General features: G+C 62.7%; 40 protein-coding genes and 1 pseudogene. 13 read left to right on the top strand and 28 right to left on the bottom strand.

The annotated features are described in order from the left end of the window. The coding region (locus BT116_RS31235; RefSeq protein ID WP_218190415.1) for a hypothetical protein at nucleotides 1–288 on the top strand (288 nt) is incomplete at its 5' end. A gap of 132 nt (nucleotides 289–420) precedes the next feature. Here BT116_RS31235 and BT116_RS14345 read toward each other — a convergent pair. The 6 genes from BT116_RS14345 to BT116_RS14320 form a co-directional block, all read right to left on the bottom strand. Continuing rightward, the gene (locus BT116_RS14345; protein WP_072344823.1) at nucleotides 421–2,841 is read right to left on the bottom strand and encodes an efflux RND transporter permease subunit; all 2,421 of its coding nucleotides are present in this window, start codon (nucleotides 2,839–2,841) and stop codon (nucleotides 421–423) included. A 52-nt stretch (nucleotides 2,842–2,893) separates the two neighbouring features. Next, nucleotides 2,894–3,997, bottom strand: coding sequence for a WD40/YVTN/BNR-like repeat-containing protein (locus BT116_RS14340; RefSeq protein WP_072344902.1), 1,104 nt, complete (start codon nucleotides 3,995–3,997; stop codon nucleotides 2,894–2,896). A gap of 68 nt (nucleotides 3,998–4,065) precedes the next feature. Beyond that, nucleotides 4,066–5,427, bottom strand: coding sequence for a DUF1329 domain-containing protein (locus BT116_RS14335; RefSeq protein WP_072344820.1), 1,362 nt, complete (start codon nucleotides 5,425–5,427; stop codon nucleotides 4,066–4,068). Between the two features lie 15 nt (nucleotides 5,428–5,442). Then, nucleotides 5,443–7,092: a DUF1302 domain-containing protein gene (locus BT116_RS14330; protein ID WP_072344817.1), complete on the bottom strand. Its 1,650-nt coding sequence runs from the start codon at nucleotides 7,090–7,092 to the stop codon at nucleotides 5,443–5,445. Nucleotides 7,093–7,179: 87 nt separating this feature from the next. Next, the gene (locus BT116_RS14325; RefSeq protein ID WP_072344814.1) at nucleotides 7,180–7,947 is read right to left on the bottom strand and encodes a coniferyl-alcohol dehydrogenase; all 768 of its coding nucleotides are present in this window, start codon (nucleotides 7,945–7,947) and stop codon (nucleotides 7,180–7,182) included. 69 nt (nucleotides 7,948–8,016) lie between these two features. Beyond that, nucleotides 8,017–9,489, bottom strand: coding sequence for a benzaldehyde dehydrogenase (locus BT116_RS14320; RefSeq protein WP_072344810.1), 1,473 nt, complete (start codon nucleotides 9,487–9,489; stop codon nucleotides 8,017–8,019). 284 nt (nucleotides 9,490–9,773) lie between these two features. Here BT116_RS14320 and BT116_RS14315 point away from each other — a divergent pair, with 284 nt between their 5' ends. Continuing rightward, nucleotides 9,774–11,549: a sigma-54-dependent Fis family transcriptional regulator gene (locus tag BT116_RS14315; protein WP_072344807.1), complete on the top strand. Its 1,776-nt coding sequence runs from the start codon at nucleotides 9,774–9,776 to the stop codon at nucleotides 11,547–11,549. A gap of 174 nt (nucleotides 11,550–11,723) precedes the next feature. On the opposite strand, the gene BT116_RS14310 is transcribed toward BT116_RS14315, so the two are convergent. Next, a complete protein-coding gene (locus tag BT116_RS14310; RefSeq protein ID WP_072344804.1) occupies nucleotides 11,724–12,626 on the bottom strand; it encodes a helix-turn-helix domain-containing protein in 903 nt (300 codons plus the stop codon). A gap of 199 nt (nucleotides 12,627–12,825) precedes the next feature. Between BT116_RS14310 and BT116_RS14305 the strand changes: the two are divergent. The 3 genes and pseudogenes from BT116_RS14305 to BT116_RS14295 all read left to right on the top strand — a co-directional run. After that, nucleotides 12,826–13,008: pseudogene (locus BT116_RS14305) on the top strand (sugar ABC transporter substrate-binding protein); the annotation flags it as partial. A gap of 157 nt (nucleotides 13,009–13,165) precedes the next feature. Continuing rightward, nucleotides 13,166–13,939 carry an L-iditol 2-dehydrogenase gene (locus BT116_RS14300; RefSeq protein ID WP_072344801.1) on the top strand — a complete coding sequence of 258 codons (774 nt, stop codon included), beginning with the start codon at nucleotides 13,166–13,168 and terminating at the stop codon, nucleotides 13,937–13,939. 194 nt (nucleotides 13,940–14,133) lie between these two features. Further along, on the top strand, nucleotides 14,134–14,985 hold the full coding sequence (locus BT116_RS14295) for a CAP domain-containing protein (RefSeq protein WP_063321438.1): 852 nt from the start codon (nucleotides 14,134–14,136) through the stop codon (nucleotides 14,983–14,985). Nucleotides 14,986–15,100: 115 nt separating this feature from the next. Here the strand turns inward: BT116_RS14295 and mqo are convergent, their stop codons facing one another. From mqo to pedF, 11 genes are all read right to left on the bottom strand, one after another. Next, nucleotides 15,101–16,744, bottom strand: coding sequence for a malate dehydrogenase (quinone) (mqo, locus tag BT116_RS14290; RefSeq protein ID WP_072344797.1), 1,644 nt, complete (start codon nucleotides 16,742–16,744; stop codon nucleotides 15,101–15,103). Between the two features lie 384 nt (nucleotides 16,745–17,128). Beyond that, a complete protein-coding gene (locus BT116_RS14285) occupies nucleotides 17,129–18,334 on the bottom strand; it encodes an acetyltransferase domain-containing protein (protein WP_072344794.1) in 1,206 nt (401 codons plus the stop codon). 285 nt (nucleotides 18,335–18,619) lie between these two features. Beyond that, nucleotides 18,620–19,990, bottom strand: coding sequence for an ATP-binding response regulator (locus BT116_RS14280; protein ID WP_072344791.1), 1,371 nt, complete (start codon nucleotides 19,988–19,990; stop codon nucleotides 18,620–18,622). Continuing rightward, a complete protein-coding gene (gene ercA, locus BT116_RS14275; protein WP_092156418.1) occupies nucleotides 19,974–21,131 on the bottom strand; it encodes an alcohol dehydrogenase-like regulatory protein ErcA in 1,158 nt (385 codons plus the stop codon). The genes BT116_RS14280 and ercA overlap by 17 nt, the downstream gene beginning before the upstream one ends. A 132-nt stretch (nucleotides 21,132–21,263) precedes the next feature. Then, nucleotides 21,264–21,335, bottom strand: coding sequence for a pyrroloquinoline quinone precursor peptide PqqA (gene pqqA / locus BT116_RS14270; RefSeq protein WP_003243383.1), 72 nt, complete (start codon nucleotides 21,333–21,335; stop codon nucleotides 21,264–21,266). Nucleotides 21,336–21,631: 296 nt separating this feature from the next. After that, nucleotides 21,632–23,152, bottom strand: a complete 1,521-nt coding sequence (locus tag BT116_RS14265) for an acetaldehyde dehydrogenase ExaC (protein WP_072344785.1) — start codon at nucleotides 23,150–23,152, stop codon at nucleotides 21,632–21,634. A gap of 283 nt (nucleotides 23,153–23,435) precedes the next feature. After that, nucleotides 23,436–25,211: a PQQ-dependent methanol/ethanol family dehydrogenase gene (locus BT116_RS14260; RefSeq protein WP_072344782.1), complete on the bottom strand. Its 1,776-nt coding sequence runs from the start codon at nucleotides 25,209–25,211 to the stop codon at nucleotides 23,436–23,438. Nucleotides 25,212–25,525: 314 nt separating this feature from the next. Continuing rightward, nucleotides 25,526–26,455: a quinoprotein relay system zinc metallohydrolase 1 gene (locus tag BT116_RS14255; RefSeq protein WP_072344777.1), complete on the bottom strand. Its 930-nt coding sequence runs from the start codon at nucleotides 26,453–26,455 to the stop codon at nucleotides 25,526–25,528. Nucleotides 26,456–26,471: 16 nt separating this feature from the next. Further along, nucleotides 26,472–27,230 (bottom strand): quinoprotein dehydrogenase-associated SoxYZ-like carrier, encoded by a 759-nt coding sequence (locus BT116_RS14250; RefSeq protein ID WP_072344774.1) that lies wholly within the window; start codon nucleotides 27,228–27,230, stop codon nucleotides 26,472–26,474. Between the two features lie 10 nt (nucleotides 27,231–27,240). Further along, a complete protein-coding gene (locus BT116_RS14245; RefSeq protein ID WP_072344771.1) occupies nucleotides 27,241–28,116 on the bottom strand; it encodes a substrate-binding periplasmic protein in 876 nt (291 codons plus the stop codon). A 5-nt stretch (nucleotides 28,117–28,121) separates the two neighbouring features. After that, nucleotides 28,122–28,583: a cytochrome c-550 PedF gene (gene pedF, locus BT116_RS14240; protein WP_072344768.1), complete on the bottom strand. Its 462-nt coding sequence runs from the start codon at nucleotides 28,581–28,583 to the stop codon at nucleotides 28,122–28,124. A 254-nt stretch (nucleotides 28,584–28,837) separates the two neighbouring features. Here pedF and exaA point away from each other — a divergent pair, with 254 nt between their 5' ends. Both exaA and BT116_RS14230 read left to right on the top strand, forming a co-directional pair. Then, on the top strand, nucleotides 28,838–30,694 hold the full coding sequence (gene exaA / locus BT116_RS14235; protein ID WP_072344765.1) for a quinoprotein ethanol dehydrogenase: 1,857 nt from the start codon (nucleotides 28,838–28,840) through the stop codon (nucleotides 30,692–30,694). Nucleotides 30,695–30,841: 147 nt separating this feature from the next. Continuing rightward, nucleotides 30,842–31,486: a pentapeptide repeat-containing protein gene (locus BT116_RS14230; RefSeq protein WP_072344762.1), complete on the top strand. Its 645-nt coding sequence runs from the start codon at nucleotides 30,842–30,844 to the stop codon at nucleotides 31,484–31,486. Between the two features lie 181 nt (nucleotides 31,487–31,667). Here BT116_RS14230 and BT116_RS14225 read toward each other — a convergent pair whose 3' ends face one another. Together BT116_RS14225 and BT116_RS14220 are read right to left on the bottom strand one after the other, a co-directional pair. After that, a complete protein-coding gene (locus BT116_RS14225; RefSeq protein ID WP_063321452.1) occupies nucleotides 31,668–32,306 on the bottom strand; it encodes a response regulator in 639 nt (212 codons plus the stop codon). Continuing rightward, nucleotides 32,306–33,559, bottom strand: coding sequence for a HAMP domain-containing sensor histidine kinase (locus BT116_RS14220; RefSeq protein WP_072344759.1), 1,254 nt, complete (start codon nucleotides 33,557–33,559; stop codon nucleotides 32,306–32,308). Before BT116_RS14220 ends, BT116_RS14225 begins: the two co-directional genes overlap by 1 nt. A 285-nt stretch (nucleotides 33,560–33,844) precedes the next feature. Here BT116_RS14220 and BT116_RS14215 point away from each other — a divergent pair, with 285 nt between their 5' ends. The 6 genes from BT116_RS14215 to BT116_RS14190 all read left to right on the top strand — a co-directional run bounded on the left by BT116_RS14215 (nucleotide 33,845) and on the right by BT116_RS14190 (nucleotide 38,950). Then, complete coding sequence (locus BT116_RS14215; RefSeq protein ID WP_072344756.1) at nucleotides 33,845–35,011, top strand: ABC transporter substrate-binding protein; 1,167 nt, start codon at nucleotides 33,845–33,847, stop codon at nucleotides 35,009–35,011. Nucleotides 35,012–35,038: 27 nt separating this feature from the next. Next, a complete protein-coding gene (locus BT116_RS14210; RefSeq protein WP_063321454.1) occupies nucleotides 35,039–36,028 on the top strand; it encodes a YVTN family beta-propeller repeat protein in 990 nt (329 codons plus the stop codon). Then, entirely contained in the window at nucleotides 36,025–36,756 is a 732-nt protein-coding gene (locus BT116_RS14205; protein WP_072344753.1) for an ABC transporter ATP-binding protein, read from the top strand. Before BT116_RS14210 ends, BT116_RS14205 begins: the two co-directional genes overlap by 4 nt. Continuing rightward, nucleotides 36,753–37,544 carry an ABC transporter permease gene (locus tag BT116_RS14200; protein WP_063321456.1) on the top strand — a complete coding sequence of 264 codons (792 nt, stop codon included), beginning with the start codon at nucleotides 36,753–36,755 and terminating at the stop codon, nucleotides 37,542–37,544. Before BT116_RS14205 ends, BT116_RS14200 begins: the two co-directional genes overlap by 4 nt. Nucleotides 37,545–37,691: 147 nt before the next feature. Beyond that, nucleotides 37,692–38,225 carry a PQQ-dependent catabolism-associated CXXCW motif protein gene (locus tag BT116_RS14195; protein ID WP_072344750.1) on the top strand — a complete coding sequence of 178 codons (534 nt, stop codon included), beginning with the start codon at nucleotides 37,692–37,694 and terminating at the stop codon, nucleotides 38,223–38,225. 59 nt (nucleotides 38,226–38,284) lie between these two features. Then, nucleotides 38,285–38,950 (top strand): response regulator transcription factor, encoded by a 666-nt coding sequence (locus tag BT116_RS14190; RefSeq protein WP_053122521.1) that lies wholly within the window; start codon nucleotides 38,285–38,287, stop codon nucleotides 38,948–38,950. Between the two features lie 177 nt (nucleotides 38,951–39,127). Here the strand turns inward: BT116_RS14190 and nahK are convergent, their stop codons facing one another. From nahK to nosR, 8 genes are all read right to left on the bottom strand, one after another. Further along, nucleotides 39,128–41,770, bottom strand: coding sequence for a hybrid sensor histidine kinase/response regulator NahK/ErcS' (gene nahK, locus BT116_RS14185; RefSeq protein WP_083569145.1), 2,643 nt, complete (start codon nucleotides 41,768–41,770; stop codon nucleotides 39,128–39,130). Beyond that, a complete protein-coding gene (gene nosP, locus BT116_RS14180; protein ID WP_063321459.1) occupies nucleotides 41,700–42,863 on the bottom strand; it encodes a nitric oxide-sensing protein NosP in 1,164 nt (387 codons plus the stop codon). Before nosP ends, nahK begins: the two co-directional genes overlap by 71 nt. A 332-nt stretch (nucleotides 42,864–43,195) precedes the next feature. Next, nucleotides 43,196–43,723: a nitrous oxide reductase accessory protein NosL gene (locus BT116_RS14175; RefSeq protein WP_072344745.1), complete on the bottom strand. Its 528-nt coding sequence runs from the start codon at nucleotides 43,721–43,723 to the stop codon at nucleotides 43,196–43,198. A gap of 30 nt (nucleotides 43,724–43,753) precedes the next feature. Beyond that, nucleotides 43,754–44,584, bottom strand: coding sequence for an ABC transporter permease (locus tag BT116_RS14170; RefSeq protein WP_072344742.1), 831 nt, complete (start codon nucleotides 44,582–44,584; stop codon nucleotides 43,754–43,756). After that, nucleotides 44,581–45,498, bottom strand: a complete 918-nt coding sequence (locus BT116_RS14165) for an ABC transporter ATP-binding protein (protein ID WP_072344740.1) — start codon at nucleotides 45,496–45,498, stop codon at nucleotides 44,581–44,583. The genes BT116_RS14170 and BT116_RS14165 overlap by 4 nt, the downstream gene beginning before the upstream one ends. After that, the gene (locus BT116_RS14160; protein WP_072344737.1) at nucleotides 45,495–46,808 is read right to left on the bottom strand and encodes a nitrous oxide reductase family maturation protein NosD; all 1,314 of its coding nucleotides are present in this window, start codon (nucleotides 46,806–46,808) and stop codon (nucleotides 45,495–45,497) included. The genes BT116_RS14165 and BT116_RS14160 overlap by 4 nt, the downstream gene beginning before the upstream one ends. A 25-nt stretch (nucleotides 46,809–46,833) precedes the next feature. Then, nucleotides 46,834–48,753: a TAT-dependent nitrous-oxide reductase gene (gene nosZ / locus BT116_RS14155; protein WP_072344735.1), complete on the bottom strand. Its 1,920-nt coding sequence runs from the start codon at nucleotides 48,751–48,753 to the stop codon at nucleotides 46,834–46,836. 53 nt (nucleotides 48,754–48,806) lie between these two features. Next, nucleotides 48,807–50,975, bottom strand: coding sequence for a transcriptional regulator NosR (nosR, locus tag BT116_RS14150; protein WP_256572570.1), 2,169 nt, complete (start codon nucleotides 50,973–50,975; stop codon nucleotides 48,807–48,809). Nucleotides 50,976–51,181 lie beyond the last annotated feature (206 nt).

Below are 51,181 nucleotides of genomic sequence, written 5' to 3'. Positions count from 1 at the left end.
GAATGCCGCCAGGGACGCTCCGCGTTCCGCTTCTGGAAGGTGACGCAGAGCATCACGGGATGCACACCAGAGCGTGGGGACGATCAGCTTCAAGCCAATCCATGGATTGTCTGGGCTGACGCCTTCGCGAGCAAGCCCGCTCCCACAGGGGATTGGCGGTTCGATCGTTCCCACGCTCCTGCGTGGGAATGCCGCCAGGGACGCTCCGCGTTCCGCTTCTGGAAGGTGACGCAGAGCGTGGGGACGATCAGCTTCAAGCCAACCCACGCCACGGGGTCTCTGGGCTGACGCCTTCGCGAGCAAGCTCGCTTGCAGAGGAAACGCGACCACCAAAGAACCAGGACGGCGATCAGGCCGCCTCGTTGATCTCGGCGGCCCATTAACCACGCTGGCTTAACGCAGATATTGCGCAGTGCCATATCACCCTCTAACCCACCGCCCCTGCCGACTCAACTCAGGCTTTTTTAAAAACACCCTCTGCGGCAACAGCAACCAAGCCAACGCCGGCAGCAAGATCAAGGCCCCGAGCATGTTCACCAAGAACATGAAGGCCAGCAAAATCCCCATATCAGCCTGAAACTTGATCGGCGAGAACGCCCAGGTCGACACCGCCACAGCCAAAGTCATGCCCGTCAACAACACCACTTTGCCGGTGAACAGAAGCGCCTGGTAATACGCCTGGGCCAAGGTGTCACCGGCCCGCATTCGCGCCAGGATAACGCTCAACACATAGAGCGCATAATCGACCCCGATGCCCACGCCCAGTGCAATGACCGGCAGTGTCGCGACTTTCACCCCCATGCCCAGCCCCACCATCAGCGCCTCGCACAGGATCGAGGTGAGCATCAGCGGCAGCATCGCGCACAGGGTTGCGCGCCAGCTGCGGAAGGTCACCAGACATAGCAGGCTGACCGCGCCATAGACCCAGAACAGCATCTCGCGCATGGACTTCTTCACCACGATATTGGTCGCCGCTTCGATACCCGCACTGCCGGCCGCGAGCATGAACTTGACCTCGGGCATCTGGTGCCCGGCGATAAACTGCTCGCTGGCCTCCACCACCCGGTTCAAGGTATCAGCCTTGTGATCGGCCAGGTAAACGTACAGCGACAGCATCGAGCAGCCCTGATTGAACAGTTCTCGTGGGGCACGGGTTTGCACGGCACCCAGTGCGCCGTCATTGGGGATCAGCTCATACCATTTGAAGTTGCCTTCGTTATAACCGACCGTGGCGATCTTGCTTAGCGCGGCCATCGAGGTGGTCGATTCCACGCCGGGCAATTGCTCCAGTTGCCAGGCCAGCGCATCTACCGCGGACAGGCTGGCGTAACGGGTGCATTGATCCTCGGGAGTCTTGATCATGACCACGAAAATATCCGAGCTGGCCGCATAGTTCTGGGTCATGAACAACGCATCGCGGTTGTAACGCGAGTCGGCACGCAACTCTGGAGCGCCGGGGTCCAGGTCGCCGATTTTCAGGTGCAGGCTCACGGCAAAACCAAACGCGGCCAACAGCAAGCCAGTCAACATGGCGCCCGTGGCCCAGCGCCGCTGGGTGAACAAATCGAGCACACGCCACAGGGGATGCTTGATCTGCGCCTGTTGCTCGGTGGTTTCCGCACTCAGGCTGCGTTGCGCTGCCGCCGGGCTGACGCCGATGTAGCTGAGCAGGATCGGCAGCAGGATCAGGTTGGTGAAAATCAGCACCGCCACCCCGAGACTGGCGGTGATTGCCAGGTCCTGGATCACCCGAATGTTGATCAGCAGCAACACCGCGAAGCCCACCGCATCGCAGAGCAAAGCGGTGATGCCGGCGGCGAACAGTCGGCGGAAGGTATAGCGCGCGGCGACCACCCGGTGGGTGCCACGGCCGATGTCCTGCATGATGCCGTTCATCTTCTGCGCGCCATGGCTCATGCCAATGGCGAACACCAGGAACGGCACCAAGGCCGAGTAAGGGTCCAGTTCATAACCGAGCAGCGCTAGCAGCCCCAGTTGCCAAAGCACCGCCGCCAGTGAACAGATCACCACCACCAAGGTGCTTCGCGCGCAGCGGGTGTAGCCAAACAGCACCAAGACCGTCACCAGCACCGCCACCACGAAAAACAGCAGTACCTGGGTCATGCCCTCGATCAGGTCGCCGACGATCTTGGTAAAGCCAGTGACATGAATCCGCAGGTCATCGGTCTGGTACTTGTCTCGCAGCGCCTCCAGTTGCCGGGAAAACTCGCCATAGTCCAGCGCCTTGCCCGTCTGCGGATTGATTTCCAGCAACGGCACGAAAATCACGCTGGACTTGAAGTTGCCGGCGACCAATTGACCGACTTCCCCGGAGCGGGCCACGTTGGTCCGCACCTGCTCGAGGCTGGTGGCCGAGCCATCGTAGTCGTCAGGGATCACCGTGCCGCCGTCGAGCCCGTCTTCGGTCACGGCGGTCCAGCGCGTGGTCGGGGTCCATAACGATTTCATGTAAGGGCGGTCGACGCCCGGCAGCAGATAGAGCTCGTCGTTGAGCCTGGCCAGGGTGTCGAGGTAGTCCTTGGTGAAAATGCTCCCCTGCCTGACCTCCACGGCGATGCGCAGCGAGTTGCCCAAGCCGCTCAGTTCCTTGCGATTCTCCAGGAAATTGGCGACATAGGGATGCCCCGTGGGAATGGTCTTCTCGTAGCTGGCATTGATGCCGATGCGCGTGGCTTGCCAACCGAGCACCAGCGTCACCAGCAGGCACAGCAGGATCACCAGCGGTCGATGGTTGAAGATCGCTCGCTCAGCGAAGTTGCCAGACGCCCGGTCAAAGTCTTCCTGGCGGCCGATCACGGTTTGAGTTTTATCGTCTTTCAAGTTTGACTCCTGTTGCACGAGCCGTGGCCCGATAGCGCTACACCGTGAAGTTTCAAGGTTGACCTGCGGCCCGCGGATCCTGGTCAGCGGCCACGCCGGTCAAGCCGACACTGGTCAGGCTGCCGTCGACCGCCTGCTGCACGGCAGCGAGGGTCCCGCCGCTGCGGCTCTGCCGCTTGTCAAAGCTTCGCCCCTGGTCATGGCTGAATAAAAGCTCACCACTCTGGCTGGCCAACAACAGGCCGCCGTCGCGCAGTTGGAGGGCACTCGCCAGTGTCGATTCGATACCGGTATCAAGGCGGCGCCAACTGTTGCCACGATCCCCGGACCACCAGGCGTTGCCGCGCAGGCCATAGACCACCAAGGCCCCGTCGCGGGTGCCGAGCAGACCGAAGAAGCTGCCCTCATACGGCGACTTCAAGGCCTGGAATGACTGCCCGGCGTCGGTCGAACGCAACAGCAAACCGCGCTCACCCACCAACCACAGATCGTTGCCCACGGCGCGGATGCCATACAGGTTCAAGCCCTGGGGATTGTCCACATGCCGCATCCACGGCTGCCAGCTTCGCCCGCCGTCGTCGGTACGGAAGATCTGGTTGTAGGCACCCACGACGTAGCCGTGCAGGCGGTCACTGAAGTACAGGTCGAGAAACGGTTTATCCGGTCCGTCATCGAGCATGCGCCGTGCCTGCGCCAAGTGGCTGGTACCGTCGGGTTGATTGACATCGCGCTCAGCGAACTGCACCGCCAAGGCGATGGCACGCTGACCGTCTAGTTGCTTTTGCCAGGTTTCCCCGCCGTCCTGGGTGTGCAACACCACGCCCAGATGACCGACCGCCCAACCCTGCTCGGCATCGACGAATTGCACCGCCGTCAGGCTGACACTGACCGGCACGCGGGCCTGGCGCCAGGTCGTCCCGGAATCGTCCGAGAGCAACACAATGCCGCGCTCACCGACCGCCACCAGACGCTCCCCGGCCCGGGTCAAGCCAAGCAACACCGCACGCGGTGCCTTGGTCGTCGGTAAGGCCGATTGCTGGAGCGCGGCGAACGTCGTGGCCGGTGCCGCGATGGCACTATTGGCCAACAGGCACGACGCCAGGACACAGGCTCCCCAGCGCCGGGCAAAACTCGCAAAGCATTGTTCAACGTTCATGTCTTTTCCCACTTCGAAAATCGCCAGCATCCGCGACGAGCCTCTCACCCGCCGCGGTGCTCCAGGGTTCAACGCATGTTTTCGTTCGCCATGGCATCCGGGGTGTAGAAGGACGCCGAAGGCGTGGCGATCTTCTGGTACTGGACCGCCAGGTCGTTGCTCGACGAATTGAGGAAATAGGCGCCGGTATCGAGGTTGTAGCTGCCCCACATGACCTGTGAAGTGAGCACCGGCATGTCCGGGGCCAACAGCGTCAGCGAATACATCTGCCGTCCCAACTTGCCTTGGGCGTCATAGCCGTCGACCAACAGGATCTGCCACGAATCCTCATCGATGTAATAGGTCCGACGCGGCACCACATGGCGCTTGCCGGATTTGAGCGTGGCCTCGACCACCCAGACCCGATGCTTCTCCCAACGCACCAGGTCAGGGTTGAGGAAGTTCGGCTTGACCAGCTCGTCGCTCTTGACCAGGCCGGCGCGATTATTGTTGTAGGGAACGATCAGTTCTTTCTTGCCCGCCAGCTTCAGGTCGTAGCGGTCGGTGGGGCCGAACAGCATGAACGCTTCGTCGAACAGACCAACGCCAGAGGTGACGAAGTCCGGCGTGTCATAGGCGATGTTCGGCGCCCGCCGCACTCGGCGCTGGCCGACCAGGTATTGCCAGGCCGCACGGTTGCCCGGGTCCAGGTCCCAATGAGTCATCAGGCCTTCTCCGGCCTTGGAGGACGGCAGCTCAGTCAATAACTTGCCGACCTGGTACTTGCCAGCGAATTGTTCCGGGCTACCGTTCTCGGAATAGTAGGGAAACTGGTAGCTGAACAGGGCACGGGTGGCCTGGACTTTCTTGCCGCCAGCGGTCATCAGCCACGTATCGAACGGCGCACTGATGGTCTCGGCCCCCTGCCAGGACAAGCGGTAATTCCACAACACCTGCGTGCCGTTGTCCGGGATCGGGAACGGAATGCCGCCGAAGGCACCGCTGACTTTCTCGGTCTCGACATCCAACGTGGCGCGGCCGGCATTCTTGGCGGTGTTGTCATACACCCATTGTGGTGCCGCCGCCGAGCGATGAGTGGGGTACACGTCCAGTCGGTAGTCCGGGTATTTCTTCAGCAGAAGCTTGGTACCTTCCGCCAGTTGGCCGGCGTACTGCTCCATGTTCGACGCCTTGATCGAGTACAGCGGCTTGTCGCTGGCAAACGGATCGGGCCGCTTATCGCCCGGTTTGTAGCCGGCCACGACCTTGGTGTAGCCACCGTCCCAGGCCGGAATACTGCCATCGGCGTTACCGGCGCGCTCGGCGCCGAGGGGCGTGAGTTCAGACTTCAAGCGTGCCACCTGTTCAGGCGACACCGCCGCCTGGGCCAGGCTCACGCCGGCCAGGGCCAGCGTCAGGAGGCAGGTGTTGAGCAATGTGTTGTTCTGCATGGCGAATCCACCTTATTAGAATGAGGTTTTCACGTAGAGCGAGACGAAATCGCGGTCGGCCAGCGACTGTCCGTAACTGAAATTGCCGTCCTCGCGCAGCCCGGCTTTCGGTGCGCCGAAGAAGTTCACGTAGTTCAGGCCGACGTCCCAACGCTGCAAGTAAGTCGCCTTGACCCCGACGCTCCAGTCACCGGAGTGGGTGTTGCCGAAGCCTGCCTTGCTGACGGCCGATGAACGCCCATCGAGTACCACGCCCATGCCAATCGGCACGGTCAGGTCGATGCCGTCGATCACCTGGAAGTACGCCGGTTCCAGCAGTACCCGCAACGCCGTGGCATCGCGGGTGGTATTGGAGTCCAGGGCCGCCGCGTTCTTGGTCACGCTCAAGGTACGGTTCCAGGCCAGTTCGGCCAGCGCGGAACCGCCGTCCCAGAACGAGGTGGGCGACAACAGGTAAATCGCCGACAGGTTGGCGTGGGCGGTCTTGCCTCGGGCAAACAGCTCATCGTTACCGCCATCGACGTCCAGGCCTGGCGCGACCACTTGCAGATTGCTGACCAGCGGCGCGTTCCAGCGCACGGAGGTTTCACCGGCGAAGTTGAACGGCCCGTGGGCGGTGGAGAAACTGACGCCGGCGGTTTTGATGTCTTCGGCGTAGACCTGGCGATAGGAACCCAGGATTGGCAAGCCAGTGGCCGCCGAGGCGGCGCCGTCGAGGTAGGCGTACAGGCCACTCGGGGCTTTGTCGTGGTACTGCGCGGCGTAGAAACCCAGCTCCAGTTCGGTCCCATCAGGCTTGTAGCGGATCTGCATACCGCCCTGCCCCGAATTGCGCGGTTTCAAGTCACCGGCATTGACGGTGTCGTTGCCAAACACTTCGCGCAACGGACCACTACCGTAGCCAATGGCATCGACATCGCTCAGGTAGCTGCCGGCACCGGGAACGTTGGAGCGCTCCCACTCGAACTGATAGTAAGCCCCCACCGACAACTGCGGATTGATCTGCAACTGCCCGGAAATCTGATTGACCGGCCGCAGGATCTCCTTGAACTGGGTCCCCGGCACGCTGAGCAACTTGACCACATCGCTCGGTCCCTGGGCATTGGCGATGCCGTTGCCGCCGTAGAACAGGCTTTCACCGTAGATGAGACTGTGCCGGCCCACGCGCACCACGCCTTGGGAATCTTCGCCAAGGTCACCGCGCAGGAACACGAAGGCGTCGAGAATTTCCGCATCACGGCCGTGGAGCTTGCGGGTTTCGCTGAGGAAGTGGGGCTGCTCGCTGCTGTCGGTGTCCTTGTTGTAGATATCGTCGTACCAGGCTGCGCCGCTCACGCGCAGACCATAGTTTTGCCGGCTCAGGTCCATTTCGGAAAACAGGTCCAGGCGATTGGAGACCAGGCCGCGACTGAAATTCTTGTCGCCCTGGCTCTGGATCGAAGGGTACAGACCGTTGGCGGTCGAGGCGTTGGTCAGGCGGCTGTCCTGCCCCTGCAGGCGCCAGGCCTGGCTGTACTTGATGGTGTTGTCCCAGCGCAGTTTCCAGTCGGAGTCACCCAGGTCCATTTGCATGGCCTGGACCCTTTCGACCATCACACCGGTGCTGCATAACGCCAGGAACAGGGCGCAATGCTTGAAACCAAAGCAATCTTTGAGGTTATCCATGGACGCTTCTCATTATTGTTATTTTTGGGCATGGCTTTGCAGCCAACACGCTCGGGTAGCGGCTTGCACCGTTCTACGGATGCGCATTCAGATGTAGGTGGAGGCCAATCCACCATCGACCGGCAGGTTGACGCCGTTGATCCAGCGCGACTCGTCGGCACACAGGAAAGCGATCACCGCCGCCACCTCATCGGCGTAAGCAGGACGTTTCATGCGATGGGAATCGGCCTGGGTCCGGGCCTCGCCAAGCATGCTCACGAAGTCGTCGAGGATCGGCGTGAACACCGGGCCTGGCGCAACACTGTTCATGCGCACCGAATGCTCAAGAAACCAGGGTTGGGCCTGCAGGTAGGTCCAGACGATCAAGGCTTCCTTGAAGTACTGGTAGCAGGTCTGGTCCGGCACCCGGTGGTCGGCCAGCCAGGCTTGCGCGGCAGTAAAATCCTCGATGCGCGCCAGCGCCTTGTGCTGTTCCAGGCGCAACGGCCATTCGGCGCCGAGGATCGAGGCGATATTGACGATGCTGCCGCCCGCGTTGATGCGCGGCAGCAGCGCACGGCTCAAGTGGCGCAACCCAAGGTAGTTGACCCGCGCCAGCAGTTGCGGGTTTGCGGTGCCCGGCACCCCGGCGATGTTGCACAGGCCGTCGAGCCGTGCGGGTAGCTGCGGCAGCAACCGTTCGATGTTTTCGGCGCTACTCAAATCGCCTTGCACAAAACCGTCCAGGGTCAGGTGCGGCGCCTTGAGGTCGACGCCAATCACGTGGGCGCCATGAGTGCGCAGCAGGCTCGCCGTGGCAGCACCAATGCCTGACGAGACACCGGTGACCAGCACAATCTTGTTGTCGAGTTTCATGTTGAGTCCTCTTATTATTTTTGTGTACTCGCAGAGCCCTCAGCTCATCGGGCCCTGTAAACCTGTCTGTCAGAAGGGGTAGACCGGTGCCTTGTCCTTGACCGTCACCCACTGCCATTGGGTGTATTCGTCCCAGTCCGCCGGGCCGCCGACGCTGCCGCCATTGCCCGAGGCGCCGCGTCCGCCGAACGGGTTGATGCACTCGTCGGCGACGGTCTGGTCATTGATATGCAACATGCCGCACTGCAACCGCTCACCGATGGCCATGGCCCGGCCCACCGACGACGAAATGATCGCCGCCGCCAAACCGTACTCGGTGCGATTGGCCAACTCGACGGCTTCATCATCGGTGGCGAAGCTGACCACCGTTGCCACGGGGCCGAAGATCTCCTCGTCGAAGGCACGCATGCCCGGTTTCACGCCGCTGAGCACGGTGGCCTGGTAGAACAGTCGATCGTGCTCGCCGCCTGCCTCCAGCCGGGCGCCAGCGCGCACGGAGTCGCTGACAATGTCGTGCACCCGTTTCAGTTGCCGCTGATTGATCAGCGGCCCCAACGCGGCTTCGCCCTGGGCGGCGTTGCCTACCGTCAAGGCCCGGGCCTTTTCCACCAGTTTGCGGGTCAGTTCTTCGGCGATGGATTCATGGGCAAGGATCAACCCGGTGGCCATGCAAATCTGCCCTTGATGCAGCCAGGCGCCCCAGGCCGCATTGCGGGCGGCGAGGTCGAGGTCGGCGTCTTCAAGAATGATCAGCGGGTTCTTGCCACCCAACTCCAGCGCGACCTTCTTCAGGTTGCGCCCGGCGACTTCAGCGACCTTGCGACCGGCACCCGTGGAACCGGTAAAGGCGATCATGCGCACGTTAGGGTCACGGCACAGTGCCTCACCGGCATCCGCCGCGCCGGGCAACACTTGCAACAAGCCCTTGGGCAGCCCTGCCACTTCGAACAACCGAGCGATGAGGAAACCGCCGCTCACCGGGGTCTGCGGATCCGGCTTGAGCACCACCGCGTTGCCCGCCGCCAAGGCTGGCGCAACGGAGCGCATGGACAGCACCAGGGGAAAGTTGAAGGGCGAAATCACGCCGACCACGCCATGGGGCTGGCGCCGCGCATAAGACAGGCGCCCCGCCTCGCTGGGCAGAACCACCCCATGGGCCTGGGATAGCAGGCCGGCGGCCTGATGCAACAGCACGATGGCTTCGCGCACTTCGTGTTGACCCTTGAACAGCGCGGCGCCGGTCTCCCGAGCCACGTACAGTGCCAGTTCTTCGAAGGAATGCTCGGCCACCTCGGCCGCCTTGCGGAAGATCGCCGCGCGTTGTCGCGGGCCCAGCGCCGCCCACCCCGGCTGCGCCAGGGCTGCGTCGCGGCTGGCCTTGGCAATGTCGGCGGAGTCAGCCGTGGCACAGCGCATCAGCCGCTCACCGGTGGCCGGTTCAATGATCGATTGCAATAGCCCCGACGCAGGTACCCAGTCACCGTTGAAGACACATTCCGACTCGATCACCTGGGACAACAGGTGGCTTTTGGATGCAGACATTTAACACTCCCGGCTCTTTGTTGTTGTCATCGTTTGCCGCACCTGGAAGGTATCGACGCAAACGCCGTGCAAGTGCTTGAGCAAGCGCTGTGCCGGTTTCGCCTGCGGACATTGATAAACCTGGCGCAGGGCTCTGGATCAATGCTCTGCGTCGAGTGCAAGACCGACGACGCATCTGCCGACGTGGCCGTTGGCCAGCTACCACTTGTTCATTTGATAAAGTTATGCTTAATAACTATCTCGCCAGATGATCATTTCGATCACCCGCCATCAGGGGCATAACAATGAATAATCCCCACTGCCAATTGCCGGATCACCGGATCGCCACCGAGCACTTCCGTCCACGGGGTGACAGCAACGAGCTGACCGACAACAGCTCGCCCACGACGGCAGAACTCACCGCATGTCTGTTTTTCTCCCCCGACGACGGCCGTATCTGGCTCAACGACCAACGCATGTTGCTGCTGCACAGTTCATCCTTCGGTGCGTTGCGCCGGGAAATCATTGAACGCCAGGGGCTGGAACAGGCCCGTGGGATGCTCACCCGCACCGGCTATTCCTCCGGCGCCCGGGACGCCCGGCTGATACGCGAACGCTGGCCCCACGCCGATGCCGCGGCGGTATTTCGCGCTGGCACGCATCTGCACACCCTCGAAGGCATGACCAAGGTCGAGCCGCTGCATTTCAAGTTCGATGCCGACTCCGGGTTCTATGAAGGGGAATTTCTCTGGCACCACTCCTGTGAGGCCGACGAGCATGTCGCCGCCTATGGCACCGGGCAGGATCCGGTGTGCTGGACCGAACTGGGCTATGCCATCGGTTTCGTCAGCGGGTTGTTCGGGCAACTGGTGATCTTCCGCGAAGTGGAATGCCGAGGCATGGGGCACGAACGCTGCCGAGTCGTCGGCAAGACCGCCGAGCAATGGGGCGATGTCGAGCAGGACCTCAATTACCTCAACGCCTCACCGCCAGCGGTCGTCGCGCGCACCGATGGCCAGTCCGACAGCGTGGCCGGCACCGCCCCGCTGCCGGACAGCGAACAGCCGCTGATCGGTGCCAGCGCCGCCTTCAACGCCGCGACCCAAGCCTTGCAACGGGTGGCCTTGACCCCCGCCACCGTGCTGGTCAGCGGCGAATCCGGCGTCGGCAAGGAGATGTTTGCCCGCCAGCTGCACCAGTTGAGTCGCCGACGCGATGGTCCGTTCATCGCCCTCAACTGCGCGGCCATCCCCGACAACCTGATCGAGGCCGAACTGTTTGGCGTCGAACGCGGTGCCTATACCGGGGCCACCCATTCACGCCCCGGTCGTTTCGAGCGAGCCCATGGCGGCACGTTGTTCCTGGATGAGATCACCTGCCTGAGCCTGGCCGGGCAAAGCAAGTTGCTGCGCGCCTTGCAGGAGCGGGAAATCGAACGGATCGGTGGTGGCCACGGCATCAAGGTCGATGTGCGGGTCGTGGCGGCCACCAACATCGACCTGCGCAAGGCCGTGGCGGACGGCGCGTTCCGTGAAGACCTGTTCTATCGGCTCAACGTCTACCCCATCGCCCTGCCGCCCTTGCGCGAGCGTCGCGATGACATACCGCTGCTGATCAATGCCTTCCTCAAGCGCTTTTGCCAGGAATACGGCCGCACCCCGATGGGCTTGACCATGCGCGCCTTGAAGGTCCTGCTGCGCTATGACTTCCCGGGCAACGTGCGCGAATTGCAGAACCTCATCGAACGCGGCCTGATCGCCAGCGAAGAAGGCCAGGCGATTGACCTGGTCCATCTGTTTCGCAATGAGCAACTGCCGGTGGACGCGTATTCCGTGGACCTGCACGGCGGTCTCTCGCCAATGGGCATGGCCGCCAACGACCCCGCGGAAAAACCGGCGCTGCTCCAGTCCCTCAGCCAACTGGACTCGGACTTCTCCATTGACGGGCTGGAGTCACGGCTGATCAACGAAGCCCTGCAACAGAGCAGCGGCAACCTGGCAGCAGCCGCACGCTCATTGGGGCTGAGCCGGGCACAGTTCGCGTATCGGTTGAAGAAGCATCAAAAAGGTGTACCGGACTGAACACCGAACCTGGGAGATGCTGCGAAGGCAGGTCTTGGGGCCGCTTCGCGCCCCAGCGGGAGCAAGCTCCCTCGCCACGGGTATATCGCCGGCCTTGAGTGAACAACATTACCTGTGGGAGCGAGCTCGGCTCCCACACTGGCTGTTCAACGAGGGTCAACATGGCAGGCTCCGTCAAGCAGGGGCTAAAGCGCCCCGCCGGTACTCGCTGGGGGTCTGGTTCATTTCTATCCGAAAATGCCGGTTGAAGTTGGACAAGTTGTTGTAGCCCACTTCAAAACAGATATCGGTCACGGGCATTTCACTCTGCAACAGCAAGCGACAGGCACGCTGGACCCGCAGCTTGCGCATCAAGTCAATGAAACCGTGCCCGGTGATGCGCTTGAAGAACCTCGAGAAGCCTGGCTCGCTCATGTCCAATTGGCGGGCGATCACCGACAGGCGCAGGTCGCCGGTGAGTTCGGCCTGCAAGTATTCGAAGGCTTTATGGATGCGCTCGGAGCTGCGCGCATCGAGGGTCGGCGCATAGCAAGGGCTCGCCAGGCTCAAGGCTTCGTCGCCAGGGGCTTGGTTGAGGGTGTGAAGCAGTTCCAGGAACAGCGCCAACCGCGCCAGTCCCTGGGCCGGGCCGATGGCTTCCAGCAGGTGCGCGGCCTGCCGCGCGGTGTTGCCGCCGAAGGCCAGGCCGCGGCGGGCGCGTTCGAACAGGCCCTGCAGATTGCCCAGTTCGGGCAGGGTTCGGCGCAAGGTCAGCAGCGTGGCACCGTCGAACTGCAAGACCACGTCGCGCCCGGGCAGGTGCTCGCCTGGCGCCAGGTCGCCCATCCAGTCGTGGGGCAAGTCCGGGCCAATCATCGCCACATGGCCAGGGCCAAACGGACCAATGTAGTCGCCCGCCAACAGTTTGCCGCTGCCCTGGCGGATCAGGTGGATTTCAAATTCAGGGTGATGGTTCCAGCGCGCCATCGGGTACGGGTAATCATGCTCGTACCAGCGAAAACTGTGTTCGGGCTCAGGCAGGATGACTTCCAGTTCGGCTGGTCGCTGCTCGAACAGGGGCGTTCGGGGATCAGGCATGTCGCGCCTCTTTTATCGTTATAGCGGGCACCTTACGCCGAGTGCGCAGCGCTTCGCCAGCCTCGGCCTGACCGGCCACTGATACTTTTTTAACCCGCACCTGTCGCACTCAAGGGCGTTAAAAAAGTATCAGCGCACGATCCTCCCTGCGTTTGTCGGCCTCCACGGGCGCTGCTGTAATCGGCTTGCCATTGGCGACGAACCGGTGCCGTACGTGGGCATCCAGTACGTGACGATTCCAGAGCTCCAAGCCATCGGCACCTCCGTCGGCCAGCTGTTTACCGCCGGCCTCACCGGCCAGATCACGGTGGAACAGGCATTGGCCTCGGCGCAATCGAGCACCGAGCGGGAAATGAAGCGGGCCGGGTATCCAAAGCAATAACGATTGGCACCGGCCTTTTGTGGCAAGGGATCTTGCTCCCGCTGGGTCGCGCAGCGGCCCCACATCGGCGAGTGCTATGCACTGGAGCGGGAGCAAGCTCCCTCGCCACATGGCTGTGTGCGCCGCCTACTTACCTAGACTGAAGACAGGACAACCCATGAAAAGACTGGAAGGAAAAAGTGCCCTGGTGACCGGTGCCGCCCGCGGTATCGGCAGGACATTCGCCCAGGCCTACATCAACGAAGGCGCCACAGTGGCGATCGCCGATATCGACCTGGAGCGGGCCCAGGCCACCGCCGCCGAACTGGGCGATAGCGCCTACGCGGTCAAAATGGATGTGACGGACCAGGCGTCGATCGACCAGGCCATCGACGCCGTGGTGGCCCGGGTGGGCAAGCTGGATATCCTGATCAACAACGCCGCGCTGTTCGACCTGGCGCCCATCGTGGAAATCACCCGCCAGAGCTACGAGCGGCTGTTTTCCATCAATGTCGCCGGCACGCTGTTCACCCTGCAAGCGGCGGCGCGGCAGATGATCCGCCAGGGCCATGGCGGCCGGATCATCAACATGGCCAGCCAGGCCGGTCGGCGCGGCGAAGCGCTGGTCGGTGTCTATTGCGCCACCAAGGCAGCGGTGATCAGCCTGACCCAGTCCGCCGGGCTGGATCTGATCAAGCATCGGATCAACGTCAACGCCATCGCCCCCGGCGTGGTGGATGGCGAGCATTGGGATGGCGTGGATGCGCTGTTCGCCCGCCACGAAAACCTGCCGTTGGGGGAAAAGAAGCGCCAGGCAGGGCAACAGGTGCCCTATGGCCGGATGGGCACGGCGGAGGACCTCGCCGGGATGGCGATTTTCCTCGCCTCGGCGGAGAGCGAGTACGTGGTCGCGCAGACCTATAACGTCGATGGCGGGAACTGGATGAGCTGATAATCTGCGATTTTATGGCCTTGAAACGACGGAAATGGACTTATTCGCCTGAAAGTTGATCCCACTATTTGAGGATCATCCCGAACGCTACCCAACGGTGCCGTTCCAAGGGATTTCAAAAGAGCGTGAATACCGTTGCCCCAGCGGGGCAAAAATTGCGCATCATAGGCGCCGTCCGCTCAAGGGAGATTTACATGCGTGCCATTTCATCCGTCATGGGTCTTGTCGTGCTGTCGCTGGGCCTGCTATTCACCACCGGTGCCACGGCCACCGAAGAGACGCAACTGGTCGAGTCCATCAACCTTTACCGCAGCCAGTCCCAAAGCTGTGCCGGCCAGGCCTCGCTGGAGTTGCCACCGCTGGCGATGGATTCCCGGCTGATCCTGTCGGCCAATGGCATCGGCGACCTGCAGCAGGCGCTGGCGCGGGCGGCCTATCCAATGGTCAACGTGCAGGCCATCAGCCTGTCCGGGCCGCGCGACGCACAATCAGCCATGAAAGCCGTCCAGGAAAGCTTCTGCCAGGTAGTACTCGACCCGCAGTTCATCGACATCGGCGTCAGCCGCCTGGACCGCGAATGGCGCATCGTGCTGGCGCGCCCACTGTTGTCGGCGCGCCTGGGTGATTGGCAAGCCGAGGGCCAGAAGCTGCTGAAACTGATCAACAGTGCCCGCACCCAGCCGCGTCGCTGCGGCACCGAAACCTTCGCCGCCACCACGCCGCTGGCCTGGAACGCCACCTTGGCCCTGGCCGCTGTGAACCACACCCGGGCCATGGCCAACAACAATTTCTTCGACCACAAGGACCGCGACAACCGCATGCCGGGCGACCGCGCCGAGCTGGCCGGCTATCTGGGCCAGTTGATTGGCGAGAACATCGCCGCCGGACAGGACACTGCGCTCAAGGTGGTGGACGGCTGGCTGGCCAGCCCGGGGCACTGCGCCAACCTGATGAACCCGCAGTTCCGCGAATTGGGCGCCGGGTACGCGAGCGATCCGAAAAGCGATGCCGGGATCTATTGGACGGCAATGTTTGGTACTCAATAGCGCGGTGGCCGGGCCATCGCCACGCGAGCAGGCTCGCTCCCACAGGGTTAACCGAGCCCAAAAAAAACGCCGCTCAATGAGCGGCGTTTTTGTACCTCACCAGACGGCGTCCGGTTTACAGCGCCATGTCAGCCGCTGGGTTGGCTTCACGGGCAGCGGCCGGCTTGGCCGGTGCCGCGGTGGCGCCTGGCTTGCCGATCGCCGGCGGAGGATCCAGTTGCAGGACCTCGCTGGTGTAGGCCCATTCCTGGGCGACACGCTCAGGGCTATCGTTGAGCTTGGTGCCGTAGCTTGGCACGATCTGGTGCAGTTTTTCCTGCCAGGCCGGGCTTGCGACCTTGTCCTTGAAGACCTTCTCAAGCACGGTCAACATGATCGGTGCGGCGGTCGAGGCGCCTGGCGAGGCACCCAGCAGGCCGGCGATGCTGCCGTCCTGGGACGCGACCACTTCGGTACCGAGTTTCAGTACGCCGCCCTTCTCTTCGTCACGCTTGATGATCTGCACGCGCTGACCAGCCTGCCACAGGCGCCAGTCTTCCTGCTTGGCCTGCGGGAAGTACTCTTTCAGGGCGTTGAAGCGATCTTCATCCGACAGCATCAGTTGCCCGGCCAGGTACTCGACCAGTGGGTACTGTTCGATACCGACCTTGGTCATCGGCCACACGTTGTGGGTGGTGGTGCTGGTCAGCAGGTCGAAGTACGAACCGTTCTTCAGGAACTTGGTGGAGAAGGTTGCGAACGGGCCAAACAGGATCACGCGCTTGCCATCGAGCACACGGGTGTCCAGGTGCGGAACCGACATCGGCGGTGCGCCCACCGAAGCCTTGCCGTAGGCCTTGGCCAGGTGCAGCTGGGCGACGGTTGGGTTTTCGGTGACCAGGAACGAACCACCCACCGGGAAACCTGCGTATTCACGCGCTTCCGGGATGTCGGACTTCTGCAGCAGGTGCAAGGCACCACCGCCGGCGCCGATGAACACGAACTTGGCGTCGGTCTCGGTTTCGGTACCGTCTTTCAGGTTCTTGTACGAAACGCGCCAGGTGCCGTCTTCGTTGCGGGTGATCTCTTCCACTTCGCTGGACAGCTTGAGGGAGAAGTTCGGCTTGGTTTGCAGGTAAGCCGCGAATTGACGGGTGATTTCGCCGAAGTTCACGTCGGTGCCCAGTGGACTCCAAGTGGCCGCGACTTTCTGGCTCGGGTCACGCCCTTGCATCATCAGCGGCACCCACTTGCTGATCTGCTCGCGATCTTCGGAATACTGCATGCCGGCGAACAACGGGCTGGCCTGGAGGGCTTCGTAGCGCTTCTTCAGGAACGCGATGTTCTCGTCACCCCACAAAAAGCTCATGTGCGGCGTGGAGTTGATGAACGAACGCGGGTTCTTCAACACGCCGTTCTTGACCTGCCAGGACCAGAACTGACGGGAGATCTGGAAGGCTTCGTTGATTTCGATGGCCTTGGAGATATCGACCTTGCCGTTCTTGTCTTCCGGCGTGTAGTTCAGCTCGGCCAGCGCGGAGTGACCGGTACCGGCATTGTTCCAGCCGTTGGAGCTCTCTTCGGCAACACCGTCCAGGCGCTCGACCATTTCCATGGTCCAGCCCGGCTCCAGCTCATTGAGCCAGACGCCGAGTGTCGAGCTCATGATGCCCCCACCAATGAGCAAGACATCCACTTTTTTTGGCTCGGCGGCATGCGTGGTCGCAAGACCCATCGCCATCGCCAGGCCCAGTAGCGCCGTGTGTGTTTTCTTCAACATGTGTGTATCCCTAGGATGAACGCCATTCCGTCCACCTGTCCTGATCACGGATAGCCCACGTCCTTGGCCGGCAACGCCAGCAGGGCGGCTATCGAGAAGGACCGGAGGATGGACCTACAGGGCCGAGCAATACGTCGGCCTCTCGTTTATATCTCTCCGGCGCTGACTTCTTGTAGGTCTTGGCTTCAGCTGGGGTGAGGGACGCTGCGAACGGTGTTCATCGGGCATGGCGCGGCCGTGCCCGATTGTCGCAGCGGGGGGAGTTTACATAAGGAAATAAACAGACCGAAACGTCTTTTTACATTCCCGGCAAAAACGCCGACCAAATGACGGCATTTTAATGGCCCTGTTCACCACCGTTCGCGCGACCAGAGCCCCTGCGGGTCAGAGATACTTGAGGATCGCGATATCACGCCGCCGTTGCTTGAGCCCGGCAAACCAACGTGTCGGAAAAAACAGCACGACACCCAGCAACACACTCCACAACCACACCATGGGTAAATCATCGAATCCGAAATAGGTACCCTGGTTGGTGCCCCAGATGGCAACTGCGGTCAGGTACAGGGCCTTGAGCACGTAAAGGTGCAGCAGGTAGAAAAACATCGGTGCGCCACCATAGATCGCCAACAGCGCGATGGCTCCCCGATCCTGGGCTTTTTCAAAGAGTGCCAGCAACATCAGCCCTATTCCCAGGGTCGGCATCAGGAACATCAGCGACGGCGGATACTTCGTCGCGCTCATGAAGCTCATGAAGGTGCGTAGCGCGTCACCGGTCTGGACCCAGGGTTTATCGCCGTACACATTCAGGTAACGGATGAGCACAAAGGCTAGCAGCAGGCCCAGCCCCATCTTCAACAACCGCCGCAGGCGCACGGCGGGTTCAACAGCCTTGCCAAACCACGGCCCGATGGCCCAGCCCAGCAGGATCACACCGATCCACGGCAGCACCGGATACGTGGTACGGGCCCGGGTGAACTCGGTGATATCGATGAATGCCCGTTGATGAAGAATCGACCACGGCACGAAAAACGGTGAGTCAGGCCCTAGCACCACACCGTCCAACAGATTGTGTCCAGCAACGATGGCAACGCCGAGGACGATCAGCCAACGGCGCTTGAGGTGCAACAACGCGGCCAGGACAATCATGCAAATACCAATGCACCAGATCACTTGCAACCACAGTGTCTTGGGCGGGAACTCGGCGTTCCAGGCGAAACACACGAAAGTCAGTTCCAGGAAAACCAGGAACAGGCCACGCTTGAGCAGGAACAACGAGGTCTGGCCGGCGGTATGTTTCTGGCTGTAGAGCCAGGCCGACAAACCGGTGAGGAAGATGAAGACCGGGGCACAGAGCGTACTGAGCAGGCGGGTGAAATACAGGTCCGGGGTCACGCTCAGCGCATCGATGGGGTCGGTGACCTGGCGGTGCAGCAGGAATGTCTCGCGAACGTGGTCCACCAGCATCAGCAGCATGACGAAACCTCGCAAGGCATCGATGGCGAGCATGCGCACATGGGTTTTGGCGACGCTGATTGCAAATAAAGGCGCGATGACGCCGGACGGGCTCGTCGTGCTTGAAGGTAGGCTCATGGCTTTACTCGGATGGAGGTCGTTGGTCCGTGCAAGGCAGGGAATGAGAATTCCTGCCAAACGAGATCGGATAACATAACACACAATCGCCTTCCCGAGCAGGCTCCCCTCCCACGAAAGCTGGCAGCGGATGCGATTTTCGTGACTTCCCACCCCCCTGTGGGAGCGAGCTTGCTCGCGATGGCGGTGAGTCAGTTTGCGATGATGTTGGCTGTACCGGCGTCATCGCGAGCAAGCTCGCTCCCACAGGGTTGATGCGATTTCGGGGAATACCCGGGTTTTGCGCTACCCGAGCATCTGACTCAACACCGCCCGCAACTTGCCAGGCTTGACCGGCTTGTTGAGCAGCGGCGCATCCAGCTTGCGCAAGGCGCGGCGGCATTGGTCGCTGCGGTCGGCGGTGATGATCACCGCAGGGATCGCCTGGTGGAAATGCTCGCGCAGGTGCTTGACCACTTCACAGCCCACGACCCCGTGATCCAGGTGGAAATCCGCCAGGATCAGCTCCGGCGCACGGCCTTGCAGCACATCAAGGGCACCCGCTTCGTCGGTGGCGGTCAAGACTTCGCAGCCCCACTGCCCCAACAACGCCGCCATGCTTTGCAAGATGCTCAACTCATTGTCGATCACCAACAAACGCCGCCCCGGTAGCGGGTTGCCCGCGACCGCCTGTACCGGAACCTGGGACACTGGCAGGGGTTTTTCGCTGGACAGCGGCACCTCGATACTGAACACCGAGCCACGTCCCGGCCGAGAACGCACCTTGACCCGGTAACCGAGGATGTGGGCGATACGTTCGACAATCGCCAACCCCAGGCCCACGCCTTTGCGATCCGCCGCCCGGCCGACATCGAGTTGGTTGAATTCGAGGAAAATCGACTCCAGGCAATCGGCAGCGATGCCCCGCCCCGTGTCCCAGACCTCGATGCTCAAGCGCCCTCCCCGGCGCCGGGCCGCCAGGAGAATACCGCCCTGAGTGGTGTAGCGGCAGGCATTGCTCAGCAGGTTGCGCAGGATACGGCTGATCAATCGCAGGTCGGTCAGCACGGCTTCATCGCCAAACCGCACCCGCAATTCCAACCCCGCGGCGCCGGCCACCGATTGAAACTCGGAAACCAGCGGCCCCAACAGCTCATCCAGCCGATACGGCGCCAGGTCGGGCTTGACGGCGGCCTGGTCCAGCCGGGAAATGTCCAGCAGGTCGGTGAGCAGGTCTTCGGCCCCTTCGAGCGCCTGATGAGTCCGTTCCACCAGCACATGCTCGGCGGTAGGCAACTGGCGCTCACGCAACGTGGCGATCAGCAGGCGGGCCGCGTTGAGTGGCTGCAACAGGTCATGGCTGGCGGCGGCCAGGTATTTGTCCTTGCTGCGGTTGGCGGCCTGGGCGGCGTCCCGGGCATCGCGCAACTGTTGCTCGATCAGTTCGCGCTGGACAATCTGCTGCTGCAGGTTGTGGTTGGCCTCCAGCAACGCGTCGGTGCGCTCGGCCACCCGCTGCTCCAGTTGGTCGTTGAGCTGTTGCAGGTGTTGCCGGGCCTGTTCCAGCTCGTCGAGGCGCGCCGTCAGTTCCGGATAGTGACTCTTGCGCGTCGAGTGATTGCCCAGCCCCAGCAGCCCCTCCAAGGCTTTTTGCTGCTCGTCAGAGGGCTTCGCCATAGACGACCTCGACATCCCGCTGGCTCGACTCCCGAGGATTGGTGAGGATGCACGGGTCGTGCATCGCATGTTGCGACAGGAACGGGATGTCCGAGGTGCTCACGCCGTGCAGGCCCAAGGTCTCGTGGAAACCGATGGTGTGCTTGAGGGCAATCAGGTGTTCCACCAGCCGAGTGCGGATCTGCCGGTGGTTGAGCCCCCGGCAGTCGATGCCCAGCGTCTCGGCAATCACCTTGAAACGCTCCGGCGCCGAGTTGTAGTTGAACGCCACCACGTGCTCAACCAATACCGCGTTGCACAAACCATGGGGCAAATCGAGGAAGCCGCCCAGGCTGTGGGACATCGCATGAACCGCGCCGAGGATTGCGTTGGAAAACGCCAGCCCGGCCTGCATGCTGCCCAGCATGATTTTTTCTCGCAAGGCGACGTCTGCCGGGTTGGCGATCATCTGCACCAGGTTGCCATTGATCAGGCGCATGGCTTCCAGGGCATGGGGGTCGGTCAACGGCCCGTGACCGGTGGACACGAACGCCTCGATGGCATGCACCAGGGCGTCGATGCCGGTACAGGCGGACAGGAACGGGTCCATGCTCAGGGTGGTTTCCGGATCGATCAGCGACACGTCCGGCACCGCCGCCTTGCTGACGATGGAGAATTTCATCCGTTCTTGCTGGTTGGAGATGATCACGAACTGCGACACGTCCGCCGACGTCCCCGCCGTGGTGGGGATCAGGATCAGCGGCGGGCTGGGCACGTGCAGGGTATCGACGCCTTCGAACTCGAGGATGTTGCGACCGTGGGCAACGACAATGCCGATGCCTTTGCCGCAATCCATCGGGCTGCCACCGCCCACCGCGACGATGACATCGCAATGGTTTTCCCGGTAAAGGTCGGCACCGAGCATCACTTCCTCGACCCGCGGATTGGGCGAGACCGCGCTGTAGACGCAGTAGTCGATGCCTTGGGCCTGGAGACTGGCTTCGACGTCGGCCACCCAACCGGCGGCGATGACCCCGGGATCGGTGACGATCAGCACCTTGCGTGCACCGAAAGTCTTGGCGTAATTGCCGACATTGTGCCGACAACCGGCACCGAACATGATTTCAGGGGAAACGAACTTGCGCAGCGGGCTGAGGCTCATCTTTTCAGGTACGTGGCTCATCGGTAAGCCTGTTGTTATTGTCTTGGGATACCTTGAGCCTAAAGCATCCCACCGTGATTGCAATCAGACCAATGGGTAGCCCGGCCTGAACGCGTCAGGCCGGCCTGGCACTCATCGGTTGGCGAAGTACATCGTCACTTCAAAGCCAATACGCAGGTCGGTGTACGCGGGTTTAGTCCACATGGGTCTTTCCTCTTCTTGTACCGGGCGATTCCGGCAAGTCATTAATGCATACCCCGCCCAAGGCTCGAATGCTACTTTCGAAGCGGTGGGTGGGGTGCGTTGGTACTACTGGAGAGCGGGCACCTGTGGCGAGGGAGCTTGCTCCCGCTGGGGCGCGAAGCGTCGATCGTTCCCGCGCTCTGCGTGGGAATGCCTCAACGGACGCTCCGCGTTCGGCTTTTTGGGACGCGGAGCGTCCCGGGCTGCATTCCCACGCAAAGCGTGGGAACGATCCCCTCAACGATCTTTCCGTAGGCTTAGAAGAACCCCAGCGGATTGATGTCGTAGCTCACCAGCAGGTTCTTGGTCTGCTGGTAGTGGTCGAGCATCATCTTATGGGTTTCACGACCCACGCCGGACTTCTTGTAGCCACCGAATGCGGCGTGCGCCGGGTACAGGTGGTAGCAGTTGGTCCAGACGCGACCGGCCTTGATCGCCCGGCCCATGCGATAGGCGCGGTTGATGTCGCGTGTCCAGAGGCCGGCGCCGAGGCCGAACTCGGTGTCGTTGGCGATTGCCAGGGCTTCGGCTTCGTCCTTGAAGGTGGTCACGCCCACTACCGGGCCGAAGATCTCTTCCTGGAACACGCGCATTTTGTTGTGGCCCTTGAGCAGGGTCGGCTGGATGTAATAGCCGCTCGACAAATCCCCCTCGAGCCGCTCGGCGGCACCGCCAGTGAGCAGCTCGGCGCCCTCTTGCTGGGCAATGTCAAGGTACGACAGGATCTTGTCGAATTGCTGCTCGGACGCCTGGGCGCCGACCATGGTCTCGGTGTCCAGCGGGTTGCCACGCTTGATCTTGGCGATCTTTTTCATCACCTCGGCCATGAACGGCGCGTAGATCGACTCTTGCACCAGGGCGCGAGATGGGCAGGTGCAGACTTCGCCCTGGTTGAAGAACGCCAGCACCAGGCCTTCGGCGGCTTTCTCGATGAAGGCCGGCTCGGCCTGCATGATGTCTTCGAAGAAGATGTTCGGTGACTTGCCGCCCAGTTCCACGGTGGACGGGATGATGTTCTCGGCGGCGCATTTCATGATGTGCGAGCCGATAGGGGTGGAACCGGTGAAGGCGATCTTGGCGATGCGCTTGCTGGTGGCCAGGGCTTCGCCGGCTTCGCGACCGTAACCATGGACGATGTTCAGCACGCCGGGCGGCAGCAGGTCGGCGACCAGCTCGATGAAGACCATGATCGAAAGCGGCGTCTGTTCAGCCGGCTTGAGCACGATGCAGTTACCGGCAGCCAGGGCCGGGGCGAGTTTCCAGGCGGCCATCAGCAGCGGGAAGTTCCACGGAATGATTTGCCCGACCACGCCCAGCGGCTCGTGGAAATGATAGGCCGTGGTCAGTTCGTTGATCTCGGCCGCCCCACCCTCTTGGGCGCGGATGCAGCCGGCGAAATAACGGAAATGGTCGGCCGCCAGCGGCACGTCGGCATTGAGGGTTTCGCGCACGGCCTTGCCGTTGTCCCAGGTCTCGCTGACAGCGAGGATTTCCAGGTTCTGCTCGATACGATCGGCGATTTTCAACAGCACCAGGGAACGGTCCTGCACCGAGGTCTTGCCCCAGGCATCGGCTGCGGCATGGGCGGCATCCAGGGCCTTGTCGATGTCGGCGGCGCTGGAACGTGGGAATTCGGCAATGACTTCGCCATTGACCGGGGACGTGTTCGTGAAGTATTCGCCGTTGACCGGCGCGACGAATTCGCCACCGATGAAGTTGCCATAGCGCGGCTTGAAGGAAACGACGGCGCCTGGGGTTCCGGGTTGTGCATAGATCATGATGGGGCCTCTGCCTGGTCGATGCCTGTCACGGGACAGGCGATAGGCCGATGGTAGAGAGCCCCGCCTGCCGGACGAATGCGTCGTTGGCAGGGGGGACTCTCGTTATTTGGTCGTAGATTTTGAATTTCTGGGATGCGAGGACCAACTATGGGCGCGGTCCTTGTGGCGAGGGGATTTATCCCCGCTGGGCTGCGAAGCGGCCCCAAATTTTCTGCGAGCGCTGCGCACTCGAGCGGGGATAAATCCCCTCGCCACAAGGACCGCGCCCGGCCCATTCAACTCAGCGTTTGGCCACCAACGCTTTCGGCAACTTGAAGGTCCAGAGCATCCCGCCCTGGTTGAAGTCCTTCACGCGCTTGGCCACTTCGCCCCCCCACAGCGGCACCGCGCCGCCCCAGCCGGAGACCACGGAGACGTATTGCTCGCCGTCCATTTCCCAGGTGATGGGCGAACCGAGCACGCCGGAGCCGGTCTGGAATTCCCAGACCTTTTCCCCGGTCTTGGCGTTGAAGGCCTGCAGGAACCCTTCAGGCGTGCCGGTGAACACCAGGTTGCCCTTGGTGGTCAAAACCCCGCCCCACAGCGGCGCGAAGTTCTTGTGGCGCCAGACTTCCTTGCCAGTCTTGGGGTCGATGGCCCGCAACACGCCGATGTAGTCCTCATTCAGCGGCTTGATGGTGAAACCGGCGCCGAGGAACGCCGCGCCTTTCTTGTAGGCGATGCCTTCGTTCCAGATGTCCATGCCCCATTCATTGGACGGCACGTAGAACAACCCGGTGTCCTGGTTATACGCCATCGGCATCCAGTTTTTCGCGCCGAGGAACGCCGGTGCGACGAACACCGAACTGCCCTTGGCTTCGCTGCCCGGCGCACCCGGACGGCTAGCCTCGTTGTAGATCGGCCTCCCGTCCTTGTCCAGGCCGGTGGCCCAGGTGATCTTGTCGACAAACGGGAAGCCGCGGATGAACTTGCCGTTGGTGCGGTCGAGCACGTAGAAGAAGCCGTTACGGTCGGCGGTCGCTGCCGCCTTGATGTCCTTGCCACCTTCCTTGTAGTTGAACGAGATCAGCTCGTTGACGCCGTCATAATCCCAGCCGTCGTGAGGTGTGCTCTGGAAGTGCCATTTGATCGTGCCATCGTCCGGGTTCAGGGCCAGGCGCGACGACGAATAGAGGTTGTCGCCAGGCCGCAGGTGGGAGTTCCACGGCGCCGGGTTGCCGGTACCGAACAGCAGCAGGTTGGTTTCCGGGTCGTAGTAGCCGCCCAGCCAAGGCGCGGCACCGCCGGTCTTCCAGAGATCGCCCGGCCAGGTCTTGCCCGCCTCGCCGCCGGAAATACCATTCTCGATGGCTTTGCCGTCCTTGTAGACGTAGCCCATGTGGCCTTCCACGGTGGGGCGGGTCCACAACAGGTCACCATTCTTCGGATCGTAGGCACTGATCTGGCCCACCACACCGAACTCGCCACCGGCCACGCCGGTGATCAGCTTGCCATTGACGATCAACGGCGCGGCGCTGATGGAGTAGCCTTCCTTGTGGTCGGCAACCTTCTTGCTCCACACCACCTTGCCGGTGTCCTTGTTCAGGGCCACCAGCTTGGCGTCGAGGGTACCGAAGAACACCAGGTCGCCGTACAGCGCCACGCCACGGTTGATCACGTCGCAGCAAGGGCGGATGTCATCGGGCAGACGCGCATCGTATTGCCACAGCTTCTTGCCGGTGCGCGCATCCACCGCGAATACCCGTGAATAAGAACCGGTGAGGTACATCACCCCGTCCTTGATCATCGGCTGGGCTTGCTGGCCGCGCTGTTTTTCGCCACCGAAGGAAAACGCCCAGACCGGCCGCAGGTCCTTGACGTTGTCGGTGTTGAGGGTGTCGAGCGGGCTATAGCGCTGGCCCTGGACGCCCAGGCCGTTGGTCACGATCTGCTCGGGGTTCTTCGGGTCCTGGAGAATTTCCTGATCGGTCACGGCGGCCAGGGCCGAACCGGACAGCAGCATGGCACTGAGCAGCAGGCTCACGGCGAACGGTTGGCGACGTGCGGGTTGACTCATGACGGCTACCTCTGCGGTTATTGTTATACCCGGGAAATTTTCCCGGTCTGTCGCAGATTCTTGGCCCCAGGGCCGCTGGCAACAATTGCCCGCAGTGTTGAGTTTTCTAGTTCCTTGGTACATGTGGGGGCGTTGCCTGTGTCCACCGTTCTTGCGACGGGCCCATTTGTGGCGAGGGGATTTATCCCCGCTGGGCTGCGCAGCAGCCCCTTGAACCAGTCCAGTCACCCTGATAGTCAGCAGAAGATAGAGGGCCGCTTCGCGCCCCAGCGGGGATAAATCCCCTCGCCACAGAGGATTTGCTCAGCCAACGGTTATTGGGCATCCACCCGCTTCATCCCCGCCCGCTCATAGCGTGGATAGAGATGGCTGACGCTGCGAATCAACTCATAGCGGCTCAAGCTGATCCCGGCGAAACGTTCGGGGATGGGGCTGCGGATCATCTCGGCCATGTCATCGCCCCGAGCCGCGCCGTCGCGCATCAGTTGGTCGAGCCAGCCCAGGTAATCGCGCATCTGCGCAAAGGGTTGGGCGTCAGTCGCCACTGGGCCGTGGCCGGGCACGATCTGCTTCCAGGGCAAGGCCTGCAAGGTGTCGAGGTCGTTGAGCCAGACCTCCAGCCCCGGGCTGTTGGGGGTGGTCAAGGCGCGTTCGTAGAACACCAGGTCGCCGGCGAACAGCACGCCCGTGGTTTCATCGAGGATCGCCAGGTCGGCCCCGGTGTGCCCGGCCAGTTGCAGCAGCCGCAACGCGTGATTGCCCACCTTGAGCACACCGGGCATCAACACTTGGGTGGGCAACACCACCTCGGTGCCGCGCATCCAGTCACCCACCAGCCGGTACATGTTCTCCGCCATGGCGTCGCCCTGCTGGCGCAGCAGGTCCGTGGTCCCGGCCAAGGCGCCGATGGGGACATCGCTGAAGGCCTGGTTGCCCAGTACGTGATCAGGATGATGATGGGTCAGCAGGACCTGGATCACCGGCTTATCCGTCGTTGCCGCGATAGCCTGGCGCAAGGCCTCGCCATAGCGCTTCGACGGTCCGGTATCAATCACCACCACACCGGCATCGGTGACGATGAACGCGGTGTTGACGATGTTGCCGCCGTTGGCCTTGGCAAAATTCTCGGTGCTGCCTTCCAGCAGCCAGGTGCCTTCGGCGATCTGCCGGGGCTTGAGCGCGTAGTCCGTCCCGGCCCACGTCGGCCAGCACAGGCTCAGGAACATCAGCAACAACCAGCGCATGGCGCGCTCCTTGTGGTCAGGGGATCGCCGCCTCGAACGTATTGCCGCTGTTGTCGCGCAGCAGCAGGCGGGTCTGGCCCGGGCCTCGGATGTCGAAGCCCAGGTTGGGGTTTTCACTGACCGCCGGGAACAGCTCCAGGCGCGCCAGCACCTGGCCGTCGGCGTCCAGCAGTTGCGCCTGGTTGAGGAAAAACTCCGGAATGCCGCTCACCAGGCCGTTATCCATCGGATGGGCCACCTGCAAGCGCAGGCGACTGGTTTCACCACGGGGATAACGGGCACCGAGCACTTCGCCCAGGTGTTCCTCCCAACCCGGTTGGGTGCGCACCACGCTGGGTGCGGTGCAGCCGCCGCCGGCCGCATCGATCAGGGTCGAGCCGACGTGCCACAGACCATCACGGGTCTGTACCGCGGCGCGTAGCGGCGTGGCTTGCTCGATGCGAATGCGGATCGACAGCCAGGGCAGCACCCGCTCTCCTGGTTGAAAGTCGACGATTTTCGGCAACGGGTTCAGTTCGGCCCAGGCCAGCACCCGTACCACGTCGCCAGTGAAGGCCCGGGCATCGATTTCCAGTGGCACCTGGCGTGCGTCTTCGGCAAAGGGTGGCGCCAGCAGGCGCACCCGGTCATCGAACACGAACGGCGCGTCCCCCAGCAATTGCTTGTGATAAAAGGTCCACATCACCGACGGCACCGGGTCCTTCCCCGGTTCGACCGCCGCCAGCGCAATCGCCGGCAGGCCGCACCACAGCAGGCACCACATGGCCCATTTCATCCCTGCGCTCCTATTGATACATCTCCGGCACTTCGTAACGCAGGCCGTAATGGGCATAGACAGTCTTGACGCTGCCGTCGCGGATCAAGCCTTCCAGCGCCTCTTCCACCGCATAGGCCAACTGACGGTTGCTTTCATGCACCGCCATGCCGATTTCCCAGCGTTGCTTGCCCATGTTCGGGTAGGCGTTTTCCGCCAGCGCCAGTTGCGGATCAGCCGCCTCGTGCACTTGCCAATCGACCTCACCGCGCATGGCCATGACGGCGTCCACCTCCCCGGCCTGCATGGCCCCGAAAGCTTTGGCGACGCTGGGGTAATGGCGGGTCTTGGCACTGAGCATGCCGTTGAACACCGAGGTCAGGTAGAACGACGGCACACTGTCGACTTCCACCCCGATGGGGTGTTGCTGGAACACTGCGACACTGCCCACCGAATCCAGTCGGCGGCGGTCATATGCCACCTGCCAGCATTCCTGCTGATAAGGTCCGAACATCACCACTTGGGCATTTTCCAGCTCACCGATGTCGTTGCGCTTCTGCACGTAGTCGTGGTCGTACGGCACACGCATCATCAGGTCGGCCAGTTGTCGGTCGTGCAGCGGGCTGCTGCGCCAGATGTAATCGCGCAAATCGTCATCAAGCTTCTCGCCGGGAGGCGCCCACATCAATGTCAGACGCACCCCCATGGCCTTGGCCAATGCCTGCGCTAGCTCCACGTCGACGCCCCTGGGCTGGCCTTGGTCTTCGAAACTGTAAGGGGCGAAATCCTTGTAGACCGCCACTTTCAACTCTCCGGCGGCGATTATCTGATCATAGCTGCGCACCTGCGCCTGCGCCGCCTGGCCACACAGCAGCAGGCTGCACATCACCCACGCGAACAGGCGCATGGCGATCACTCCTCGACGTGTACGCTGTCGAGATAGGTGCGCACCGCCCACAAGGCTTCCTGGCTCAGGTAGTCGGCCATTTTCGGCATGTAGACCCGGCCATCGCGCACCGCGCCGTGACGTACGCGTTCGACGAACCATTCATCCCCGGCTTCGGCAGCGTCCAGCATCCGCAGGTCCGGGGCGATGCCACCGGACTTGGCCTCCAGGCCATGGCACGCGGCGCAGTTCTGGTTGTAGGCCGATGAGCCGATCTCCAGCGCCCGGTCGCGTTCGGGTGAGGTGCGATAAGGGTTCACCGTGGCCCAGCCGTCACCGTCCAGTGCGACACCGGTGTCCTTGATCGGGGTCAATCCCTTGGTTTCCACTGCCTGGGGCACTACGTTGCCATGGGCCCATGCGGAGCCTGCGCCGGTCAGCCCCATCAGCAGTGCGGTAGCGATGATGGCGTTGCGTTTTGTTGTCATTGTTATGCCCTCTGGATTGCACGCAAGACCTCTGTGAAGAAGCCGTGCCGTCATCTTAGGAACCCCCTTGCTCCAGCCGAATGCTGCTTTGGTGGCCGGGGTCTAGTTCCTTGGTAGCAGGCCATCCGACGCAGGTCGTAAAGACAGGCGGTTTGGGAAGTCTTCCCGGCAAGGGCGGGACTTTTTCCGTATCGGCAAAGTCGCCGCGCGACTCACCCTAGTCAGGCCAAAACCTTTCACTGGGAACTGCCACCATGAGAATAAAAACGCTACCCGCCCTCTCCTCCCTGACGGTCGCCTTGCTGCTGGCCGGCAGTCTGTCGTCGAGTCCCTCGGCGCGCGCTGCCGTCACCTGGGAAGACATCGCCAACGACCACCTGACCACCCAGGACGTGCTGCAATATGGCATGGGCACCAACGCCCAGCGCTGGAGTCCGCTGGCCCAGGTCAACGACAAGAACGTGTTCAAGCTGACCCCGGCCTGGTCCTACTCATTCGGCGACGAGAAGCAGCGCGGCCAGGAATCACAGGCCATCGTCAGCAACGGCGTGGTGTACGTCACCGGCTCGTACTCGCGTGTATTCGCCCTCGACGCCAAGACCGGCAAGCGCCTGTGGACCTACAACCACCGACTGCCGGACAACATTCGCCCGTGCTGCGACGTGGTCAACCGCGGCGCGGCGATCTATGGCGACAAGATCTACTTCGGCACCCTGGATGCGCGAGTCGTCGCCCTGGATAAGAACACCGGCAAAGTGGTGTGGAACAAGAAGTTCGGCGACCACGCCGGCGGCTACACCATGACCGGGGCGCCGGTGCTGATCAAGGACAAGACCAGTGGCAAGGTCCTGCTGATCCATGGCAGTTCCGGTGATGAGTTCGGCGTGGTCGGCCAATTGTTCGCTCGCGACCCCGACACCGGCGAAGAAGTCTGGATGCGCCCGTTCGTCGAAGGCCACATGGGCCGCCTCAACGGCAAGGACAGCACCCCGACGGGCGATGTCAAGGCGCCCTCCTGGCCCGACGACAAGACCACTGAAACCGGCAAGGTCGAAGCCTGGAGCCACGGCGGCGGCGCACCTTGGCAGAGCGCCAGTTTCGACGCCGAGACCAACACCATCATCGTCGGCGCGGGCAACCCTGGCCCGTGGAACACCTGGGCGCGCACGGCCAAGGATGGCAACCCTCACGATTACGACAGCCTCTACACCTCCGGCCAGGTGGGCGTCGACCCAAGCACTGGCGAAGTGAAGTGGTTCTATCAACATACGCCCAACGACGCCTGGGACTTCTCCGGCAACAACGAGCTGGTGCTGTTCGACTACAAGGACAAGGACGGCAAGGTGGTCAAAGCCACCGCCCACGCCGACCGCAACGGTTTCTTCTACGTGGTGGACCGCAACAACGGCAAGCTGCAGAACGCCTTCCCGTTCGTCGACAACATCACTTGGGCCAGCCACATCGACCTCAAGACCGGCCGCCCGGTGGAAAACCCCGGCCAGCGTCCGGCCAAGCCATTGCCGGGTGAAACCAAGGGCAAGCCGGTGGAAGTCTCGCCGCCCTTCCTCGGCGGCAAGAACTGGAATCCCATGGCCTACAGCCAGGACACCGGCTTGTTCTACGTCCCCGGCAACCAGTGGAAAGAGGAATACTGGACCGAGGAAGTGAACTACAAGAAGGGCTCGGCCTACCTCGGCATGGGTTTTCGCATCAAGCGCATGTACGACGATCACGTTGGCAGCCTGCGGGCGATGAACCCCACCACCGGCAAGGTAGTCTGGGAGCACAAGGAACCGCTGCCACTGTGGGCCGGCGTGCTGGCGACCAAGGGCAACCTGGTGTTCACCGGCACCGGCGACGGCTTCTTCAAGGCCTTCGACGCCAAGACCGGCAAGGAGCTTTGGAAGTTCCAGACCGGCAGCGGCATCGTCTCCCCACCCATCACGTGGGAGCAGGACGGCGAGCAATTCATCGGCGTGACCGTCGGCTACGGTGGTGCCGTACCGTTGTGGGGCGGCGACATGGCCGAACTGACCAAGCCGGTGGCCCAGGGTGGGTCGTTCTGGGTGTTCAAGATTCCGAGCTGGGATAAGGCGACGGCGCAGAAATAACCTGAGCCCAACTGGGTCCTGACCCACACCACAACCCACTGTGGGAGCGAGCTTGCTCGCGATAGTGCAGTGTCAGTCAACATGAATGCCGGCTGAACCACCGCCATCGCGAGCCAGCTCGCTCCCACAATTGCCCGAGTTCATGCCATGAAATTCTTGCCATTGCTGCTTCTGCTCGTCGGCGCCTTTGCCAACGCCGACGAGACCGACACCCCGCTCACCCTCAACGGCTGCCTTATCGCCGAAGCGAGCCAATGCCCCGGCGCCAATCTGCGCGGTGCAAAACTGGCGAACCAGGACCTTCGCAAAATGAACCTAAGCGGTGCCGACCTGCGTGATGCCGACCTGCGGCACGCACGGCTGGACCTGGCCAACCTCGAGAAAGCCCAACTGCAGGGCGCCAACCTGACCCGTGCCAGCCTGCAACAAAGCAACCTGCGCCTGGCGGACTTCAGCGGCGCCACGCTCAAGGCGATCCAGGGTTGGGGTCTGTTCGCCCAGGGCACGCAGTTCCAACGCGCCGACCTGACCGCCGCCTACCTTCAGTTCGCCCGCTTGTCCGGCGCCCGCTTGCACGGGGCGAACCTGCAGGCGGCGGACCTGGAGATGGCCTGGCTGAGCAAGGCCGACCTCAAGGGCGCCGACCTGCGCGACGCCAACCTGCAGGAAGCCAAGCTCGGCGAAAGCAACCTGGAACAGGCCAACCTGAGTGGTTCTCGCCAACATTATGGGAATTTCCAGGATGCGAATATGGAGGGCTGTACCGGTTGCCCGACTTCCTGGGATCAGTGAAGTCTGCGAACGCGCACAACCTGTGGCGAGGGGATTTATCCCCGCGGGGCTGCGAAGCAGCCCCTGGAGCAGCTCACTCAGGGAATCTGACACACCGAGTTGTCAGGTTTTGGGTCTGCTTCGCAGCCCAGCGGGGATAAATCCCCTCGCCACAATTGACCATCACAGTGGAACCTGGGATTTATCCCGCCACTCGCACCACGCCCATATCGATCCCCAAGTGCACCAGCTCGGCATGGGAGCTGACCTGCAACTTGCTCTTGAGCAGCGTCAGGTGGTTGGACACGGTCTTGGCGCTGATGCACAGCTGTTCGGCGATGGTGCGGGCGGGGGTGCCCTTGGCGAGCATGACAAAGATCTCCAACTCCCGTTGAGTCATGCATTGCAGGCGCGGGTCGACATCCTGGCGCGAACGGGTGCAGGCCAGTTGCGTGGCCAGGGATTGCTCGATGTAGACATGCCCGGCCAGCACTCGCCGCACCGCGTCGACCAGCACCTGGGGTGCCGAATTCTTGGTCAGGTAGCCCGCGGCGCCAGCGTCCAATGCCTGGCGCACCAAGGGCAATTCATCGTGCATGCTGAAAAACAGCACCCGCAGTTGCGGCAGGCGCTGACGTAGCCGGCGGGTGGTTTCCAAGCCACTGATACCGGGCAGGCCGAAGTCCATGATCACCAGATGCGGCACCTGCTCCTGCACCTGGCTCAACGCCTCCTCACCGGTCGCCGCTTCGCGGACCTGCAGGTCCGGCATCAACACCCGCAAAAGGCTGGCATAGCCCTGCCGAACCACCGCATGGTCGTCCACCAACAGAATGTTCATCACGCCTCCAGGGCAATATTCAAGGCCAGCGCCCAACCGGCGCCAGGCTGGCTGAGGATGCGCAGCTCACCGCCCAGGCTGCGCGCCCGCTCGGACATCGAGTGCAAGCCGACACCGGCGCGCGATGGTTGCGTCGCTCCGCGACCGTTGTCGCGCACCAGCAATCGCAGGCGCCCGGCGCGGTGTTGCAGGCGAATCCGCACCTGCGTGGCGCCGGCATGCCGGGCAACGTTGGTCAACGCTTCCTGCAACAAACGATACAAGTGGGTCTTGTCCGGACCGGACAAGGACGGCAGCGTTTTGTCGATCCACACCTGACAGGTGATGCCCTGGCTGGCCTGCCATTGCCCGGCCAATAGCCTGATGGCCTCGCCCAATGGCAGGTACTGCAACACCACTGGGTACAAGTCATGCACCAGTGCCCGGAAACCCGATTGCAAATGCTCGCAATGCTCTTCGAGCTGGCTGACGGTCTGCTCCAGCGCCGGCGGCTGATCCATCACCAGCCGCAGCAGGCAGGCGCGAGCACGAATGCCGGCCACGTATTGGCCCAAGTCGTCGTGCAGGGTCTGGGCCAGCCGGGTACGCTCCTGTTCCTGCACGGCCAGCAAGGCCTGGGTAAGCCGGGCGTTATCGGCCTGGGCCTCGGCCAGGGCAGCGGCCATGCGATTGAAATGCCCCGCCAGATGCTGCGCCTCCGGGACACCCTCAGTGCCCAGGCGCACCTGCAGGTTCCCGGCTGAGACCTGACGCAACGCATGCAGCAGCTCATCGAGCAAACGCATGCCCCGGCGTACCCCCCAACGAATCACCAACAGGCTGAGCGACAGCGCCAGGGCGCAGACGTACAACAGCTGCACCAAGGAATCGAGAATCTCGTCGATTTCATCGCGAGGGTCGACGGCAATCCAGGCCCGCCGACCGTCCGACAAATCCACCACCTGGGCCGCAGGTCCGTCATCCAGTAACCGGCGGCCGAGCCAGGCCTTCATCCCGGCTTCATCCGCCGGGAACAGCTCCCCAGGGACCAGCCAACGGACCCGCACATGCCGCAGGCTGCCGGTCAACCGCGGCTGGAGACTGGCCGGATCGCGCTCGGCGGTTTCGCGCAGGTAACGCACCACCGACTCGGCCGATTGCAACTCTCGTTTCACATCGGCCGTGGCCTGGTGCAGCAACAGGGCTGCACAGGCCAGGGTGACGAGGGCGAAAAAGGCGCAAACCCAGAGGTTGATGCGCCAGAGGGCTGACATGGCTAGCGCTCCAACCCTGAATTGACACCCACCGGGGGGGCTTGGGAGTTTCCAGGTTTTGGGACGATCAACCCCGATCAAACTCAGGATCAGCAGAAACGGCAACAGCAGCGCTTTGAGAATCCGCATGGTCTGTCCCCTCCTGGTCAATGACGATGCCTTGCATGCTAAAACCCCGGCCTCCAAGGTGAGTTACTACCTTGGTACTGCACCGCCGGTACTTTCTGCATATTTCCCCATGACCCTGGGCTTCCTATGCTGGCGCTACCTGCAATGGAGGATGTCATGCGCCGGCTCGTCAGTTACGCCCTGGTTTCTCTGCTGGCAGCGGCCACCGCTCACGCGGGCGATACCACGCCGCTGCAGGTGCGCATCGGCTACCTGGGTTACCGTCCCGATCCGGGCCCGTTGCTGTCCAACGTCATTGCCGAACCGGCCGATGCCGGGTTGCGCGGCGCTGAACTGGCGATCGTCGACAGCAACAGCACCGGGCGTTTTCTCAAACACGACTATCGCCTGGAAAGCGCCAGCGTCGACAGTCCCGAAGCGCTGCTCCAGGCCGCCCGGGCCCAACATGACCAGGGCCTGCGGCTGTTCGTGGTCAACGCACCGGCCGCCAGCCTGCGCCAACTCAGCGCCGCCCTGCCCGACAGCCTGCTGTTCAACGCCGGTAGCCCCGACGACAGCCTGCGCACCACCGACTGCCTGGGCAACGTGCTCCACAGCCTGCCCGACCGCGCCATGCTCGCCGATGCCCTGGTGCAGTTCAGCGTCGTGCGTAAATGGCAGCGGGCCTTGCTGATCGTCGGCCAGACGCCCGAGGACCAGGCCTATGCCGCCGCATTGCGCCGGGCCATGAAACGCTTCGGCATGAAGATCGTTGCCGAGAAGGCCTGGCAGTTCGACAACGACCAGCGCCGCAGCGCCCAGGCCGACATGCCGCTGTTCACCCAGACCGCCGAGTACGACGTGGTGCTGGTGGCCGACGAGCGCGGCGACTTCGGTGAATACCTGCCCTACCAGACCTGGTACCCACGCCCGGTGGCCGGCACCCAAGGGCTGACGCCCACCGGCTGGCACAAGACCGTGGAAACCTACGGCGCGGCGCAACTGCAAAAACGCTTTGAAGCCCTGGCCGGACGCTGGATGAACGACCGTGACTTCGCTGCCTGGATCGCCGTGCGCAGCATCGCCAGCGCCGTGAGCAAGTTGCGTCAGGACGACCCGCTCGCCATTCGCCAACTGGCTCTCAGCGACCAGTTGCCCCTGGACGGCTTCAAGGGTCGCAAGCTCAGCTACCGGCCCTGGAACGGCCAGTTGCGCCAACCGATTCCCCTGGTCCAGCCCCGGGCACTGGTCAGCACCTCGCCCCAGGACGGTTTTCTCCACCCTTCCAATGAAATGGACAGCCTGGGTTATGACCGGCCCGAAGTGAGCTGCCGTTACCCCTGATCGAAAACAACAATAAGGAAAACCACCATGCGCCGCCCGCTGTTCAAACCGGCCCTGCTCTGCCAAGTCCTTGCCCTGGGTGCTGTTCTGCTGGCTGCCGGCCCCGCCGCCGCCAGCATCGCCTGGGTCTCCAACGAGAAGGACAACAGCCTGAGCCTGATCGACATGCAGAGCCTGGAAGTCATCGAGACCCTGCCGGTTGGCCAGCGCCCCCGGGGCCTGCTGCTGTCCCACGACAATCGCCTGCTGTACATCTGCGCCAGCGACTCGGACCGGGTCCAGGTGATGGACGTCGCCACCCGCAAGATCATCAAGGAACTGCCTTCCGGCAAGGACCCGGAGCAGTTCGCCCTGCACCCCAACGACCGCTGGCTGTACGTCTCCAACGAAGACGATGCCCTGGTCACGGTGATCGACACCCAGACTTCCGAAGTGCTGGGCCAGATCGGCGTGGGTGTCGAACCCGAAGGCATGGCCGTCAGCCCTGACGGCAAGTGGGCGGTCAACACCAGTGAAACCACGAACATGCTGCACTGGATCGACACCAGTACCCAGACCCTGGCCGACAACACCCTGGTGGACCAGCGGCCACGTTTCGTCGAGTTCAATCGCGACGGTACGCAGCTCTGGGCCTCGGCGGAGATCGGCGGCACGTTGACCGTACTCGACGTCGCCACGCGCCAGGTGCTCAAGACCCTGACGTTCCAGATCAAGGGCGTGCACCCGGACAAGGTCCAACCGGTGGGCATCAAGCTCAGCGCCGACGGCAAACTGGCGTTCGTCGCCCTGGGCCCGGCCAACCATGTGGCGGTGATCGACGCCAAGACCTTCGAAGTGCTGGATTACCTGCTGGTGGGCCGACGGGTCTGGCAACTGGCGTTCACCCCGGACCAGAAGCAGCTGCTGGCGACCAACGGCGTCAGCGGCGATGTCTCGGTGATCGATGTAGAGAGCCGCAAGGTCCTGAAATCGGTGAAAGTCGGGCGCTACCCTTGGGGCGTGGTGGTCACGCCATGAACGCCCTGGAGGTCAGCGACCTGAGTTTTGCCTATGGCGCGCGCGAAGCTCTCAAGCAGATGAACTTCAGCCTGCCCGCAGGCCGTTTCGCCGCGCTGCTGGGTCCCAACGGTGCCGGCAAGTCGACGCTGATCGCCCTGCTCACACGCCTGTACGACCTGCAACGTGGCGAGATCCACATCGGCGGTCATTCCCTGCAGAAATCACCAAGACCGGCCCTGCGCCAGTTGGGTGTGGTGTTCCAACAGAGCACCCTGGACCTGGACCTGAGCATTGAACAGAATCTGCGCTATCACTTGGCGCTGCACGGTTTTTCGCGGCGCCAGGGCAGCACCCGCATCGACGCCGAACTGACCCGCCAGGACCTGGCGGAGCGCCGCCACGAGCGGGTACGCGACCTCAACGGAGGCCATCGACGCCGGGTTGAGATCGCCCGCGCCCTGCTCCACGAACCGCACTTGCTGCTGCTCGACGAACCCAGCGTCGGCCTCGATCCGGCCAGCCGCCTCGCCCTGGGGCTGCACATCCGGCAACTGTGCAGCGAGCAAGGCATCAGCGTGCTCTGGACCACTCACTTGCTCGACGAAGTGCAGCCCAGCGACGACCTGTTGATCGTGCACCAGGGCCGTCTGGTCGCCAGCGGACAGGCCGACGCGGTGAGCCTGGAACACGGGGGCACCCTCGGTTCGGCCTTCACCCACTTGACCGCCACGGGAGTCCGGCCATGAATGCGTACTGGCAATGTTTCAGCGGCATCGTGACGCGCGAATGGCTGCGCTTCGTGCTGCAACGCACACGGCTGCTCAGTGCCCTGGTACGGCCCCTGCTGTGGCTGCTGGTGTTCGCCGCCGGTTTTCGCGCGGCACTGGGCATCGCCATCATCGCGCCCTACGACACCTACATCCCCTACGAGGTGTATATCGTGCCTGGGCTGGCCTGCATGATCCTGTTGTTCAACGGCATGCAGGGCTCGCTGTCGATGGTCTACGACCGGGAGATGGGCAGCATGCGCGTGTTGCTCACCAGCCCCTTGCCCCGGGCGTTCCTGCTGGCGAGCAAGTTGTTGGCGACCTCGCTGATCTCGCTGTTGCAGGTCTATGCCTTTCTCGCTATCGCCTGGCTGTACGGCATCCAGCCGCCGACCATGGGCCTGCTGCTGGCCCTGCCGGCCCTGTTACTGGTGGCCCTGATGCTCAGCGCCCTGGGCTTGCTGCTGTCCAATGCCATCCGGCAACTGGAAAACTTCGCCGGGGTGATGAATTTCGTGATCTTCCCGATGTTCTTCCTGTCTTCGGCGCTGTACCCGCTGTGGAAAATGCAGGAAGCCAGCCCTTGGCTGTACTGGCTTTGCTCGGTCAGCCCGTTCACCCACGGCGTGGAGTTGGTGCGTTTTGCGCTGTACGAGCAGTTCAACCTGCTGGCGATGGCGGTGTGCGTGGGGTTGACCCTGGTGTTCGCCCTGTTGGCGGTGTGGACGTTCAATCCGCAGCATGCGGCGTTGCGCAAGGCCAATTGAATTGCCCCATCCCCATATCCCACAAGGGTTTTGTGCAGGCCCTATGGCCAAAATTACTACTTTAGTACTGGTTTTCCTGTCTATGGTCGCATTCACAAGACCTCGACCCTGGCATGTAATGGGCGCATAACAAAAAGGATAAATCCTATGCCCCGTTTGCTGGCGATCCTCCTGCTGGGCCTGACGCTGAATGTCGCGCAGGCCGATACCGCGCTGTTTTCGGCGCAGGGTTATCGCATCGCCCAATACCGCAGCCCGACGCCCGCCACTGTCGACGGCGCCCAGACCCTCGATACCCAGGCCCTGCAACGGCTGCTCGAACAAGCCTCGCCCCCGGTGCTGATCGACGTTTATCGCCGGCCGTGGGTCCAAGGGCGTTTCATCGACAACGAACCCCACGCCAACCTCCCTGGCAGCCTGTGGCTGGCCAATACCGGTGACGGCGACCTCGACCCGACCTGGCAGGACTACTTCAGCCATCACCTGCGCACGGCCACCGGCGGGCGGTTGGATTCACCGTTGGTCTTTTATTGCCGCGCCGATTGCTGGCTGAGCTGGAACGCGGTAAAACGCGCCGCTGCCATGGGCTATAACCATGTGTACTGGTATCGCGATGGCCTCGATGCCTGGGAGGCGGCCAACCTGCCCCTGCAAGCGGCCCGGCCCGAACCTTTTCCCTGATCTTGCAAGAAGTGCGTGCAACTGCCCTGCCCCACACGACAATAACGAGGTGAATGGCCATGTATAAAATCCTGATAGCCGACGATCACCCACTGTTTCGCGAAGCCATCCACAACGTCATCAGCGACGGTTTTCCTGGCAGCGAGGTCATGGAGACCGCCGACCTGGACAGCGCCCTGGCCTTGACTGCCGAGCACGACGACCTGGACCTGATCCTGCTGGACCTGAACATGCCCGGCATGCACGGGCTCAATGGCCTGATCAACCTGCGCAACGAGGCACCGACCATCCCCGTGGTGATTGTCTCCGCCGAGCAGGACAAACAGGTGGTGCTGCAGGCCATCACCTATGGTGCGGTGGGCTTCATCACCAAATCCTCGCCACGCTCGCAGATGACTGACGCGATCGAGCAGATCCTCAACGGCAACGTGTACCTGCCGCCCGACATCATTCGCACGCAAAAAAGCCCGATGGGCCGCCGCCTGAACGAAACCCCGGCGTTCCCGCCGGAACTGCTCCAGGCCTTGACCCGCAAGCAACTGCTGGTGCTCGAACGCATGACCAAGGGCGAGTCGAACAAACAGATCGCCTACACCCTGGACATCGCCGAAACCACGGTCAAGGCCCACGTCTCGGCGATCCTGCGCAAACTCAACGTGCACAATCGGGTGCAGGCGATCCTCAGTGCCGGGGATATTGATTTCGGGGCTTATTTGCGGCGCTGAACCGGTCCCCCTGTTTGGACCGGGGGACACGGTTAACACTTTCCTGTGGCGAGGGGATTTATCCCCGTTGGGGCGCGAAGCGGCCCTAAAACCTAACAATTTAGTACGTCTGACAGATCCTGGGGCTGCTTCGCAGCCCAACGGGGATAAATCCCCTCGCCACAAACGGTGTCCGACTCAATGGTTCGGGAGCTGGCCCAACAGATGACTCATCGCAATCTTGAGCTTCATCGGCCGCACCGGCTTGTGCATCAGGGTGTGCCCGCGTTCGCGGATCTGCTGCTTGAGTTCGTTGCTGTAGTTGGCGGTGATCATCATGGCCGGGATCGGTGAGGCCCGGCGGGCGTTGATCCTGGCCACCGCATCGACGCCGTTCTGATCGTTGTCCAGATGATAATCGGCGATCAACAAGTCGGCCTCGGCATGGTAGTTGTCCACTTGGCGGGCCAGGTCCTGTTCCGACAACGCGGTCACTACCTGGCAACCCCAGCCCTCCAGCAACGTACGCATGCCAGCGCAGATCGCCGCATCGTTATCCAGCACCCAGACCCGCGCCCCGCGCAGGCGTTCGAGCATCGGCTCGCTCATGTCCACGCACGGCAGCGGCTTGGGCGCGGTGGCGCTCAGCGGCACGTCGATGGAGAACATCGAGCCCTTGCCCGGCCAAGAGCGCACCTGGATCCGGTGCCCGAGGATCCCGGCGATTTTTTCGACAATCGCCAGGCCCAGGCCCAACCCACGGTCCTGATTCGGGCGTTGCACGTCGCCACGCTTGAACTCCTGGAATATTTCCTCGAGGCGGTTCTCGGCAATGCCGATGCCGCTGTCCCAGACCTGGATCGACACGCGCTGGCGGTGTCGCCGGCAACCCAGCACCACGCGCCCGCTGGGGGTGTAACGAATGGCGTTGCTCAGCAGGTTACGCAGGATCCGCGCGAGCAATTGCATGTCGCTGCGCACCAGCACCGAACAACCGACAAAGTGCAGCTCCAGCCCTTCGCTGCGGGCGATCTGGGCGTATTCGGCGGCCAGGTTGTCGAGCAGCTCGCTGAGGCCGAACGGCGCGACGTCGGCCTTGATCACCCCGGCGTCCAGCTTGGAGATGTCCACCAGGGTGCCCAGCAGGTTCTCCACGTCCTGCAGCGAATTGCTGACGTTGCGCACCAGTTGCGCGTTGGCGACCGGCTCGCGGCGCTCAAGCAAGGCACTGGTGAACAGCCGGGCGGCGTTGAGCGGTTGCAGCAGGTCATGGCTGACCGCTGCGAGAAACTTGGTCTTCGACAGGTTGGCCTGCTCGGCCTCGCGCTTGGCCTCCCGCAGGCGCAATTCCACCCGGCTGCGTTCGTCGATCTCGCGCAGCAACTGGTCATTGAGCGTGGTCAGTTCGGCGGTGCGCTCCTGGACCCGCTGTTCCAGGTTCTGGTAGGCCTGGTGCAGCGCTTCGGCGGTGCGCCGGCGTTCGGTGATGTCGCGGATCAGCACGAAAATCCCCACCACTTCACCGTTGGCCAGGCGGTTGGGTACATAGGAGCGCAGCATGTAGCGCTCCTGGTTGTTGATGTTGGTCTCGGCGAACTCGAACGTCACGCTCTCACCCGCCAACGCCCGGGCCACGTAGGCTTCCAGGCGCTGGTAATGCTGCTCGCTGTGGGCCTCGCGCAGGCTCTGGCCGAGCATCACACCACGGGGCCAGCAATACCATTGCTCGTAGACCTTGTTGGTGAACTCGTAGACCAGGTCGGCGTTGAGGTAGGCGATCAGCGCCGGCACATGGTCGGTGATCAGGCGAATCCAGCGTTCGCTTTCGCTCAGCGCCTCGGCGTGCTGGTAGCGTTCGGTGATGTCGGTGAAGGTGTTGACGTAGCCGCCAGTGGGCAAGGGATGCGTACGGATCTCCAGGACCCGGCCATCGGACAGGCGCTGCTCGGATTCGTGGATCAGCCGGCCGTTGCTGTCGCGGCTGGCCGGGGTCAGCAGTTGCAGCTCACTGTCGGCAATCACTTCGTTGAACGGCCGGTGGGCCGCTACCGGCGCCAGGCCGCTGAGCTCGAGGAAGCGTCGGTTCCACAGCTCCAGCACGCCCTGGGCATTGACCATCGCCACGCCCTGGGACAGGTTGTCCACCGCCCGCTGCAACAAATGGGATTTCTGCGCGATGGCCTGCTCGCGACGCACGGTTTCGCTGAGCTTGACGTCGGTGATGTCGGTAAACAGGATCACCCGCCCGCCTTCCTGGGTCGGCCGCTCGCTGACTTGCAGCCAACGCCCGTTCTGCAAGCGATACAACACGTGCTCGTCGGCCTGGCCCCGGGGTTCTTCGCTGAACAGCCCGTTAGCGGTCATCAAGCGTTTGACCTCGGAAAGGCGCATGCCGGCGATGATGCGCACCCGGCTGTTGGCCCAGAAGGCCTTGAAACGGCTGTTGAACAGGACGATGCGTTGCTGCTCGTCGAACAGCACAAACGCGTCGGAGATGCTTTCGATGGCATCGATCAGGTGTCGATGGGCGGTTTCCGCCCGCAGCCGCGCCTCGCCCAGCAAGTGATTGCCGGCCTTGAGCTCGGCCATGGCCTGGTTCAACGCATCGGTGCGCTCGCGCACCTGCTCGGCCAGCACCACCGAGTGCTGGAACGCCGCGTACGGGTCGTTGCCCCGAGTTACGCCGGACTCCACCCGTTCGATCAGCGCCTCATTGATGCGCCGCAACTTGCGGTTTTCATGCTGCAGGGCAGCGAGCTGGGCCTGCAGCTCAGCGATGGCCGGGGACGCGATGTCGGGCAATGGCAACTCCGGTGAACGTCTGGTTGATATGCATGCCATTGAACTGTTCTCCATAGGTGTTGAACCCCATCACCCGTTGTTCGCGCAGGAACTGACCGATCTGCTCCAGGCCGCCGCGATCTTCCAGCTCCAGGCGCCGGAGAAAGCAATCGCAGCCGATGGTCAGCAGCAAGTCGCCGAGGCGTGCCTGCAAACCGTCGAACAGCGTTTGCAGGTTGTGCAGCAAGGGCCCGGGAGTCATGGCGGTGAGCACGATGCCGTTCTCCACCGCACAGTAGAAACTCAGGCTCAGGTCCGGGTGCACCTGCTGGATGGCGCGCACGTAGTACTGGTCGTTGATGCGCACCGCCAGTGGATGGGCGGCGAAGACCCGGTAGTCGAGGGCGCTCACCGGCACGCCGATGTGCCGGGCGTATTCTTCGGCGGCGGGTTCGGCGTTGAGCTCGTAGACCCGTCGCGAGGCGCTGTCGGCGCCGGTCACCACCAGCTTCTCCTCCCGGGGCAGGATGTGATGGGTGGTGAAGACTTCGAATTCCAGCCAGGTGTTGATCAGCACCACCACGGCCGCGCCACTGTGGAACTGGCCTTCGAAGTACACGTGGGTGTGAGTCAGGTAGTTGTCATCGCCGGCCGACCCGCCGAAATGCGGGATGTCCCCCAGCGCGGCGCTCAAGGCCGCCAGCACCATTTCCTCTCGGCTGGACAGGCCATCGAGCAGGGTCAAGGCGAAGCTGTGGCCCTTGATCGGCGCCAGGGCGTTGCTGCGACAACCGCTCGCCAGACGTTCGACCATTTGCTGGGCGTCGATCAGGCTGAAGTGCTCCATCTCGCCGATCAGTTCGGCGGCGATGGAAAAGTGCCGGTGATCGAAACCCACCGCCGTCACGCAGTTGCGACCATAACCTTGCGCGGTGATTTCACCGGCGCTGGTACAGCCCACCAGGCGAATCCCACCGAAACTCTGGGACAGCGCCTGGCCCAGGGCCGGCAAGTCATATTCGGCGGAACAGAAAAACAGCACGAAGCCCAGGTGCGGGTGCAGCAACTGCCGCGCCAACTCCTGGGCCACCTGCTGGACGTCCGTCGCCTGGGACATGGCGCTCACCACACCTTCGCTCTGGGCCTGCTGCATCTTCGCCTCCGACGGGTGCGTGATAGGAGCCCTGAGTGTACGAAGCCGCGTCGAGTCGACGTATGCTACTTGGGTAGCGGGTGGACGCTTCCATGGGATGAGAAGATCGGCGCACACGACGCCGCCGCCTACTTCTACGCCCCTGATATGGACTACCTTTGTGGCGAGGGAGCTTGCTCCCGCTGGGTTGCGCAGCAGCCCCAAGCAAATTGAATGCAGTCAACCTGACACAGCGCGCTGTCAAGTCTCAGGGCTGCTTCGCAGCCCAGCGGGGCGGTGCGACGTTTCGCTAAATCCCCTCACCACAAAGGCGGTTCGGTGTGCAGGCAATGTCAGTGACTCATCGGCGACATGGCGGTTGCCTGCCCCAGCAGTTCCTGATCGATGTCTTCCAGGCGCAGCACCCGGCCGCCGGTATCGCTAGCGAGTTTTTGTGCCGCCTGGGGGTCGGAGAACGAAGCCAGGACAACGCCCATGGCGCCCTTGAGCCCGCTGCCGATGACGAAGTAGGCGGTCCGGGCGTCGATCAGGAGGGCATCATCCGGTGTGTCCCAATGGCTGCGGCCCATGTCGTGGACATACAGCTTGACGTCGGCCCGATGGTTTTCCGGCTGCAACCACCAGCCCAGCATCTCCGCCGGCGAGCAGAATTTCTTTACGCCCCCTGCCCCGACCGCCGCGCCCTTGGGCCCGGGAAAGTCAGTGATGACCATGCCGCACACATGGCACTCGTCACCGGGATGGAACGCCAGCGCCGCCTCGCTGGCCGCAGGTGACTCGGCTTTGCCGCAGGCTGCCAGTGCCAGGCACATCAACACCCCGATCCAAAGGCGACCCGCCTTGAAATACACCCTGTTCATCGTTGCATGCTCCCTTATCAAGATTGAAATTCACGGGCATCGGCGATTGAACAACCGATAGGCCAGCCACAACGGCACCGCCATCCACAGGCCCAGGCACAGCCAGAGCAAAGGCGCCGACACCGGCAGGTCGCTGCCCAGGGTCAGCACCGCGGCGCCGCTGGACGCCGCATCGAACCCGGACAGGTTGATCAGCCGATACACGTCGGTAGGGTTGAACAGCAGCAGCCATGGCAACAGTTCCGGGCTGAAGCGCCCTTCGCTCAGCACCAGCAATGCCAGCAACGCCAGGTCGAACACCAGCACGAAGAAAAACCACACCCCCAGCGCCAATCCGGCCGCGGTGGATTTCTCTGCCGACAAGCTGCTCAGCACATAGGCCAACCCGAGGAACACCCAGCCCAGCAGCGTGCTGGACACCATGAAGCGACCGAAGGCCCAGAGCAGCAGGCTCAACTGGACATCGTCCACCCACAGGGCGATAGCGAGCATCGCGCAGCCAAAACCGATGAAGGTGGCCAGGGCCAGGATCAAGCCATGCCCCACAAACTTGCCCAGCAGCAATTGTCCGCGGCCCAACGGGTAAGTCAGCAACAGCAGCAAGGTGCCGCTCTCCTCTTCGCCGACAATCGCGTCATAGGCCAACAGCAAGGCAATCAGCGGCATCAGGAAGGTCGCCAGGCTGGACAGGCTCGCCACCGTGGCCGGCACCGAGGTGAACCCCAGTTGACCGGACGCCGCCGCGCCGAGCCAGGCGATGCCGATCGCCAGCACCGCGAACAACAGACTGATCGCCAACAACCAGCGATTGCGCAGGCCATCGCTGAATTCCTTGCGGGCCATGTTCCAGACCGGATTCATAGGCGGGTCTCCTCGGCCGCGGCACGGACCATGTAATGACGGTACAAATCCTCCAGCGACGGCGGCTTGATCTCGACATCTGACGGGTCATCCTGGGCCAGCAGTTGGCGCAGCAATTTAAGCTTGCTGCCATCCGGCGCGGACACCTGCACCCCTTCGGCGCCCCAGCCTTGGGTGGCGTGCCCTTCGCTGCGCCAATGCTGGCGAAGCCAATCGGCCCGCGACAGGCCCGAGGCGCGGATCAACGTCGGCAACCCGGCGTCTTCCCTCAGGCGGGCCAGGCTGCCCAGGGCCAACAGGCGCCCCCGGGTGAGAATCGCGGCGCGGTTGATGTGAGCTTCCACGCCAGGCAGGACATGAGAACAGAGAATGATGCTGGTGCCCTGCCAACGCAGGCGGTCGAGCAACTGATAGAGGTCCTGGGTGGCGATGGGGTCCAGGCCCACGGTCGGCTCATCCAGCAATAACAGGCGCGGTTGGCCGAGCAGCGCCTGGGCCAGGCCGAGACGCTGGCGCATGCCCTTGGAATACGTCTTCACGCGCCGTGTCGCGGCACCCGCCAGCCCGACCTCTTCCAGCAAACGCTGCACCTGCTCCGGTGCAGCGCCTTTGAGCCGGGCAAAATGGCGCAAGGTTTCCAGCCCGCTCAATTGCGGATAGAACATCACGTTCTCGGGCAGATAACCGAGCATCTGCCGCACGCTCGGGTCGCTGGGCGTGCGGCCGAAGACACGCACCTGCCCCTCGCTGGCCCGCAGCAAACCGAGGATCAGCTTCATCGTGGTGGTCTTGCCCGCACCGTTGTGCCCGAACAGGCCGAGCACTTCGCCCTGGGCCAGGTTCAAGTCCAGCCCGCGCAGCACGGCGGTATCGCCATAGTATTGGCTGACGCCTTCGATCTCGACGACGTTCAAGACGCGTCCTCCTGGGCACTGTTGCGTGGCGGGGGCTGGACAGGCGTTTCCATCAGCGGATGGCTGTCCATCACTCCGGGGGATTTCATCACCGGGAAGGCTCGCTGCACCCAACGCAGCAGTTCGATCCCCGGGCTGTTCATCAAAAAGCGCACCTGGGGATACAGCCACAGCAGGCGATCGACGTTGTCGTTGGGCTCATAGGCGACATCGCCCAAGCCATCGCCATTGCGATCCCAACCCAGGTAGTCGCTCCAGTAATTGCCGCGGCCATCCACCGACCATTCCTGCAACCGCGTGGCCACGTATTTGACCTGGCGCTGGTTATGGACGAAGGCATTGCCGGCGATGCGGTTATCCTCCGAGCCCGCCGTCAGGTGGATACCCACGGCGCTGCGCTCGAAATGGTTGCCTTCGATGCGGTTGAACAATGAGTTGTAGATGAACAGGGCCTTGCCCTCGGCGCCGGTGATCATGGTGTCGCCGGTGGACCCGTCGCGCACGTCGGTGACGAAGTTGTCGCGCAGGGTCGAATAGGTGATGTAGTTCATCAGGATCCCGTAGTTCTGATCCTGTTCGGAGCGATTGCCGATGACCGTCAACTGGCGGCTTTGCATCAAGGCATAACCGGTGCGGGTACGCCGGGTGACGTTATCCAGCAGGCGGTTATCGTTGGCGAACATGTAATGCACGCCGTAGCGCAGGTCCTCCAGGACATTGCCCTGGAGCAGGTTGCCGCTGGAGGTGTCGATGTAGATGCCATCGCGGGTTTCGCGCACCTGGTTACCGATGACCCGGGCGCCGTGTACGGCATACAAATGGATGCCATTGCCACGGTCCTGGGAGCGCAGGCTGGGGTCGCCCTGGATGCGGTTGTCGATCAGGCTGACGTCCCGCGTGCCATCGACCCAGATACCGAAGCCCTGGCCCTGCATCCGGTTGCCACGCACCACCGCGCCTTGGGCAACCGGTTGGATGAACACGGCCGCGTTCATGGCCGTCAGGTCGTGCCCCCAGTCCAGGAACGTACATCCCTGGACCCGCACGTTCGGGGCGCGAATGATCACGCCATTGCCCTCGCCCAGGCCCTGGAATACCGCATCCGGCGCACACGTGAGGGTCATGGGCTGGTCGATGCTGAACGAGCCCCGGTACTGGCCTGCAGGCAGGCGCCATTGCTGGTCGCCCTCGGCCTGCAACGGCAAATCGGTGATCGGCTGCGGCGCGCCGAGCACGCCACCCGACAGCAGGCTGAACACCAGGGCAATGACCAGTCGACGAGCGTTTGGATGCTGCATATTGCCGGTCATTGCGCCTGTCTCCCTAATGAATGACTCAGGCCTTTTCAACCAGCATGCGCCCGACCATCTCCATGTGCAGCGCGTGGCAGAACCAGCTGCAGTAGTACCAGTGCAAGCCGGCCTTGTCGGCAGTGAAGGTGATCGACGAGGTCTGTTGCGGGCTGATCTCCATACTGGCGCCGTGGTTGGTCATGACAAAACCATGAGTGACGTCTTCGATCTGGTCGATATTGGTGATGGTCACCGTCACCTCGTTGCCTTGCTTGACGGTGAACTCCGTCAGGCCATAGGCCGGCGCCATCGACGTCATGTACACCCGCACCTTGTTGCCGTCGCGGATGACCTTGTTGTCGGTTTCCAGGTTGATGCCGTCCTTCTTCGCCCGGGCCACGGTGTCGGCGAAAAACGGATCGTTGCGGTTCCAGATCTTCTGGGTCTTGATCTGATCGCGCCGCGCGAGAATGCAATCGTGCGGTTCGGCGAACGCCGGGCCGTCGTGCACCAGCTTCATTTCTTCACCGGAAATGTCGATCAGTTGATCGTTCTCCGGGTGCAGCGGGCCGGTGGGCAGGAAGCGGTCCTTGGAGAACTTGCACAACACCACCAGCCACTTGCCGTCCGCCTCGCTGGTTTCGGTGAGAGACGCATGGTTGTGGCCAGGCTGGTATTGGACGTCGAGTTTCTGCTTGATGTAATTGATCTTTTCGCCCTTGTAGGCGCGGATGGCCTCGTCCATGTTCCACTTCACCACCTGGCTGTCGATGAACAAGGTGGTGTAGGCATTGCCGCGCCCGTCGAACGTGGTGTGCAAAGGCCCGAGCCCCAATTCCGGCTCGGCGACGATCACTTCGCGTGGGTCCTTGAAGCGGTCGGCGAACAAATCGTCCAGGCGATCGATGGCGATCATCGAGACCGTAGGCGACAGCTTGCCGTTGGCGATGAAGTATTTGCCGTCCGATGAGGTATTGAGCCCGTGGGGGTTCTTCGGCACGGGAATGTAGCGGGTGAATTCGGAGTCCTTGCCATCGATCTTGCGGCCATCGACCACCGGCACCTTGGAGCCGTCCAGGTTGATGAACTTGCCGGCCTTGATCGCCGCCTCGATACGCGGGATGTTGAACACCACCACCCAGTCGCGCTCGTTGCGCATCATGCCGCCCAGGTCGTAGGCCTTCTCGGAGTTGTAGCAGGTGCTGGCGGCGTATTTGCCGGTGTAGTCAGCATCGGAGTTGTCCAGGTTGCCGTCGACGATCACCTGGAACGCCATTTCCATTTTCTCGGCATCGATGGCGTTGAACATCGTGAAGCTGTTTTTGTCCTGCAGGTCGAAGGTATGGCCGTCGTTGGGGTGCGGGATCACGAACTCAGCGTTGGCGAACACGTACTTGGTGTACGGCACCTTTTGCAGGCGCAGGCCGTGGATGGCTTGCACGTTGGGCACGGTGAGGATCTTGTCGCACTTCATGATGTCCAGGCGAATACGTGCGACCCGGGAGTTGGCCTTGTCGTTGATGAACAGGTATTTGCCGTCGTACTTGCCGTCCGTCATGGAGATGTGCGGGTGGTGGCAATCGCCGTTCTGGTACTTGGCGCTGTCGCCCAGGATGCGCTTGCTTTCGTTGGTCAGGCCCCAACCGGTGGCCGAGTCGACGTTGAACACCGGGATACGCATCAGCTCACGCATCGATGGCACACCCAGCACCCGCACCTCGCCCTGGTGGCCGCCGCTCCAGAAACCGTAGTATTCGTCCAGCTCCCCAGGCCCGACGTGAATCTTGGACTTGGCCTCCTTGGCCGCCGCAGCCCAGGACTCACGGGTGAACGTCCCGGCCCCCAGCGCCGTCGCGCCGGCCAGTACGGCACCGGTTACCGCGCCAGTGCCGAGAAAACTGCGCCGGCTGACACCCCTGGGCTCTTCCACCACGCCCGGGGTCTGGTTTTTTTTATCGCTCATGCTGTGTGCTCCATGAAGAATGAAACGGTCAAGGGACAGGCCATTGGGGTGCCTCAAGGCGCCGGGTTCACCTGCACCACGGGAATCAGTTGCGGATCGCTCACGGCCGCCTTGCCGCGCTTCTTGCGCTTGTTGATCAGCGGCGGGCATTTGTTTTCGTTGTGCCAGGTCATCTGGCAGTCGAGGCAGTAATGGCATTCGTTGGCATTGATCCGACCATCGGGATGAATCGCCTGGATCTCGCATTCCTTGGCGCACAGCTGGCAGGGGTTGCCACATTCCTTGCGACGCTTGAGCCAGTCGAACAGCCGCAGCCGGGTCGGCATTGCCAGGGCCGCGCCCAGCGGGCAGACGTAGCGGCAATAGACCTTGCGGGTAAACAGGTTGATCACCAGCAGGCCCACGGCGTACGCCACGAACCACCACTGGCGGTCGAACCTGAGGGTGATGGCGGTCTTGAAGGGTTCCACTTCGGCCAGCCGCTCGGCGGTGGCCATCGACTCCAGCGAAACGCCGAACAGCACCAGCAAAATGATGTACTTGATCGCCCAGAGCCGCTCATGCACGGCGAACGGCAATTCGTATTGGGGCACCTTGAGCTTGCGCGCCAGTTCGTTGATCAACTCCTGTAACGCGCCGAACGGACACAGCCAGCCGCAGAACACCCCACGCCCCCACAGCACAATGCTGCCGGCGGTGAACACCCAGAGAATGAAGATCAGCGGATCGGTGAGAAACAGTTCCCAGCGAAAGCCTTCGAACAAGGCGTGGACGAAGGTCAGCACGTTGACCACCGACAACTGCGCCAAGGCGTAGCCGCCCAGAAACACCACGGTAAAGACCAGGTAGCCGCGGCGCAGCCAGTGCAACAGCGTCGGCCGCCGGGCCAGTGAATCCTGGAAAAACAGGATCGCCGTCAGCACCAGCAGGGCTACGCCAAGCACGGTGATTTCGACACTTTTCTGATACCAGAGCGTCAGCCACATCGGCCGGCTCGCTTCTTCGGCGGCCGCCAGTTGCTCGGCGGTCGGCAATGGCCGCTCCAGGTAAGGCTCCGGCAACTGATAGGCCAGCTCGAAGCTGCTGAAAATACCGCTGACCGGCCCGGTCTGGCGGCGGATCAGTAGCTCCAGGCTCCAAGGCGAACCGGGGTCGAAACGGTGGGACGCGCGAACGATGAACACCGCCATTTCGTCGAACTCAGGCATGTCCTCGGCGGCCACGTCATCCAGGCGCTGGAAGTCCATGTCGCGGAAGCTGATGACGTCGCCGAACTGACGCACCAGCACCCGGTCGAAAATGCCGCCTCGCACGTAACCCGAGCCCTTGAAGGAATAGCGACCGCTGCCCATCACGGCAATGGCTTGTTCGCCGGGTTTGAGCTCGCTCATCAGCGTGCGATATTGCCCATCGCCCAACAGATTGCGGCCAATGGTGGGCGGGTTGAGGTGGGTGACGTACAGGTCGATGAACGTGTCGTCGGCCTGGGCGGCGCTGGCAACTTCGACCTGTTCGGCGTCGGTGCCTTTGAAGGTGGCGTCTACTTGACCGCGAGTCAGGTGCAGGCGCCGTACAGCGCCGTTGCCGGTCAGGGTCTTCCAGTCGGCGGGCTCGTAGATGTCCTCGCGCACACGAGCCGGCGCCACGGCCAACCCCGCATCGCCCTTGACCAGGCCCAGGGACACCGCGACATCGTGGGCAGCACGCATGATGACTTCGTTGACCACCATCGCCGTCACGGTAGCCCCGGCGATGGCATCCACGGTCACGGCATTCGGGTCGCTGGAATGCCCCACCACCACCCGCTGGTTGACCTTGATGCCGCTGTAGCGCGCGCTGAACGCGTGGAGTTTTTCTTCGGCGATGCCGATCAGCAGGATCGGCTCATGGTGTTCGAGCACATAGGCATCGAGAATCACCCCCGCAGGATCGAGAATGACCTGGACGTTGATCGGCTTGCCGGAATAGGCGGGAATGTCCACCACGTCCAGGCTCTGGAACACATAGCCCAGGACCTTGCCGGCAGCGGACAGCGTGCGCACCTTGAACCGCCCTTCGGGCTCGGAGATCGCGTCGGTCTGGCCCAGGACATGGTGGATGCGCTGTTGCGGGGTGTCGCCGTAGTCCTTGGCCTGGGCCAGGCCCGTGAACAACAGCAGGAAAACGAACAGTCCACGGAGCCAGAGGCGGGATAGGTGCAGCATCACAAAGGGAGGGGTCATGGACGCCTGGGCTTAAAGACAGGATCTTGGCGATCATGGTAGGGGCCGACCCCTTCTTCGGCCCTTGATTGAAATCAACTTGGGAAAAAACTTAAACCCTACTCAGTCTGTAGAAGCGGAACGCGGAGCGTGAGGAACGATCTTCCACAGCCCCCCCAACTTGCTCGTTCCCACGCTCTGCGTGGTAATGCATCCCGTGACGCTCT

This window comes from Pseudomonas sp. NFACC16-2 (genome assembly GCF_900119205.1).
GTDB lineage: Bacteria > Pseudomonadota > Gammaproteobacteria > Pseudomonadales > Pseudomonadaceae > Aquipseudomonas > Aquipseudomonas fluorescens_Q.
Note: the sequence above shows the minus strand (reverse complement) of the source record. Positions and strands in the feature narration are given on the sequence as shown.

What these genes read in the sequence shown, in the direction of transcription:
- BT116_RS14340 (WP_072344902.1), bottom strand. Translation starts at nt 3,997, where the DNA reads ATGAACGTTGAACAATGCTTTGCGAGTTTTGCCCGGCGCTGGGGAGCC.
- BT116_RS14335 (WP_072344820.1), bottom strand. Translation starts at nt 5,427, where the DNA reads ATGCAGAACAACACATTGCTCAACACCTGCCTCCTGACGCTGGCCCTG.
- BT116_RS14330 (WP_072344817.1), bottom strand. Translation starts at nt 7,092, where the DNA reads ATGGATAACCTCAAAGATTGCTTTGGTTTCAAGCATTGCGCCCTGTTC.
- BT116_RS14325 (WP_072344814.1), bottom strand. Translation starts at nt 7,947, where the DNA reads ATGAAACTCGACAACAAGATTGTGCTGGTCACCGGTGTCTCGTCAGGC.
- BT116_RS14320 (WP_072344810.1), bottom strand. Translation starts at nt 9,489, where the DNA reads ATGTCTGCATCCAAAAGCCACCTGTTGTCCCAGGTGATCGAGTCGGAA.
- BT116_RS14315 (WP_072344807.1), top strand. Translation starts at nt 9,774, where the DNA reads ATGAATAATCCCCACTGCCAATTGCCGGATCACCGGATCGCCACCGAG.
- BT116_RS14310 (WP_072344804.1), bottom strand. Translation starts at nt 12,626, where the DNA reads ATGCCTGATCCCCGAACGCCCCTGTTCGAGCAGCGACCAGCCGAACTG.
- BT116_RS14300 (WP_072344801.1), top strand. Translation starts at nt 13,166, where the DNA reads ATGAAAAGACTGGAAGGAAAAAGTGCCCTGGTGACCGGTGCCGCCCGC.
- BT116_RS14295 (WP_063321438.1), top strand. Translation starts at nt 14,134, where the DNA reads ATGCGTGCCATTTCATCCGTCATGGGTCTTGTCGTGCTGTCGCTGGGC.
- mqo (WP_072344797.1), bottom strand. Translation starts at nt 16,744, where the DNA reads ATGTTGAAGAAAACACACACGGCGCTACTGGGCCTGGCGATGGCGATG.
- BT116_RS14285 (WP_072344794.1), bottom strand. Translation starts at nt 18,334, where the DNA reads ATGAGCCTACCTTCAAGCACGACGAGCCCGTCCGGCGTCATCGCGCCT.
- BT116_RS14280 (WP_072344791.1), bottom strand. Translation starts at nt 19,990, where the DNA reads ATGGCGAAGCCCTCTGACGAGCAGCAAAAAGCCTTGGAGGGGCTGCTG.
- ercA (WP_092156418.1), bottom strand. Translation starts at nt 21,131, where the DNA reads ATGAGCCTCAGCCCGCTGCGCAAGTTCGTTTCCCCTGAAATCATGTTC.
- BT116_RS14265 (WP_072344785.1), bottom strand. Translation starts at nt 23,152, where the DNA reads ATGATCTATGCACAACCCGGAACCCCAGGCGCCGTCGTTTCCTTCAAG.
- BT116_RS14260 (WP_072344782.1), bottom strand. Translation starts at nt 25,211, where the DNA reads ATGAGTCAACCCGCACGTCGCCAACCGTTCGCCGTGAGCCTGCTGCTC.
- BT116_RS14255 (WP_072344777.1), bottom strand. Translation starts at nt 26,455, where the DNA reads ATGCGCTGGTTGTTGCTGATGTTCCTGAGCCTGTGCTGGCCGACGTGG.
- BT116_RS14250 (WP_072344774.1), bottom strand. Translation starts at nt 27,230, where the DNA reads ATGAAATGGGCCATGTGGTGCCTGCTGTGGTGCGGCCTGCCGGCGATT.
- BT116_RS14245 (WP_072344771.1), bottom strand. Translation starts at nt 28,116, where the DNA reads ATGCGCCTGTTCGCGTGGGTGATGTGCAGCCTGCTGCTGTGTGGCCAG.
- pedF (WP_072344768.1), bottom strand. Translation starts at nt 28,583, where the DNA reads ATGACAACAAAACGCAACGCCATCATCGCTACCGCACTGCTGATGGGG.
- exaA (WP_072344765.1), top strand. Translation starts at nt 28,838, where the DNA reads ATGAGAATAAAAACGCTACCCGCCCTCTCCTCCCTGACGGTCGCCTTG.
- BT116_RS14230 (WP_072344762.1), top strand. Translation starts at nt 30,842, where the DNA reads ATGAAATTCTTGCCATTGCTGCTTCTGCTCGTCGGCGCCTTTGCCAAC.
- BT116_RS14225 (WP_063321452.1), bottom strand. Translation starts at nt 32,306, where the DNA reads ATGAACATTCTGTTGGTGGACGACCATGCGGTGGTTCGGCAGGGCTAT.
- BT116_RS14220 (WP_072344759.1), bottom strand. Translation starts at nt 33,559, where the DNA reads ATGTCAGCCCTCTGGCGCATCAACCTCTGGGTTTGCGCCTTTTTCGCC.
- BT116_RS14215 (WP_072344756.1), top strand. Translation starts at nt 33,845, where the DNA reads ATGCGCCGGCTCGTCAGTTACGCCCTGGTTTCTCTGCTGGCAGCGGCC.
- BT116_RS14210 (WP_063321454.1), top strand. Translation starts at nt 35,039, where the DNA reads ATGCGCCGCCCGCTGTTCAAACCGGCCCTGCTCTGCCAAGTCCTTGCC.
- BT116_RS14205 (WP_072344753.1), top strand. Translation starts at nt 36,025, where the DNA reads ATGAACGCCCTGGAGGTCAGCGACCTGAGTTTTGCCTATGGCGCGCGC.
- BT116_RS14200 (WP_063321456.1), top strand. Translation starts at nt 36,753, where the DNA reads ATGAATGCGTACTGGCAATGTTTCAGCGGCATCGTGACGCGCGAATGG.
- BT116_RS14195 (WP_072344750.1), top strand. Translation starts at nt 37,692, where the DNA reads ATGCCCCGTTTGCTGGCGATCCTCCTGCTGGGCCTGACGCTGAATGTC.
- BT116_RS14190 (WP_053122521.1), top strand. Translation starts at nt 38,285, where the DNA reads ATGTATAAAATCCTGATAGCCGACGATCACCCACTGTTTCGCGAAGCC.
- nahK (WP_083569145.1), bottom strand. Translation starts at nt 41,770, where the DNA reads ATGGCATGCATATCAACCAGACGTTCACCGGAGTTGCCATTGCCCGAC.
- nosP (WP_063321459.1), bottom strand. Translation starts at nt 42,863, where the DNA reads ATGCAGCAGGCCCAGAGCGAAGGTGTGGTGAGCGCCATGTCCCAGGCG.
- BT116_RS14175 (WP_072344745.1), bottom strand. Translation starts at nt 43,723, where the DNA reads ATGAACAGGGTGTATTTCAAGGCGGGTCGCCTTTGGATCGGGGTGTTG.
- BT116_RS14170 (WP_072344742.1), bottom strand. Translation starts at nt 44,584, where the DNA reads ATGAATCCGGTCTGGAACATGGCCCGCAAGGAATTCAGCGATGGCCTG.
- BT116_RS14160 (WP_072344737.1), bottom strand. Translation starts at nt 46,808, where the DNA reads ATGACCGGCAATATGCAGCATCCAAACGCTCGTCGACTGGTCATTGCC.
- nosZ (WP_072344735.1), bottom strand. Translation starts at nt 48,753, where the DNA reads ATGAGCGATAAAAAAAACCAGACCCCGGGCGTGGTGGAAGAGCCCAGG.
- nosR (WP_256572570.1), bottom strand. Translation starts at nt 50,975, where the DNA reads ATGACCCCTCCCTTTGTGATGCTGCACCTATCCCGCCTCTGGCTCCGT.